This is a genomic window from Streptomyces sp. NPDC049837, assembly GCF_040674455.1.
In the GTDB taxonomy this organism is placed as follows: Bacteria; Actinomycetota; Actinomycetes; order Streptomycetales; family Streptomycetaceae; genus Streptomyces.
Window position 1 is genome coordinate 449,288 of record NZ_JBFAMP010000002.1, and the last position, 57,671, is coordinate 506,958.

At 73.9% G+C, this 57,671-nt stretch carries 46 protein-coding genes and 1 riboswitch (2 of these 47 running past the window's edge); of the genes, 28 read left to right on the plus strand and 18 right to left on the minus strand.

Going from position 1 to position 57,671, the window contains the following annotated elements; translation table 11 throughout:
* Window positions 1–1,800 carry the 5' portion of a phage tail sheath C-terminal domain-containing protein gene (locus AB0J57_RS06565; protein WP_366126872.1) on the minus strand. 51 nt of this gene lie to the left of the window's left edge, so the window shows 1,800 of its 1,851 coding nt (coding positions 1–1,800); its start codon is at window positions 1,798–1,800; the stop codon falls past the left edge of the window.
* 479 nt (window positions 1,801–2,279) lie between these two features.
* Window positions 2,280–3,065, minus strand: coding sequence for a LysM peptidoglycan-binding domain-containing protein (locus tag AB0J57_RS06570; protein WP_366126873.1), 786 nt, complete (start codon window positions 3,063–3,065; stop codon window positions 2,280–2,282).
* Window positions 3,066–3,069: 4 nt separating this feature from the next.
* A riboswitch (cyclic di-AMP (ydaO/yuaA leader) is annotated at window positions 3,070–3,267 on the minus strand.
* Between the two features lie 553 nt (window positions 3,268–3,820).
* Between AB0J57_RS06570 and AB0J57_RS06575 the strand changes: the two genes are divergently transcribed.
* Window positions 3,821–5,239, plus strand: coding sequence for a nucleobase:cation symporter-2 family protein (locus AB0J57_RS06575; protein ID WP_366126874.1), 1,419 nt, complete (start codon window positions 3,821–3,823; stop codon window positions 5,237–5,239).
* A gap of 242 nt (window positions 5,240–5,481) precedes the next feature.
* Here AB0J57_RS06575 and AB0J57_RS06580 read toward each other — a convergent pair whose 3' ends face one another.
* Together AB0J57_RS06580 and AB0J57_RS06585 are read right to left on the minus strand one after the other, a co-directional pair.
* Window positions 5,482–6,204, minus strand: a complete 723-nt coding sequence (locus tag AB0J57_RS06580) for a transcriptional regulator (RefSeq protein WP_366126875.1) — start codon at window positions 6,202–6,204, stop codon at window positions 5,482–5,484.
* A 210-nt stretch (window positions 6,205–6,414) separates the two neighbouring features.
* Complete coding sequence (locus AB0J57_RS06585) at window positions 6,415–7,500, minus strand: endonuclease/exonuclease/phosphatase family protein (protein ID WP_366126876.1); 1,086 nt, start codon at window positions 7,498–7,500, stop codon at window positions 6,415–6,417.
* Between the two features lie 108 nt (window positions 7,501–7,608).
* Between AB0J57_RS06585 and AB0J57_RS06590 the strand changes: the two genes are divergently transcribed.
* The gene (locus AB0J57_RS06590; RefSeq protein WP_366126877.1) at window positions 7,609–8,907 is read left to right on the plus strand and encodes a Tm-1-like ATP-binding domain-containing protein; all 1,299 of its coding nucleotides are present in this window, start codon (window positions 7,609–7,611) and stop codon (window positions 8,905–8,907) included.
* On the opposite strand, the gene AB0J57_RS06595 is transcribed toward AB0J57_RS06590, so the two are convergent.
* Together AB0J57_RS06595 and AB0J57_RS06600 are read right to left on the minus strand one after the other, a co-directional pair.
* Window positions 8,828–9,454, minus strand: a complete 627-nt coding sequence (locus AB0J57_RS06595; protein ID WP_366126878.1) for an XRE family transcriptional regulator — start codon at window positions 9,452–9,454, stop codon at window positions 8,828–8,830. The genes AB0J57_RS06590 and AB0J57_RS06595 overlap by 80 nt on opposite strands.
* Window positions 9,455–9,539: 85 nt before the next feature.
* On the minus strand, window positions 9,540–12,332 hold the full coding sequence (locus AB0J57_RS06600; RefSeq protein ID WP_366126879.1) for a SpoIIE family protein phosphatase: 2,793 nt from the start codon (window positions 12,330–12,332) through the stop codon (window positions 9,540–9,542).
* 219 nt (window positions 12,333–12,551) lie between these two features.
* Here AB0J57_RS06600 and AB0J57_RS06605 point away from each other — a divergent pair, with 219 nt between their 5' ends.
* The gene (locus tag AB0J57_RS06605) at window positions 12,552–13,667 is read left to right on the plus strand and encodes a S1 family peptidase (protein WP_366126880.1); all 1,116 of its coding nucleotides are present in this window, start codon (window positions 12,552–12,554) and stop codon (window positions 13,665–13,667) included.
* 36 nt (window positions 13,668–13,703) lie between these two features.
* Here the strand turns inward: AB0J57_RS06605 and AB0J57_RS06610 are convergent, their stop codons facing one another.
* Window positions 13,704–13,889 carry a hypothetical protein gene (locus AB0J57_RS06610; protein WP_366126881.1) on the minus strand — a complete coding sequence of 62 codons (186 nt, stop codon included), beginning with the start codon at window positions 13,887–13,889 and terminating at the stop codon, window positions 13,704–13,706.
* A gap of 189 nt (window positions 13,890–14,078) precedes the next feature.
* On the opposite strand from AB0J57_RS06610, the gene AB0J57_RS06615 reads away from it, so the two are divergent.
* Together AB0J57_RS06615 and AB0J57_RS06620 are read left to right on the plus strand one after the other, a co-directional pair.
* Window positions 14,079–15,332 (plus strand): BtaA family protein, encoded by a 1,254-nt coding sequence (locus AB0J57_RS06615; protein ID WP_366126882.1) that lies wholly within the window; start codon window positions 14,079–14,081, stop codon window positions 15,330–15,332.
* 10 nt (window positions 15,333–15,342) lie between these two features.
* The gene (locus AB0J57_RS06620; RefSeq protein WP_366126883.1) at window positions 15,343–16,068 is read left to right on the plus strand and encodes a class I SAM-dependent methyltransferase; all 726 of its coding nucleotides are present in this window, start codon (window positions 15,343–15,345) and stop codon (window positions 16,066–16,068) included.
* On the opposite strand, the gene AB0J57_RS06625 is transcribed toward AB0J57_RS06620, so the two are convergent.
* Window positions 16,041–18,278: an MMPL family transporter gene (locus AB0J57_RS06625; RefSeq protein WP_366126884.1), complete on the minus strand. Its 2,238-nt coding sequence runs from the start codon at window positions 18,276–18,278 to the stop codon at window positions 16,041–16,043. The two genes, AB0J57_RS06620 and AB0J57_RS06625, sit on opposite strands and share 28 nt — an antisense overlap.
* Window positions 18,279–18,393: 115 nt before the next feature.
* Window positions 18,394–19,905, minus strand: a complete 1,512-nt coding sequence (gene hpnR, locus AB0J57_RS06630) for a hopanoid C-3 methylase HpnR (protein ID WP_366126886.1) — start codon at window positions 19,903–19,905, stop codon at window positions 18,394–18,396.
* A 220-nt stretch (window positions 19,906–20,125) separates the two neighbouring features.
* Between hpnR and AB0J57_RS06635 the strand changes: the two genes are divergently transcribed.
* Window positions 20,126–20,902, plus strand: coding sequence for an alpha/beta hydrolase (locus AB0J57_RS06635; protein WP_366126887.1), 777 nt, complete (start codon window positions 20,126–20,128; stop codon window positions 20,900–20,902).
* Window positions 20,899–22,146, plus strand: coding sequence for a cytochrome P450 (locus AB0J57_RS06640; RefSeq protein WP_366126888.1), 1,248 nt, complete (start codon window positions 20,899–20,901; stop codon window positions 22,144–22,146). The genes AB0J57_RS06635 and AB0J57_RS06640 overlap by 4 nt, the downstream gene beginning before the upstream one ends.
* Here the strand turns inward: AB0J57_RS06640 and AB0J57_RS06645 are convergent.
* The 5 genes from AB0J57_RS06645 to AB0J57_RS06665 form a co-directional block, all read right to left on the minus strand.
* The gene (locus AB0J57_RS06645; protein ID WP_366126889.1) at window positions 22,129–22,899 is read right to left on the minus strand and encodes a class E sortase; all 771 of its coding nucleotides are present in this window, start codon (window positions 22,897–22,899) and stop codon (window positions 22,129–22,131) included. The genes AB0J57_RS06640 and AB0J57_RS06645 overlap by 18 nt on opposite strands.
* 107 nt (window positions 22,900–23,006) lie before the next feature.
* Window positions 23,007–23,276, minus strand: a complete 270-nt coding sequence (locus tag AB0J57_RS06650; RefSeq protein ID WP_366126890.1) for a WhiB family transcriptional regulator — start codon at window positions 23,274–23,276, stop codon at window positions 23,007–23,009.
* A gap of 82 nt (window positions 23,277–23,358) precedes the next feature.
* The gene (locus tag AB0J57_RS06655; protein WP_366126891.1) at window positions 23,359–24,531 is read right to left on the minus strand and encodes an anhydro-N-acetylmuramic acid kinase; all 1,173 of its coding nucleotides are present in this window, start codon (window positions 24,529–24,531) and stop codon (window positions 23,359–23,361) included.
* Between the two features lie 8 nt (window positions 24,532–24,539).
* Window positions 24,540–25,874: an MFS transporter gene (locus AB0J57_RS06660; RefSeq protein ID WP_366126892.1), complete on the minus strand. Its 1,335-nt coding sequence runs from the start codon at window positions 25,872–25,874 to the stop codon at window positions 24,540–24,542.
* Window positions 25,875–25,899: 25 nt separating this feature from the next.
* Window positions 25,900–26,658, minus strand: coding sequence for a helix-turn-helix domain-containing protein (locus AB0J57_RS06665; RefSeq protein ID WP_366126893.1), 759 nt, complete (start codon window positions 26,656–26,658; stop codon window positions 25,900–25,902).
* A gap of 91 nt (window positions 26,659–26,749) precedes the next feature.
* On the opposite strand from AB0J57_RS06665, the gene AB0J57_RS06670 reads away from it, so the two are divergent.
* Window positions 26,750–31,636, plus strand: coding sequence for an aminotransferase class I/II-fold pyridoxal phosphate-dependent enzyme (locus tag AB0J57_RS06670; protein WP_366126894.1), 4,887 nt, complete (start codon window positions 26,750–26,752; stop codon window positions 31,634–31,636).
* Window positions 31,633–32,415: a class I SAM-dependent methyltransferase gene (locus AB0J57_RS06675; protein ID WP_366126896.1), complete on the plus strand. Its 783-nt coding sequence runs from the start codon at window positions 31,633–31,635 to the stop codon at window positions 32,413–32,415. Before AB0J57_RS06670 ends, AB0J57_RS06675 begins: the two co-directional genes overlap by 4 nt.
* 10 nt (window positions 32,416–32,425) lie before the next feature.
* Here AB0J57_RS06675 and AB0J57_RS06680 read toward each other — a convergent pair whose 3' ends face one another.
* Entirely contained in the window at window positions 32,426–33,529 is a 1,104-nt protein-coding gene (locus AB0J57_RS06680) for a glycosyltransferase (RefSeq protein WP_366126897.1), read from the minus strand.
* Window positions 33,530–34,547: 1,018 nt separating this feature from the next.
* Between AB0J57_RS06680 and AB0J57_RS06685 the strand changes: the two genes are divergently transcribed.
* Window positions 34,548–36,458: a glycoside hydrolase family 15 protein gene (locus AB0J57_RS06685; RefSeq protein ID WP_366126898.1), complete on the plus strand. Its 1,911-nt coding sequence runs from the start codon at window positions 34,548–34,550 to the stop codon at window positions 36,456–36,458.
* A 13-nt stretch (window positions 36,459–36,471) separates the two neighbouring features.
* On the opposite strand, the gene AB0J57_RS06690 is transcribed toward AB0J57_RS06685, so the two are convergent.
* Window positions 36,472–38,049, minus strand: a complete 1,578-nt coding sequence (locus AB0J57_RS06690; protein ID WP_366126899.1) for a hypothetical protein — start codon at window positions 38,047–38,049, stop codon at window positions 36,472–36,474.
* A 262-nt stretch (window positions 38,050–38,311) separates the two neighbouring features.
* Between AB0J57_RS06690 and AB0J57_RS06695 the strand changes: the two genes are divergently transcribed.
* From AB0J57_RS06695 to AB0J57_RS06755, 13 genes are all read left to right on the plus strand, one after another.
* Window positions 38,312–38,500: a hypothetical protein gene (locus tag AB0J57_RS06695; protein WP_366126900.1), complete on the plus strand. Its 189-nt coding sequence runs from the start codon at window positions 38,312–38,314 to the stop codon at window positions 38,498–38,500.
* Between the two features lie 178 nt (window positions 38,501–38,678).
* Window positions 38,679–38,867, plus strand: a complete 189-nt coding sequence (locus AB0J57_RS06700; protein ID WP_366126901.1) for a hypothetical protein — start codon at window positions 38,679–38,681, stop codon at window positions 38,865–38,867.
* Between the two features lie 11 nt (window positions 38,868–38,878).
* The gene (locus AB0J57_RS06705; RefSeq protein ID WP_366126902.1) at window positions 38,879–39,589 is read left to right on the plus strand and encodes a hypothetical protein; all 711 of its coding nucleotides are present in this window, start codon (window positions 38,879–38,881) and stop codon (window positions 39,587–39,589) included.
* Window positions 39,586–40,602, plus strand: a complete 1,017-nt coding sequence (locus AB0J57_RS06710; RefSeq protein ID WP_366126904.1) for a hypothetical protein — start codon at window positions 39,586–39,588, stop codon at window positions 40,600–40,602. The genes AB0J57_RS06705 and AB0J57_RS06710 overlap by 4 nt, the downstream gene beginning before the upstream one ends.
* Entirely contained in the window at window positions 40,599–41,540 is a 942-nt protein-coding gene (locus tag AB0J57_RS06715) for a hypothetical protein (protein ID WP_366126905.1), read from the plus strand. Before AB0J57_RS06710 ends, AB0J57_RS06715 begins: the two co-directional genes overlap by 4 nt.
* Window positions 41,537–42,619 (plus strand): serine hydrolase domain-containing protein, encoded by a 1,083-nt coding sequence (locus tag AB0J57_RS06720; RefSeq protein ID WP_366126906.1) that lies wholly within the window; start codon window positions 41,537–41,539, stop codon window positions 42,617–42,619. Before AB0J57_RS06715 ends, AB0J57_RS06720 begins: the two co-directional genes overlap by 4 nt.
* On the plus strand, window positions 42,613–43,413 hold the full coding sequence (locus AB0J57_RS06725) for a VOC family protein (protein WP_366126908.1): 801 nt from the start codon (window positions 42,613–42,615) through the stop codon (window positions 43,411–43,413). The genes AB0J57_RS06720 and AB0J57_RS06725 overlap by 7 nt, the downstream gene beginning before the upstream one ends.
* Before the next feature lie 354 nt (window positions 43,414–43,767).
* On the plus strand, window positions 43,768–44,757 hold the full coding sequence (locus tag AB0J57_RS06730; protein WP_366126909.1) for a thiopeptide-type bacteriocin biosynthesis protein: 990 nt from the start codon (window positions 43,768–43,770) through the stop codon (window positions 44,755–44,757).
* A gap of 1 nt (window position 44,758) precedes the next feature.
* Complete coding sequence (locus AB0J57_RS06735) at window positions 44,759–47,416, plus strand: lantibiotic dehydratase (protein ID WP_366126910.1); 2,658 nt, start codon at window positions 44,759–44,761, stop codon at window positions 47,414–47,416.
* 19 nt (window positions 47,417–47,435) lie between these two features.
* Entirely contained in the window at window positions 47,436–47,591 is a 156-nt protein-coding gene (locus AB0J57_RS06740; RefSeq protein WP_366126911.1) for a hypothetical protein, read from the plus strand.
* Entirely contained in the window at window positions 47,549–47,845 is a 297-nt protein-coding gene (locus AB0J57_RS06745; RefSeq protein WP_366126912.1) for a hypothetical protein, read from the plus strand. Before AB0J57_RS06740 ends, AB0J57_RS06745 begins: the two co-directional genes overlap by 43 nt.
* 92 nt (window positions 47,846–47,937) lie before the next feature.
* Window positions 47,938–49,107 carry a lanthionine synthetase LanC family protein gene (locus AB0J57_RS06750; protein WP_366126913.1) on the plus strand — a complete coding sequence of 390 codons (1,170 nt, stop codon included), beginning with the start codon at window positions 47,938–47,940 and terminating at the stop codon, window positions 49,105–49,107.
* 24 nt (window positions 49,108–49,131) lie between these two features.
* Complete coding sequence (locus tag AB0J57_RS06755; protein ID WP_366126914.1) at window positions 49,132–49,968, plus strand: arylamine N-acetyltransferase; 837 nt, start codon at window positions 49,132–49,134, stop codon at window positions 49,966–49,968.
* Window positions 49,969–49,974: 6 nt separating this feature from the next.
* On the opposite strand, the gene AB0J57_RS06760 is transcribed toward AB0J57_RS06755, so the two are convergent.
* Window positions 49,975–51,057 carry a galactosyldiacylglycerol synthase gene (locus tag AB0J57_RS06760; RefSeq protein ID WP_366126915.1) on the minus strand — a complete coding sequence of 361 codons (1,083 nt, stop codon included), beginning with the start codon at window positions 51,055–51,057 and terminating at the stop codon, window positions 49,975–49,977.
* Window positions 51,058–51,240: 183 nt separating this feature from the next.
* Here AB0J57_RS06760 and AB0J57_RS06765 point away from each other — a divergent pair, with 183 nt between their 5' ends.
* The 4 genes from AB0J57_RS06765 to AB0J57_RS06780 are packed head-to-tail and all read left to right on the plus strand — an operon-like array spanning window position 51,241 to window position 54,283.
* Complete coding sequence (locus AB0J57_RS06765; RefSeq protein WP_366126917.1) at window positions 51,241–52,026, plus strand: SDR family NAD(P)-dependent oxidoreductase; 786 nt, start codon at window positions 51,241–51,243, stop codon at window positions 52,024–52,026.
* 5 nt (window positions 52,027–52,031) lie between these two features.
* Entirely contained in the window at window positions 52,032–52,910 is an 879-nt protein-coding gene (locus AB0J57_RS06770) for a DMT family transporter (RefSeq protein ID WP_366126918.1), read from the plus strand.
* Window positions 52,904–53,623, plus strand: coding sequence for a polysaccharide deacetylase family protein (locus AB0J57_RS06775; protein ID WP_366126919.1), 720 nt, complete (start codon window positions 52,904–52,906; stop codon window positions 53,621–53,623). Before AB0J57_RS06770 ends, AB0J57_RS06775 begins: the two co-directional genes overlap by 7 nt.
* A 33-nt stretch (window positions 53,624–53,656) precedes the next feature.
* Window positions 53,657–54,283 (plus strand): alpha-ketoglutarate-dependent dioxygenase AlkB, encoded by a 627-nt coding sequence (locus AB0J57_RS06780; protein WP_366126920.1) that lies wholly within the window; start codon window positions 53,657–53,659, stop codon window positions 54,281–54,283.
* 10 nt (window positions 54,284–54,293) lie between these two features.
* Here AB0J57_RS06780 and AB0J57_RS06785 read toward each other — a convergent pair whose 3' ends face one another.
* Window positions 54,294–55,043: a carbonic anhydrase gene (locus tag AB0J57_RS06785; RefSeq protein ID WP_366126921.1), complete on the minus strand. Its 750-nt coding sequence runs from the start codon at window positions 55,041–55,043 to the stop codon at window positions 54,294–54,296.
* Between the two features lie 250 nt (window positions 55,044–55,293).
* Between AB0J57_RS06785 and AB0J57_RS06790 the strand changes: the two genes are divergently transcribed.
* A protein-coding gene (locus AB0J57_RS06790) for a SpoIIE family protein phosphatase (RefSeq protein WP_366127166.1) crosses the window boundary here: on the plus strand, window positions 55,294–57,671 show its 5' portion. 322 nt of this gene lie beyond the right edge of the window; only the first 2,378 of its 2,700 coding nucleotides appear in the window; its start codon is at window positions 55,294–55,296; its stop codon lies off the right edge, out of view.

The following is a 57,671-nucleotide window of genomic DNA, read 5'->3' on the forward strand; positions in this document are numbered from 1 at the left end:
CTCCGCGGGCTTGACCGGCGCGATGCCGACCAGGACGTTGACCACGCCCCGCGCGATGTCGGCATCGGTGGTGGTGTCCTTGTCGCACTTGACGAAGTACGCCTCACGCGGCGTGCCGCCCTTGAAGGCGCCCTGACGGAAAAGGTCGTTGAGGTACGCCGACGCGTTCAGCCGGATCTGCTGCCAGAGCTGCTCGTTGTTGGGCTCGAAGACCACCCACTGGAGACCCCGGTACAGGCTCTCCTCGACATGCAGGGCCAGCCGGCGCACCGGGACGTACTTCCACTCGCTGCTCTGCGCGTCCGCGCCGTCCAGCGTCCGCGCGCCCCACACCAGCGGGCCCACCACCGGGAACGTCCGCAGGCAGTTGATCCCCAGCGGGTTCAGCAGCCCGTTCTCCCGGTCGGTGAGCTTCACCGTCAGCGAGCGCACCCCGGCCAGCTTGGCCTCGGTCCCCGCCGGCGCCTTCCACACGCCGCGCTCACCGTCCGTACGGGCGATGACGCCGGCGATCGCGCCCGAGGGCGGGAAGGCCCGCAGCCGGCCGGTCAGCGGGTCGGTGAGCTGCGTGTGCGGGAAGTACAGGGCCGCGTGGTCGCTGCGTACGGGGTCGAAGGCGCCCGTCCCGGCCCGGGCGGCGTCCACGCTGCCCCACGTCGACGGCGCGTCCACCAGCAGGAAGATCCGCCGCTCCCGGCAGAGCTGCTCGGCCGCCGACAGCACGGTGACCATGTCCTCGGTGGAGTCGTACGCCGCGAGCTCCGGCAGCGACAGCAGGTTGACGTCGTCGACGTCGCGCAGCGCCTGGAGGCCGGTCTTGCGGGCCTCGCTGCCGATGAGGTCGCGCGGCCCGGGTGCGTCGCCGTCCTTGCCGCCCGCCAGCGCGAAGACGGGCGGGTTGACCGAGGCCTCCAGCCCGAGGTCGTTGGCGCACTCGCCGATGAAGCGGACCACGTCGTCGGGGTCGAGGGACCCGGCGACCACCTGGAGCCGCCGCCCGAAGGCGGTGACCTCCGCCCCGGCGAAGGAGTGCTTGCCCGGGGCGTCCGGCAGGGCCCGCAGCTTGCGCTCCAGGAGCAGGGCGAGCTCGGTGACGTCGGCCGGCGGTTCGCCGTCGTGGTCGGGCTCGTAGAGCGTGAACTCGCGCTCCACGTCGCCGATCTTGACCTTCAGCTCCACTTCGAGGTTCGGCAGTTCGGCCGCGAAGGGCTTGGAGACCGTGCCGGAGGGGTCGGGCCGGTCCTCGTCCAGCGCCTTGACGCGGACGAGCGCGGAGCCGGCGTTGACGACCGTCTCGACGAACCGGCCGTGGCCGGGGCTCATCGACAGCCCGGTGAACGTCTCGCGGGCCGCGCCGCGCGCGTCGAGGACGTGGAGGTTGAACGTCCTGTCGGGGGTGGGGGTGTCGTGGTCGACGGCGACCCGCAGGCCGGAGCCCCAGACGCCGGGCTCCTTGGCGTGGACCTCCAGCACCGGGCACTCGCTGTGGCCCTCGGTGGAGTCGAGCGTGACGCGGGCCTCTTCACCCGTGCCGGCCTTGGCCACGCGGACGATCACCGCGACCGAGCCGCCGTTGCCGAAGAACTGGTGCACGGCGTAGCTGACGGCGCTGCGGGAGGTGAGTCCGCCGAAGCGGCGCTCGAAGTCCGCGAAACTGGTGATCCGCACCGGCTGGTTGAGCGGACCCCGGCGGGTGTGCCCCACGAACGCGGTCACCGAGGTGGTGACCGAGGCGATGGTACGGACGCTGCTGGGAAGTTCTTCGATGTATACGCCGGGATAGCCCATATGCGTCGGCATTCCCCCTCCATTCCCTTCGCGCACCAAGAGATGAGGAGGGGAGGAGAGCACCGCGCACGCGGGTCATGGATACGCGTGCGCGCTCTTCGGTCTTTCCCCCGTCACACACCCCGTGCGATATCGGTCTCGCAGGGCCATTGGCATGCGCGCCTGCTGATGGCTCCTGATGCCTGAGTGCCCGTGTGAGTCTGGTTCGCCGCCCGCACCATGGTCAAGGGACCCTTTCGGTCAACCGGCGATCACCGTGTGTGGAGTTACGTGGAGGCGGTTCGGCAAGGTCAGCGGGATATCGCCGGAGGGATATGAAGACCCAATTCACCAACGCTTCACAGGAAAATCCGCGCCGGGGTGGGAAACCGGCCGAATGGCAATCCGCCCGGCGCGCCGCCTTGTGTCCGGTTGACACGGAATCGTGCCGGAACGCCGCCGGGGCCGGCCGCGTGCGTCGCGGCCGGCCCCGGCGGGGAGAAGCGGGTCGGTCAGTACGGACCGTTGACGTTGTCGATGGAGCCGTACCGGTCCGCCGCGTAGTTGCAGGCGGCGACGATGTTGGCGACCGGGTCGTAGGCGTCGTTCGCCGTGCCCGGCACGTGGTAGGCCTCGAAGGTCGGCGCGATGACCTGGAGGAGGCCCTTGGAGGGCGTGCCGTTGATGGCGTTGATGTCCCAGTTGTTGATGGCGAGGGGGTTGCCCGAGGACTCGCGCATGATGTTGCGGTGGATCCCCTCGTACGTACCGGGGATACCGTGCTGCGCCATGATGTCCAGCGCCTCCCGGATCCAGCCGTCGAGGTTGTCCGGGTAGGAGGCGGCCTTGGCGGCGACCGGAGCGGCCTTGCGCTCGGCGGACCGGTCGGCCCGCTCGGGCGCCGAGGAGCGCTGGGCCGGGGCCTTGGCGCCGATGGTCAGCTTGAGGCCGGGGCGGATCAGGGACGGGTCGGCGCCGACGGCCTTCCGGTTGTCCTCGTAGAGCTTCTTCCAGCCACCGCTCACCCCGTGGTCCCTCGCGATCTTGGAGAGGGACTCGCCGGCGACGACGGTGTGCGTTCGGGGGGCGGCGGCCTTCTTGGCGGCGGCGGGCGCGGCGGCCGGAGCGGCGGCCGTGATGCCGGCGGTCACCGAGTGCGCGGCGCTGGTCGGCGCGGCCGCGGCGGTGGTGGCACCGATCATGGGGAGCGCGAGTGCGGCGCCACCCGTTCCCGCGGCGACGAATCGGCGGGTGAGCGGACTGTTCTTGGGACGGCGGTGCTTACCCTTTGCGGGCATGGGGCGTTCCTCTCCGTCGCCTGCGAGGTGAGCTGTCGGGTTCGGACTGGAGATGCCCGGCCGCGGTGTCAGCGCGGCTTCACCCCGAGCCGTTCCGGTGTTCCCCGGACCGGCGGCTTACCTGGGTCCCCCGCTCCTGCCGTACGTACGTGAGTGGTGGGTGCGGTTTCCGGACGGCGGCAGGATTCGGCGGTCCATCCGGATTGAGGGTGACCGTAAGCGAGAGGGGTCGCGGGGAACAAGGCTGGAATTGAATGCCCGGGCCCTTCTCCGCGCACCTGGCGGGCCGTCAACTTTGCTGCTGAAAAGCCGAAACAAGGCCCCGGGAACGCCGAGGCACCGGTGCGGGGCGGTGATTCTTGTCACGCGCGGCAATGTGGGGTGACAAGTCGCTTATGTTCTACGCAATATGGGCGGTGTCGGCTTTAGTCATGAAACGCCTATAAGGGAGAAAATGGGGCGGAAGGTGCCCGGGAGTGGGTGGCGCCGCCGGTTACTCGCGAGGAACACCAGGCGTGAACTAAGGTGAGCGCCCCGATCGGCTCCCCTGTGGATCCCAGGACAAAACGGTCCTGGCCAGGTCGATCGAAGGATGTCCTGTCAACCAGGACGCACATTGCAGTGCAGGGCGACGTGATGTCGGCAACTCCGCCAGACGTCGGCTCCGTACGGGCCGACGAGCCCTCGTCCTGTCACCCGGGACTCGAGGTGTTGGCCCTTCTCTCATTCACCTACCTCGCGAAGGCAAGGCAGAGATGGCACGAGTCTCCCGACAGCACTCCGGCAAGCAGACGCATCCCGTCGACGAGCTGCTTCCCCTCCCCAAACTCACCCTCTACGGCTTCCAGCACATCCTCGCGTTCTACGCGGCGGCGGTCATCGTCCCCGTACTCCTCGGCAACGCCCTGGGGCTGTCCCGGGAAGAGCTGGTCTACCTGATCAACGCGGACCTGCTGACCTGTGGTATCGCCTCGATCATCCAGGCGCTCGGCGTCTGGAAGGTCGGCGCCAGGCTGCCCCTGGTCCAGGGCGTCACCTTCACCGCCGTCTCACCCATGGTCGCCATCGGCATCGGCGCGGGTGGCGGTACGGCCGGTCTGCTGGTGGTCTACGGCGCGGTCATCACCGCCGGTATCGCGACATTCCTTTTCGCGCCCTTTTTCGGGAAGTTGGTGAAGTACTTCCCGCCGATCGTCATCGGCACGATCCTCACCATCATCGGCATGACCCTGATACCCGTGGGGCTCCAGGACGCGGCCGGCGGCGCGCACCTCATGGGGGAGCCCGAATACGGCTCCGGGAAGAACCTGGCGTACGCCCTCGGCACCCTGCTGCTCATCCTCGCCGTGGTCCGCGTCGGAAAGCCGTTCCTCAGCAGCCTCGCCGTCCTCATCGGGCTCGTCGCCGGCACCGCCGTCGCCTGGCTGCTCGGCGACGCGCACTTCGGCGCCGTGAAGGACGCCGACTGGTTCGGCGTCAGCACGCCCTTCCACTACGGCATGCCGAAGTTCGAACTGCTGCCCATCATCGCCATGGTCGTGGTCATGCTGATCACGATGGTCGAGACGACCGGTGATGTGTACGCGATCGGCGAGATCACCCGTAAGAAGGTCGACAGCGACACCGTCACGCGCGCGCTGCGCGCCGACGGTGTGGCGACCGTTCTCGGTGGCGTACTGAATTCGTTCCCGTATGTGGCCTTCGCCGAGAACATCGGACTTGTCCGGATGTCAAAGGTGATGAGTCGTTTCGTGGTGGTCGCGGCCGGTATCTTCATGATCGCGCTGGGGCTCCTGCCGAAGGCCGGAAGCCTGGTCGCCGCGGTGCCGCACCCCGTGCTCGGCGGCGCGGCCATCGCGATGTTCGGCATGGTCGCCACGGTCGGCATCCAGATCCTGGGCAAGGTCGACCTGCGCGAGGAGCGCAACGCCCTCATCCTCGCCGTCAGCCTGGGCGCCGCCCTGCTCCCCACGGCGGTCGCGCCGTTCTTCGACCGCATGCCGGACGACGTGCGTGCCGTCCTCGACAGCGGTATCACCCTGGGTGGCCTCACGGCGATCGTGCTGAACCTGTTCTTCAACGCGTTCTCGCGCCGCAGGGCGATGGAGATCGACTGGGAGGACTACGAGGACGACGGCACGCCGCCACCGCCGGTCGGCGCCGCCAGGCTCTGACCCCGGTGGGCCGTCCCGTGCCGCCCCGAGCCTCCGCCCGCCGGGCCGGCCGCCGACTCCGGCCCGGGCGGGCGTCCGCACCGGGCGGTCCGCATGGGGCGGGCACAGCGGGCGGTCCGCATGGGGCGGGCAGAGCGGGTGGACCGCACGGGGCGGGCAGAGCGGGTGGACCGCGCGGGCGGGCTCAGCGCAGCGGGCGGTCCGCATGGGGCGGGCACAGCGGGTGGACCGCACGGGCGGGCTCAGCGGCCCGTCGCGTCGAACGGGGGCTCCTCGCCCACGTCGCCGATCAGCTCCCAGAAGTGGTCGACCAGCCGGTGCAGGTAGGCCGAGCGCTCGGCGGCGACCTCCTTGAGGCGGGAGTCGTCGTTGCGAGCGACCAGATGGCCCATGTAGCGCTCGGAGAACTCCGCGAACTCCGCGTGCATCGTGCGCAGCGCGTCGCCCACCAGCGTCTCGTTGACCACCACGATCTCGGCCACGGGCGCCACGTGGACCTTCCAGCGGCCGTCGATGGCCGAGCGCAGGTGCCCGGCCAGTTCCTCGCCGCGGCCCATGATGCCGACCAGCTTGCGCAGCGACAGACCGAGGGCGTCCACCAGCGCCCTGGTCTGCCGCAGGTCGCCGTCCCACTGCTGCGCCGCCTCCGCCTTCCGGTACTCGGCCGGGTCCATCCCGATCCGGTAGGCCAGCCGCTCCGCGCTCAGTTGCCGGGCCAGTCGGTGCTCGGCCAGCGTGCGCGGCTCGACGCCCATCAGCGTGGTGGACGAGCACCACAGCACATCGGCGAGGGCGAAGAGCTGGGGCTCCGACGGGACGTGGGAGCCCTGCTCCCAGGCGGCGACCAGGTCGGGGTGGACCGGGACGCCGCACGCGGCCATGGAATGGGCGACCTGAACGGTGCTCAGGCCCATGCGGGCCCGCGCCGCTCTGGCCTCCGCGGGGGAGAACGGAGTGCTGTACACGAATGAAACACCTCGCTGCACCCGGCGAGCGTAGGGCGCTTGGGGGAGAGGGGACCGGTGGATGAACATCCAGGAGCGGGCAGATTAACAGATGGCCGACTCGTGCGAATGCCCAGATTTCCCTTCGATCGCAAGGTGTACTCCGCTTTATGGGGTGTAAAGGGCGGATGAACGGTCCAATCCTCTCCCTGATCGAAGGGTGGCTGTCCGTTAGCCGGAAGCTGCCGGCCGGTAGTCGGACACCCCCGCCCCGGCGTCTATGCGCAACGAGGTGACGACGGCGGCGTGGTCCGAGTAGAAGGGGCCAGGTCCGTGCTGCGGAAGGCGGGTGTCGACCGTGTGGGACCCGGCCACCGAGACGCCCGCTCCCCGCGCGAACACGAAGTCGATCCGGTCCGGCGTGATCATGTAGTCGTACTCGGGCAGCGGACTCCACGTCCGGCCGGCGGCCGCGCAGACGTCCGGGTTCGCGGCCCGGTAGGTGTCGGTGAACCCGGCGTCGGTCACCACCTTGGTGGCACGCAGCGCGTAACGCAGGCCGAAGTGGTCCGGGCACCCGGCGTACCGGGACGTCCAGTCGGCGGCCGGCAGGGTGTTGAGGTCTCCGGCGAGGATCACCGGATCGGTGTTGCCGGCCAGCATGGCGGGCAACTGCTCGCGGATGATGTCCGTCACCTGTGGCAGTTGCGCGCCCGACTCGGCGTCACGCACCTCGGCGGGCGAGTACGGGACCGGCCGGCCCGCCCGTACCGCCACCGCGTTCGCGTCGACCATGTCGCCGATCCAGGGGTTGGTGTACCCCAGCCACATGTCGAAGAGGCTGACCTGCCGGCCGCTGGGCAGCTCGACCCGCACGCCGCCGAAGTGGAAGTCGCCCACCACCCCCCCGGACGGCTTCGGGTAGACCTTCGTGACCGGATAGCGCGTGAAGATCCACAGGTTGTCGCTGCGGCCGGCGGTGATACGGGTCGCGCTGTACGCCCCCTTCCCGGCCCGCTGGGTCAGCCCCTCGCGGATGACGTCCGCCGACCCGTACGTCTCGACGGAGAAGAACACGTCCGGGGCGATGGCCACCACCTGGTCCACGACCCGGGGCAGGTTCTCGGCACCGCCGAGGCCGTCGTTCCTGCCGCCGTGGAAGATGTTCCACGCGAGCACGCGGACCTCGTCGGCGGTGGCGCGGCCCGAGGCCGACGCCGGAGCGGGTATCAGGAGGAGCCCGGCGGTGAGCGCGGCACTGAGCGCGAGGACGGCCGGGCGGCGCCATGCGCGGCGCACTGTTCCGAGAGTTCTCATGATGCCAACCAACCATGCCCACATGGCCGTTGGGAGACCGGCGGACGACGGAAAGCGGCCGGAAGTCACCCTCTTGTCGATCAGTCGATTCCGCCGGACAGTACATGCATGGCGATCGTTGTGCTGCTCGGAACCCTCGACACCAAAGGCCTGGAGTACGGCTGGCTGCGCGACCGGCTGCTGCGCCGGGGAGTCGGCGTCCTCGTCGTCGACGCGGGCGTCATCGGCGAACCACGGATACCCGCCGACGTCCCGCGCGCCGAGGTGGCCCGGGCGGCGGGCGCCGACCTGGAGCGGCTACGGGCCGAGGGGGACCGGGGCGCCGCCGTGACCGTGATGGCCCGGGGCGCCGCCGAGACCGTGCGGCGGCTGCACGAGGAGGGCCGCCTGCACGGGGTCCTGGCCATCGGCGGCAGCGGAGGCACGTCCATCGCGACCCGGGCCATGCGCGGACTGCCGCTCGGGGTGCCGAAGGTGATGGTGTCCTCGATGGCCGCCGGTGACGTCTCCGCGTACGTCGGCTCCGCCGACATCACCATGATGTACAGCGTCGTCGACATCGCCGGGATCAACCGCGTGTCCGCGCCCGTCCTGGCGAACGCCGCCGACGCCGTCGCCGGCATGGCCGAGGGCTTCGCCTCCCGGGAGCCCGCGGCCGGCCCCGGCCCCGGCGAGCGGCCGCTGATAGCGGCGAGCATGGCGGGCGTGACGACGCCGGGCGTCGACGCGGCCCGCGAGCGGATGACCGAACTCGGGTACGAGGTGCTGGTCTTCCACGCCAGCGGGGCCGGCGGCCGCACCCTGGAGTCCCTGGCCGGGCAGAAGCTGTTCGCCGGCGTCCTGGACCTGACCCTCTGCGAGCTCGCCGACGAGCACTGCGGCGGCATCCTCACCGCGGGCCCGGACCGGCTCGCCGCCGCCGGGCGCCACGGGATACCCCAGGTGGTCGGCCCGGGCGCGCTCGACATGGTCAAGTTCGGCCCGGCCGACACCGTGCCCGCGCGGGTGCGCGACCGCGACGTACGCGTGCACAACCCCTCCATCACGGTGGTCCGTACGACGCCACAGGAGTGCGCCGAACTCGGCCGCCTGGTCGCGGCCAAGCTGCGCGCCGCCACCGGCCCGACCGCCCTGTGCCTGCCCCTGCGCGGGCTGTCCACCCTGGGCGCGCCCGGCGGGCCCTACCACGACCCGGACACCGACGAGGCGCTGTTCGGCCCGCTCCGCGACGGCCTGCGGGGGAGCGCCGTGGAGGTGGTCGAGGCCGACACGCACCTCAACGACCCGGCCTTCGGCCGTGCCGCCGCCGACCTCCTGCACCGGATGATCACCGCGACCCGGACGGATCGGCCTGCCGTGGCCGCGCCCGTACATGCATCCGCTCGCCCTGACGCCCGAACAGGCTGAGCACCTCCACGGCGCCGTCCCCCGTGCTGCCGAACCAGTGCGGCAGCCGGGTGTCGAACTCGGCGGCCTCGCCCGCGCCCAGCACCAGGTCGTGGTCGGCCAGCACCAGGCGCAGCCGCCCGGACAGCACGTACAGCCACTCGTACCCCTCGTGGGTGCACGGCTGCGGGGTGCTCCGGTCGGGCGGCAGGATCATTTTGAACGCCTGCTGCGGGCCCGGCTGCCGGGTCAGCGGCAGCACGGTGGTGTTGCCGTGCACGGTCCGGGGCGTGAGGCGGACGCGCGGGTCGCCCACCTCGGGCGCGCCGACGAGTTCGTCCAGCGGGACCTGGTGGGCCTGGGCGATGGGCAGCAGGAGCTCCAGGCTGGGGCGGCGCCGGCCGGACTCCAGGCGGGACAGGGTGCTCTTGGAGATGCCGGTGGCCTCCGCGAGCGCGGTCAGGGTGACGCCGCGCCGTGTCCGGATGCCCCTGAGGCGCGGGCCCACCTCGGAGAGGGTGCGGGCGATGGCGGCCGAGTGTTCTTCCCGTTCTTCCACGCCGCCCATTAATCCCCACCGTCCCCCGAACGGCAAAGAAAGTTGCCGTTTCCGGGAACGGCCACCGGGACGGCACCGGGACTTCAGCAGGACGTCACCAGGACACGTCGTCCAGCATCAGTTCGACCGGCTGCCGGGGCCCGGCGGCCGGGGACTGCTCCGTCCACATCACCTTGCCGGTCGGCGTGTACCGGGTGCCCCACCGCTCGGCGAACTGGGACACCAGGAACAGTCCCCGCCCGCCCTCGTCGGTCGTGGCCGCCCGCCGGAGGTGCGGGGAGGTGCTGCTGCCGTCGGAGACCTCGCAGATCAGGCAGCGCTCGTACAGCATCCGCACATGGATCGGCTCCGAGCCGTAACGGATGGCGTTGGTGATCAGCTCACTGAGCATCAGCTCGGTGGTGAACCCGAGGTCCTCCAGCCCCCACTGCTCCAACTGGCGTCCGCACGCGGCCCGGACACGCGCGACGGCCGCCGGGTCCGGGGGCACGTCCCAGTCGGCGACACGCGTGCGGTCCAGCAGGTTGGTGCGCGCCACCAGCAGCGCGATGTCGTCCCGGCGGTGCGGCGGCAGCATGGCGCTGAACACGGCCTGGCACGTCTCCTCCGGCGTCCGGTCCGGGTGCCCGGACAGCGTGTCGCGCAGCACGCGGAGGCCGGTGTCCACGTCTCGGTCGCGGTACTCGATCAGTCCGTCCGTGTAGAGGACGAGCTGGGTGCCCTCGCGCAGGTCCAGCTCCGCCGTCTCGAACGGCAGGCCGCCCAGGCCCAGCGGCGGGAAGACGGGCACCTCGGGGCAGTCCACGGTGCCGTCCGGCAGGACGAGGGCGGGCGCGAAGTGCCCGGCGGTCGCCACGCTGCACCGGCCGGCCACCGGGTCGTAGATGGCGTACAGGCAGGTGGCGCCCGTGATGGCCTCGCCGTCACCGTCGGCGCCCTCCTCCTGGTCGATCCGGGACACCAGCTCGTCGAGGTGGCCCAGCAACTCGTCCGGCGGCAGGTCCAGCGCGGAGAAGTTGTGGACCGCCGTCCGCAGCCGGCCCATCGTGGCGGCGGCGTGCAGGCCGTGCCCCACCACGTCCCCCACGACCAGGGCGACCCGGGCCCCGGGCAGCGGGATGACGTCGAACCAGTCGCCGCCCACCCCGGCCTGCGCCGGCAGATAGCGGTACGCGATGTCCAGCGCGCCCTGCTCGGGCAGGACCCGGGGCAGCAGGCTCCGCTGGAGGGTGACGGCCATGGCGTGCTCGCGGGTGAAGCGGCGCGCGTTGTCGATGGCGACGGCGGCACGGGCGGCCAGCTCCTCCGCGAAGGCCAGGTCCTCCTCCTCGAACCGCTCCGCACGCTGCGAACGCCAGAAATTGGCCATCCCCAGCACCACCCCACGCGCCTGCAACGGCACCGTGATCAGCGAGTGGATCCCGTACGCGAGCGCCTGGTCCGCCCCGGAGGGGTCTTGCGCCCGCCAGCCGTGGGCGACGTTCAGATCGGCCTCCAGCACCGCGTGCCCGCTGGCCAGGGCGGCCGCCATCGGCGTGGTGGGGACGGCGAACCTGATGAGGTCGCCCACCGGCTGGAGCGGGTGGTCGGCACGGATGCCGCTCACCGCCGTGCGCCGCATCTCGGTGTGCGTGCCCGTCGGCTCCTCGCCGCGCAGCACGGGGTCCAGCAGCTCCACCGTGACGAAGTCCGCGAACCCGGGAACCGTCACCTCCGACAGCTCCTCCGCCGTCCGCACCACGTCCAGCGTCGTCCCGATCCGCACCCCCGCCTCGTACAGCAGCTTCAGCCGCTCCCGGGCCACCTCCGCCATCCCGGACACCGCCCGCAGCTCGGTGGTGTCCCGGAGCGTGGCCACCGTGCCGGACGCCCCGCCGTAGGGCGCCGTGGGCCGGGTGTTGACGGCCAGCAGACGGTCCCCCGCCAGGTGCACCTCGTCGGTCACGGTACGGCCCGAGGCCAGCAGCTCGGCCGTGCCGGCGTCCAGGCCGAGTCCCGTGACGGGGCGGCCCTCCGCGTCCGGCGGCAGCTCCAGCAGCCGGCGCGCCTCGTCGTTGGCCAGCGTGAGGCGCCCGTCGTCCCCGATGATCAGCACGCCTTCGCGCGCCGCGTGCAGCACCGCGTCGTGGTGTTCGTACATCCGGGTCATCTCGGTGGGGCCGAGGCCGTGCGTCTGGCGGCGCAGCCGCCGGCTCACCAGCGCCGAGCTGCCGACCGCCAGCGCCAGCGCGCCACCGGCGGAGCCGAGGAGCACCGGCAGGTGGCGGTTGACCGCGTCGCCGACGTTCTCGATCGAGACGCCCGCGCTCACCAGGCCGACGACCGAGCCGTCCGCGGCGGTGACGGGCACGACGGCGCGGGCCGCGTCGTTCGGGGCTCCCTCGAAGATCTCCGTGAACGCCGTCCCCGCCGCCGCCCGCTCGACGTCCTCGGCGCGGCTGCCGATCAGGGACGGGTCGTTGTCGGCGACGCGGGTCCCGTCGGGCGTCATCACCGCGATGAAGTCCAGTCCGGAGCCGTCCCGGGCCCTCGTCACCGACGTCTGGAGCGCGGCGGTCGGGTCGGGGGCCCTCAGCGCCGCCACGGTGCCCGGGGCGTCCGCGAAGGACTCGGCGGCGGCGAGGGACCGGTTCTGGGCGTCCTGCTCGCTGTCGTACCGCGCCTGGAACGCCAGCCCTATCACCGCCGCGGTGATCAGCAGCACCGCGACCAGGATCTGGAGGACCAGCACCTGACCGGCGACGGTACGCACGCCCAGCAGGGACCGCACACCTTCGTGCGGCGGGCGCCGTGCCTTCCCGGGGAGGAGCCGCTGCGGAGCGCCCGGCACGCGTTCCGGGGACGGGCGGCCCGACGCCCGCCTGGTCCGTCCGAGACGTCCGCTCATGCCCCATTTCTAGCACTGCATCCTCGCCCGGAGCGACCCACAGCGGCCCGTCGTGGCGGCGCGGGGCGTCACCCCGAGGCGCTCGTGGCCGCCGGCACCCGCCGGAGGTGTTCCCCGCCCCGGTGAACACATCGGGCGCGGCGCGCGTACCAACGGGCGGACGCGTCCCCCGGTCGCCGACGGCAGCCGGAGTCCGAACGACCAGCAGGAGCAGCGGAGTTGAGTCACAGGCGCATACCCAAGCGAAAAGCCGTCCTCGCGGGAGCGGGGGCGGTCGGCATTGCCGCGGCGGCGATCCTGCTGCCCAACGCCAATGCTTCCCAGTCCGGCCCCGAACCGGGCCAGGTCACCGCCAAGACCATGAGTGCCGCGTCCGCCGCACAGGTGGCCCGGCAACTGGGCCAGTCCCTCGGCGACTCCTACGGCGGGGCGTACTACGACGCCGCCAAGCGGCAGCTCGTCGTCAACGTGGCGGACGGCGACGACGCGGAGAACCGCCGGGTCGAGCAGGCCGGGGCGGTCGCCCGGCCCGTACAGAACAGCACCGGCGAGCTGACGGCGGCCACCCGGACGCTGTCACGCGAGGCGGGCATCCCCGGAACGGCGTGGGCGCTCGACCCCAGAACGAACCAGGTCCTCGTCACCGCCGACCGCACGGTCACCGGCGAACGCTGGGACACGCTGGAGTCGGCGGTCGCGTCCCTGGGGAAGGGCATGGCCCGGATCCAGAAGTCCAAGGGCGAGTTCAAGCCGTTCGTCGACGGCGGCGACGCCATCTTCGGCGGCGGCTCGCGCTGCTCGCTCGGGTTCAACGTCACCACCCAGGACGGGCAGAGCGGGTTCCTCACCGCCGGGCACTGCACCGCCGCGTCCCAGGAGTGGGCGGACGAGAACGGCACGCCGCTCGGTACGGTGCAGCAGAGCGTCTTCCCCGGCGAGGGCGACTTCGGCCTCGTCACGTACGACGACGCGGGCACCGAGGCCCCGAGCGCCGTGGACGTGGGCGGCGGCCGGAAGCTGGAGATCACACAGGCCGCCGAGGCGGCGGTCGGGCAGCAGGTCTTCCGGATGGGCAGCACCACCGGGCTGCGGGACGGACAGGTCACCGGCCTGAACGCCACCGTGAACTACCCGGAGGGCACCGTCACCGGACTGATCCAGACCGACGTGTGCGCCGAGCCCGGCGACAGCGGCGGCTCCCTGTTCACCCGGCAGGGAGAGGCGATCGGCCTCACGTCGGGCGGCAGCGGAAACTGCGACGTGGGCGGTGAGACCTTCTTCCAGCCCGTGACGACCGCCCTCGCCGCGGTCGGCGCCCGCATCGGCGACGGCTGACGCCCGGGCATGCCCCCGGCGCACGAGGGCCGGGGGCTACGCGGACGGGATGAGCAGCAGGGGCATCCACCGCTTCCGGGGGGCGTCCGGCCCGGAAGGGGCGGGGCGGGGGCCGCGGCGGCCGCGCACCATCAGGGTCAGCGCGGCCATCGTGACCGCGGTGCCGGCCAGGCCCATGGGCGTCACCGGCCGTCGCTGTCGCCCCATCGTGGGTCGTCCCATCGTGGTCCTCCCTCGCTCGGTCCACCGGACAGCGTCCCCCGCCGGGGCCCCCGCGGCAGCCGCACGGGCCCGGGCGGGGCCACAAGCCGCTCGCCCGGCCTAGTGCGTCACCGCCCGGGATTCGGCCGGCCGGGGGAATCCGGGTGTCTCCGCACCGGCCGGGGCGGCCGATCCAGCAAGGTGAGAGGCATGTCCTCGTACCCATCCGCCGACGTGACGCCGGTCGCCCCCCACTCCCCGGCGCTGCCGGGACCCCGCATGGGCACCCCGCTGGCCGGGCGGGTGTTCACCGCCCTGCACGACCGGAAGCTGGTCTACAACGCGTGCTGGGAGGACCCGGCCCTCGACCGCGCGGCCCTCGCCCTCGGGCCCGACGACCACGTCCTGGTCATCACCAGCGGCGGCTGCAACGCGCTGGACTACCTGCTCGCCGGAGCCGGCAAGGTCACCGCCGTCGACGTCAACCCGCGCCAGAACGCCCTGCTGGAACTGAAGGCGGCCGGCATCCGGCGCCTGTCGCACGCCGAGTTCTTCGAACTCTTCGGCGCCGGGCGCTCCCTACGGGCCCGCGAGATGTACCGGGACACACTGCGACCCGACTTGTCGCCCTTCGCGCGGCGGTACTGGGACGGCTACATCGACGCCTTCGCCGGCCGGGGCTGGCGCAACTCCTTCTACTACCGTGGCACCTCCGGCTTCCTGGCCAAGGGCCTGATGCTCTTCCTCCGCCGCTTCCAGGGCCTCGGCCCGCACCTGGAGGAACTGCTGGCCGCCCCCACCCTGGAGCGGCAGCGGCACATCTACGAGTCCCGGCTGCGCGACAAGCTCTGGGCGCCGGCGAAGCTGGCCGCACAGCCCCTCGCCCTCAACCTCGCCGGGGTCCCGCCCGAGCAGCGCCGGGAGATCGCCGAGGAGTACGCGGGCGGCACCGTCCAGCTCGTTCACGACGGGTTCGACGCGATCTTCGGCAGGCTGCCCATCGCCGACAACTACTTCTGGCGCGCCTACATCACCGGCTCCTACACCGCGACCTGCTGCCCCGAGTACCTGAAGGCCGCGAACTTCGCCCGCCTCCGGGACGCCCTGCCGCGCCTGGACGTGCGCACCGCGTCCGTCACCGGGTTCCTGTCGGAGGACCGGCCCCGGGCGGGGATCTCCAAGTTCGTGCTGCTGGACCACATGGACTGGATGGGCTGGCGCGACCAGCCGGCCCTGGCCCAGGAGTGGCAGGCCATCCTCGACGCGGCCCGCCCCGGCGCCCGGGTGATCTACCGCAGCGCCGGACTGCGCACCCGCTACCTCGACCCCGTACGCGTCACGCACGAGGGCCGTACCCGCAAGCTGACCGACCTGCTCCACCGCCACCCGGAGCTGGCCGCCCGGCTGCACGAGCGGGACCGGGTGCACACCTACGGCAGCTTCCACATCGCCGACCTGCCCTGAAGGGACCCGCATGGGACTCCGGTCCGACCTGCGCACCATCCGTCACATGGCCTTCCCCCGCGTCTCGGGCACGACGCCCGCCGAGCGCATGGAGTCGTACTACCGCTCCACGGCCCACGAGTACGACGCCTTCCGCGAGCGCATGCTGCACGGCCGCCGCGAGCTGATGGGCCTGCTCCCCACCGCTCCGGGAGCCCATCTGGTCGACATGGGGGCGGGTACCGGCAGCAACATCGGCCACCTCGACGAGCGGCGCCGCAAGGAGTGCCGGCGGATCACCCTCGTGGACGTCTCGGCCTCGATGCTGGACGTGGCGCGCCGGCGCGTCGAACGGTCCGGCTGGGACAACGTGGAGACCGTCCTCGCGAGCGCCACCGACTACCGGCCGGATGACGGCCCGGCCGACGTCGTGATGTTCTCCTACGCGCTGACGATGATGCCCGACTGGTTCGCGGCCGTGGACCACGCCCGTGCCATCCTCCGGCCCGGCGGGACCATCGCCGTCTGCGACTTCTACGTCTCGCGCAAGCACCCCGGCGGGGGAGCGCGGCACGCCGCGTGGCGGCGCCACCTGTGGCCCGCCTGGTTCAGCCACAACAACGTCTTCCTGTCCCCGGACCACCTCCCCTACCTCCGCGCCCGGTTCACCACCGGCCACGTACGCGAAGCTCTCGCCCCGGTCCCGTACCTCCCGGCCCGTGTGCCGTACTACCTCTTCACCGGCACCAAGGACTGAAGGGCGGGCCGGGCGGCGGGCAGCCACCAGTTGGCCCGGCCGAGCAGCGCCATCAGGGCCGGTGCCAGCAGCAGCCGGATCACCGTGGCGTCCACGAACACCGCCACGGCCAGACCCACGCCCACGACCTTCAGCAGCAGCAGCCCCGATGCCGCCAGCGCCGCCATGACGACGATGACGACCAGCGCGGACGCCGTGAACAGACCGGCCGTGTGCTGCACCGCCCGCGCCACCGCCTGCCGCGTCGAGGCGCCCGCCTCGTGCTCCTCCACCGTCCGCGACAGCAGCAGTACCTCGTAGTCCATCGACAGTCCGAACGCCACGCACAGCACCAGCACGGGGACGACCGTGTCGGTCACCCCCGTCGCCGTGAAACCGCCGAGCCAGCCACTCAGGTGCCCCTCCTGGAACACCCAGACCATCACGCCGAAGGTGGCGCTCAGGCTCAGGACATTGAGGACGAGCGCCTTCAGCGGCAGCACCACACTGCGCGTGCACCACCCCAGCAACAGCAGCGTCACCACGGCGATCAGCGACAGCGCCGGAACCACCCCGGCCCGGATGGTGTCGCCCAGGTCCGCCAGCCACGCCTGCGTACCGCCCACCAGCGCGGGCACCGGCGAGGAGACGGCCCGCACCGCCCGTACCACCTCCGCGCCCGCGGCCGTCTCCGGACCCACGTCGGTCACGACCGCCGCCCACGCCCCCGCCGCCGACGCGTAACCGTGCCCCGGCTCGGCCGGCCTCACCCGCCGGCCCTCCCGGTACGTCCCCGTCGCCGTCTCCACCCGCGCCACGTGCTCCAGCCGGGCCAGCCGCCTGGCGTAACCGTCCAGCGCGACGGCGCCCGCGCGGGCGTCCAGCCCGGGCAGCACCACCTGCACCGGGCTGAGCGCCTGGTGGTCGAAGTCCCGGCGCACCGTCTCCGTCGCCTGCCGGGTCGCCGAAGCGGCGGGCAGGGCCCGGTCGTCGAACGTGCCGAACCGGGCGCCCGCGAACGGCAGGACCAGCGCGGTCAGCAGCACGCCCAGCACCAGGACCACCGGCACCGGGCGGCGCATCACCCCGTACGCGAGGCGGTACCAGCGGCCGCCGTCCGGGGCCGCCCAGGACCGCCTGCCGCGCACCGACAGCGCGTCGATCCGCGGGCCCAGCAGGAACAGCGCGGCGGGCAGCGCGGTGATCGCGAGCAGGGCGCTCAGCGCCACCACGGTGATGCCGCCGTACGCCACCGAACGCAGCATGCCGAGCGGGAACAGCAGCAGCGCGCCCAGGCTGCCGATCACCGTCAGCGCGGAGCACACCACCGTACGACCGGTGGTGCACACGGTGGCCACCAGCGCCTGGTGCGCGGCCTCCGACCGGTCGCCCTCTTCCCGGTACCGCGCCCGCTCCTCCCGGTAGCGGGCCAGCATGAACAGGCTGAAGTCGACCGCCAGCGCGAACCCGAGCGCCGTGGTCAGGTTCAGCGCGATCACCGACACCGTCGTCAGACCGGACAGCCCGCTCAGGAACGCGGCCGCGCCCACCACCGCGCACAGTCCGACCAGCAGCGCCAGGCCCGCCGCGACGACGCCCCCGAAGACCACCACGAGCACGGCCGCCGTCAGCGGCGCCGCCAGCAGCTCGGTGCGCCGGAGATCCAGCCGGCTCTGCCGCTCGATCGCCAGCCCCACCGGGGTGGCCCCCGTCGCCGAGACCGCCAGCGGACCGTGACGGCCCGTCAGCTCCCGCAGTAGCGGCTCCACGTCCTTGTGCGCCGTCGCCTCACTGCTCGCCACCCGCAGCAGCACCAGCGCCGCGCGCCCGTCACGGCCGCGCAACGAGGCGGGACGGTGCGGCCAGTACGAGCGGACCTCCACCACCTTCGGCAGTCGCCGCGCCCGCTCCGCGAGCCGCGTCCCGGCGCGCACCGCCGCCGCGTCGTCCACCGACCCGCCTGTCGTGGCCACCAGCGTCACGCTCGGGCTCCCGCTGCGGAACGCCGTGGACAGCGTGTGCTCGGCCCGCGCCGACTCGGCGCCCGGCGCCGTCGTACCGCCGTGGTAGAGGTTCTCGCCCACACCCACGGCCGCCACGGCCGCGAGCAGCAGCGCGCAGCCGGTCAGCACCAGCGTACGGACGGGGAAGCGCAGTACCAGTTCGGCGAGGGAGCCCAGCGGGTCGGCGGGCAGGAGGCTCAGGCGCCGTTTCACCATCCCGGACCGCACATGTGTCTCCTCGCCTGGACTGGGAGCCTGGACTGGGACTCCTCAACCTCCCACACGGCCCACCGGGACGCTCGGCGCGACCCGGCGGGTGTACTCGGACGGGGGAAACGGGGCATCAGACCCCGTCGGGCTCCGGATCGGCCTGCGGACGCGCGTGCGACACGGCCCGGGTGTGGATGAACAGGTCCTGCCGGCCGGGCGGTGTGGCGCTGTGCTTGGGCAGCGGCAGCTCGTACCGCACCTGCCGCTCGTGGTCCGCCAGTTGGCGCCGTACGTTGTAGACGCTGCCGAACTTCCACAGCATCCGCGCGAAGTTCGTCTGGCCCCGGGCGAGGTTGCGGCCCAGCACACCCAGGGCGCCGATGGCGTTGCTCAGCCCCAGGTGCTTGCGGTTGAGCACGGCCTGCGTGCGCACGAGCTCCCGGTAGAACTCCTCCAGGGACAGGGTGGTGGGCACGACGGCGTGCTGGATGTCGAAGAGCCGGTAGTCACGGGTCGTCAACTGGCGGGACTCGGTGTGCCAGATCTCGGTGCCCGGGTACGGCGTCATCACCGTCAGGTGCACGATCTCGGGGACGGACAGCGCGAACTCCCGCACGAGACGGAAGCGTTCGGCGTCCCAGGCCGGGTCGACGATCAGGTTGATGGCCACCATGATGCCCAGTCGGCGGGCCGTCTCCAGGGCCTTGAAGTTGTCGTCCGGGCTCACCCGCTTGCGGTAGAGGTCCAGCCCCTCGGCGTCCAGCGCCTCCATGCCGAGGAACATGTACCGCAGGCCGAGCCGCGTCCAGCGGGCGAAGACCTCCTCGTTGCGCAGCAGGACGTCGCTGCGCGTCTCCAGGTAGTACTGCTTGCGGATGCGCCGCCGCTCCAGCTCGGCGGCGATGCCGTCGCCGTGCTCCGGCCGGATGAAGGCCACGTCGTCCACGATGAAGACGTTCGGCTCCCTGATCGACGCCATCTCGTCGGCCGCGCCCTCGGGGGACGCCTTGCGGTAGCTGCGTCCGTAGAACGTCCACGCCGAGCAGAAGGAGCAGTCCCAGGGGCAGCCCCGGGTGAACTCGATCGACGCGCACGGGTCCAGTTCCCCGATGAAGTAGCGGTTGCGCTTGCGCATCAGGTCGCGGGCGGGCCGGGGGGTGTCCAGGCTGTCGAGCAGCTTCGGGGCGGGGCCGCGCCCCTCCGCGCAGACGACGCCCGGGACGTCCTTCAGCCCGCCGTCGCGCGCCGCCGCCAGCAGCGGCTCGACGGCCGGCTCGCCCTCGCCGCGTACGATCGCGTCGACCGCGCCCTCGGCCTGCTCCAGCACGTGCTCGGCGATGAACGAGACGCTGTGGCCGCCCAGGAAGACGAAGCAGCCGGGGGAGGCGGCCTTGGCGTGGTGGGCGATCTCGATCGCCTCGGGGATGTTGGCCAGGTAGTTCAGCGAGATGCCCACCGCCTCGGGCGCGAACGACTCCAGCTCGCGGTCGAGCAGGGAGCGCGAGAGCACCTGGAGGTCCACCACCCGTACCTCGTGACCGGCGTCGCGTGCCGCCGCGGCCACCCGTTCCAGGCCCAGTGGCTCCAGCCGCAAGAAGATCTCCGAGTACATCAGGGCACTCGGGTGAACCAGCATCACGCGCATCTCAGTCTCCAGCCGACGGCGGCACAGGGCAGCTACGTGAACCATTTCTGCCCCTTTTGTCAGATTTCTTGCTGGAGGCACGCCGGGGGCCGGGGATACAGCACGCCCCGTCCCAGGCGCCCCGCGCGCCATCGGCCCCGGCCCGGTGGCGCTCTTGTGGCACGGCCGGGCAGCCGCCAGGGTGAACCCATCCGGCCGTCCCCTCCCGATCGGAGCGACCGTGGCCCCCTACCCCCTGCCCCACCAGCGGACCGGCGACGGACCCCACCCGGTCCTCGCCGTGCACGGCTGGTTCGCCGACCGCACCGCATACGCGCCCGTACTCGCCGACCTCGACCGCACCGCCTTCAGCTACGCCCTCGTCGACCTGCGCGGCTACGGCGAGGCCAAGGACGCCCCCGGCCCGTACTCCACCGCCGAGGCGGCGGCTGACCTGCTGGCCCTCGCCGACCGGCTCGGCTGGGACCGGTTCTCGGTCGTCGGGCACTCCATGGGCGGCAGCGTCGCCCAGCGCGTCCTGGCCGCCGCGCCCGGCCGGGTCCGCCGGCTCGTTGGCATCTCCCCGGTCCCGGCGGCCGGGCTGCTGATGCCGCCCGAGCAGTGGGAGCTGTTCACCGGGGCCGCCGAAAACCCGGGCAACCGCCGCGCCATCATCGACGCCACCACCGGCGGCAACCGCCCCGCCGCCTGGCTCGACCGCATGGTGCGCCGCTCCCTGGAACGCAGCGACCCCACGGCGTTCCGCGCCTGGCTCGACTCCTGGGCCCGCGAGGACTTCCACGCCGAGGTGGCGGGCAGCGACGTACCCGCCCTCGCCGTGGTGGGCGCGCTCGACCCGGCGCTCGGCGCCGAGCTGATGCGCCGCACCTGGCTGCGCTGCTACCCCAAGGGCCGTGTCACCGAACTGCCCCGCGCCGGCCACTACGCCATGGACGAGACACCGCTGGAACTCATCCGCGTCGTCGAGGACTTCCTGCGCGCGGACGGCCCCGCGTGAGCGTCCCCGTGCCGCCCGATGTCTTCGACCCCCGGCTGTACGGGCGCGGCATCCCGCACGACGCCTACCGGGAGCTGCGCGACCGCGCCCCGGTGGCCTGGCAGGACGAGTACGAGGTGCTGGGCTGGCCCGCCGGGCCCGGCTTCTGGGCGGTGACGCGCCACAGCGACGTCGTACGGGTCCTCAAGGACGCCCGCACCTTCTCCTCGCACCTGGGCGCCACGCAGCTCCGCGACCCGGACCCGGCCGACCTGCCGTTCATCCGCCGCATGATGCTCAATCAGGACCCGCCCGCCCACGGCCGGCTGCGGCGTCTGGTCAGCCGCGCCTTCACCCCCGGCCGGATCGACCGCTTCGAGGCCACCGCCCGGCGGCGGGCCCGCGACCTGCTCACCGCCGCGTACGCCACCGCCCGCGACGGGGACGGCACCGTGGACGTGGTCCACCCCGTCACCGACGAGTACGCCCTGCTCAACCTCACCGACCTGCTCGGCGTGCCGAGGAGCGACCGCGGGCTGCTGCTCACCTGGACCGAGCGCGTCATCGCCTACCAGGACCCGGACGAGCCGCCGGTACTCGGACCCGACGGCACCCCCGTCAACCCCCGCTCGCCCGCCATGCTGAAGGAGATGTTCGACTACGCCCAGGGCCTCGCGGCGTACAAGCGCGACCACCCCGGCGACGACGTCATGACGTCGCTCGCCCACGCGGACCTGTCCGACGGCGAGCTGGAGATGTTCTTCTTCCTGCTCACCGTCGCCGGGAACGACACCGTGCGCAGCGCCGCCCCCGGCGGGATGCTCGCGCTCGCCGCGCAGCCCGAGGCGCAACGAGGGCTGCGGGCAGGGCGGTTCGCCGTCGGGACCGCCGTCGAGGAGCTGCTGCGGGTGCACCCGCCCGTGCTGCACATCCGCCGCACGGCGGCCGAGGAGTGCGTCCTGCACGGCCGGCGGGTGCGCCGGGGCGACAAGGTGGTCGTCTTCCACGCCTCCGCCAACCACGACGAACGGGTGTTCCCCGACCCGCACCGCCTGGACCTCGCCCGCTCGCCCAATCCGCACGTGTCGTTCGGCGACGGCCCGCACGTCTGCCTGGGCGCCCACTTCGCCCGGCTCCAACTGCGGGTCCTGCACGAGGAGGCGCTGCGCGTGCTGCCGCCCTACGAACCGGCGGCCCCGCCCCGGCGCCTGGTCTCCAACTTCATCAACGGCCTGAAGTCGCTGCCCCTACGCCTTCTTGGATGAGACCAGCACGCCGACCTTGTCGATGCGGTGCTCGGGGTTGCCCTTGGCGTCCCGCCAGAAGTTGCCCGCCGCGTCGTCCTCGGGCGTCGCGCACGTCGACACGGTGATCATCGCCTTCACCGGCCGCTCGCCCGGCTTGCCCGGGACCGGGGCCCGCTGCTCGGCGAGGGACCGCTCGGAGCGGAAGGACGTCTTACGGGTCTCGGTGATCCGGTACTCGTGGACGGTGCCGCCCGCGGTGACGAAGACCGACTCGCCCACCTTCAGAGCCGGCAGGTCGCGCAGCGGGCCGCCGGCGGAGAGGCGGTGTGCCGTGACGAGGTAGTTGCCGACCTCGCCGGGCCCCACACCGCCACGCGGCCCGTACGGGCTGGCGGCCACGCCACGGTCCTGGATCCTGGTGCCCGGCCAGTCGTCGGTCGTCCCCTGGTACGGCACGACCCGCAGCTCCTCGACGCCGATGGCGGGGATGGCCAGCACGGCGGTCCGGGTGCGCGCCGTCTCATCCGGCGACGGCTCGGGGGAGGGCGCGACGGGGACGGCAGGGGCGGCGGGCGCCTTGGGCGCCTCGGGTGGCGCGGGCTTCGCGGGTTTCGCGGGTTTTGCGGGCGCCGGGTCCACGACGGCCGCCGCGGAGGCCGGGGCGGTGGGCGCGGTGCGCTCGGCGGCGCCGCTGCCGCCTGCGGCACAACCGACGAGCGCGACGATGATGGCGCTCGTGAGCGCGGCGGAAGCGGTGCGGACCTTCAGCATGGGGCTCCGGAGGGGGGCCGGGGACGGGACGGTCACACCAACGTAAACCGGACACCTGTTCCCTGGATAGCCCCATCGACGCTGCGCGATGGACCCCATGCGCACGGTCACCGGCGTGGTGGGGTGGCCGGGGCCGTGCGGCGGGTGGCGCGGCGGCGCTTGAGGGCGCGGCGCTCGTCCTCGGTCGTGGCGCCCCAGACGCCCGCCTCCTGGCCGGACTCCAGCGCCCACTCCAGGCAGGGTTCCCGCACGGGGCAGCGGCGGCACACGGACTTCGCGTCCTCCGCCTGGAGGAGCGCCGGGCCCGTGTTGCCGATCGGGAAGAAGAGGTCGGGGTCCTCGTCGCGGCACACGGCCCGCTGGCGCCAGTCAGTCATGGAACTCTCCCAGTCCGTCGAATGGTTCGTCTTTCCGGGTCGCCGCTGGGGGAGGGACTGAAACAGATCGACGCGGGATGAATCAGGCTTGTGTGACGCGCAGCCGTACGGGCGCGGTGGCCGCCGGCTCCGGCAGGCGCAGCCCGTGGCGGCCGGGCGTGAGCGAGCCGAGGACGCTCGGGTGCCGCGCGCCGGTGCACGCCGGGACCGTCCCGGCGAGCCCGTGGACGGTGAGGAACCCGAGCACCGCGAACGCGTACGCCTCCTTGGCGGCCGACGGCAGCCCCAGCTCGTCCGAGCGGCGCAGGGGGATGCCGTCAAGTTCCTTGCCCAGCACGGCCATCAGCACCGGGTTGCGGGTGCCGCCGCCCGAGGCGAGGACCTCGGTCGCCCCCACGGACCTGACGGCGCCGGCCACGGTCCGCGCGGTGAGCCGGGTGAGGGTGGCCACGACGTCCTCCACCGGGAGCGACTCGTACCCGGCAAGGGCGGCCCGCAGGTACGGCAGGTGGAACCGCTCCTTGCCCGTCGTCCTGGGCGGCGGCTGCGCGTAGTACGGATCGTCCAGCAGCTTCCGCAGCAGCGCCTCGTCGACCCGGCCGCGGGCGGCCAGGGCGCCGTCCTCGTCGTACCCGAGCCCGCCGCCGGTGAAGTGCCGCACGGCCGCGTCGATCAGGGCGTTCGCGGGCCCGGTGTCGAAGGCGACCGGGGGCCCTGTCCCGGCGGCCGCGGTGATGTTGGCGATGCCGCCCAGGTTGAGGGCGACGGGCACGCCGGGCCGCCCGCGCAGCCACAGCACGTCCACGATGCTGACGAGCGGTGCGCCCTGGCCGCCGGCGGCGACGTCCCGGGTGCGGAGGCCGGACACGACCGGGCGGCCGGTCGCCTCGGCGATCCAGGCCGGCTCGCCGAGCTGGAGCGTGCCGTGCACGGTGCCGTCCCCGGCCCAGTGGTAGACCGTCTGGCCATGGGAGACGACGAGGTCGGCCCGGCCGCCGCACAGCTCCTCGTCGGCGCGTACGGCGAGGGACGCGAAGGCCTGGCCGATCCGGGTGTCGAGCCGGCACACCTCCCGCATGGTGGTGGCCGCCGGGGGCAGGGCCGCCGCCAGGGCCGAACGCAGCTCGCCGGGGTAGGGGGCGCTCACCATGCCCAGGGGCGCCAGGACGAGGGCGTCGCCGTCCAGCGACAGATCGGCGGCCGCGGCGTCGACGGCGTCGTACGACGTACCCGACATCAGCCCGATGACCCGCATGACCCTCCTCAGTCGCGCAGCGCGCGGCGGTGGTCGTCGCCGCGCAGCGTCGCCAGGGCGAGGGCGCTGACGGCGCAGGTGGCGGCCACGTAGTACGCGGGGATGTCGGCACTGCCGGTGCGCTTGATCGTCTCGGTGATGATGAGGCCCGCGCAGCCGGAGAAGACCGCGTTGGACAGCGCGTACGCCAGCCCCAGGCCGGTGTACCGGACCCGGGTGGGGAACATCTCGGCGAGCATCGCCGGCCCCGGCCCCGCCATCAGGCCGACGACCGCACCGGCGGCGCACACGGCGAGGCCCTTGGCGGCCGTCGGGGCGGCCGGATCCTGCAACAGGTCCAGCAGCGGGAACGCGGCCAGTGCGGCCACCGCCGCACCCGTCACCATCACCGCGCGCCGCCCCACCCGGTCGCTCAGCGCGCCCGCCGGCAGGATCGCCGCCGCGAAGCCCGCGTTGGCGAGAACGGTGGCGAGCAGCGCCTGCCGGAACGTCGCGTCCAGGACGCTCTGGAGGTACGACGGCATGACGACCAGGAAGGTGTACCCGGCCGCCGACCAGCCCATCAGCCGGCCCGCGCCCAGCGCGATGGCCCGCACCGTCTCCCGTGCGGGGGCGGCGGCCGGTTCCGCCCGCCCCCGCCGCCGGAAGGACGGCGTTTCCTCCAGCCTCAGCCGCAGCCACAGGGCGGCCAGCCCCATCGGCAGCGTCAGCAGGAACGGCAGCCGCCAGCCCCACGACCCGAGCTGAGCCTCCGTCAGTACGGTGGCGAGCAGGGCCGCCGCCCCGGCGCCCCCGAGCAGGCCGAGCGCCACGGTGAAGGACTGCCACGCCCCGTACAGGCCACGCCTGCCCGGCGGGGCGAACTCCGTCATCAGGGACACCGCGCCACCGAACTCCCCTCCGGCGGACAGGCCCTGGACGATCCGCAGCAGCGTCAGCAGCCAGGGCGCGGCGGCGCCGATCGTGGCGTACGTGGGCAGCAGGCCGATCATCGTCGTGGCGGCCGTCATCAGCAGCACGACCAGGATCAGCGTGGGGCGCCGCCCGATGCGGTCGCCGACGCGGCCGAAGAGCGCCGCGCCCACCGGCCGGAAGAAGAAGGCCAGCGCGAACGACGCGTACGTCCGGATCAGCGCCTCGGCGTCGCCGCCGCCCTCGGGGGTGAAGAAGTTGGCGGCGATGACGGTGGCGAAGTAGCCGTAGACGCCGAACTCGTACCACTCGATGAAGTTGCCCACCGAGCCCGCCACCAGCGCCTTGCGCGAGCGCGGTGGCCCGGAAGGCCCGGTGGGCCGGTCCGATGAGTCCGACTCGTCGGCGGGGCCGTGCACGGAGGTCGTCATGCGGTGCCCCTTCCGGCGTCTGCGGCTACGTCATCGTTTCCCTGCCCTCCCCACCGAGGAAACGGTCCAGCAGCGCGTCCAGGCCGACCGCGAGGACCTCCTCACCCGCGCGCTCGGCGAGGGCGGGCACGGTGGCGCGCAGATGGGGCAGCTCGTGCACGGGCATCCGGTGCAGACCCAGCCGGATCGCCGGTTCCGGTTCGTCGGGGTCGTCCACCACGGCGGTCAGCTCCACGAAGACGTAACCGAGGGCCCACGCGATCACGGCCCGGTAGGCGAGCTGCGTACGGTGGTCGTCCAGCCCCGCGTGGAAGAGCGGCGCCAGGATCCGTTCCTGGACGCGCAGCACCGCCCGTGGGCGGCGGGCCAGCGGCACGGCGAGCATCCGGGTGGCGAGCAGTGGGACCACGTGCGGGTGGCGCAGCGCGACGCGGTGCATCTCGCGGACCGTGTGGTGGAGTTCGCCGCGCCAGTCGGTGTGCGAAGGTGCCGCGTCCGAGGGTGCCGTATCCGTATCCGAGGGTGCCGCGTCCGAAGGCGCCGCCAAGGTGTCCAGGAGCTCGGTGAACACCGCCTCGACCAGCCCGTCGAGCAGCGCGTCCTTCCCCGCCGCGTACCGGTACAGGGCCATCGCCTCCACGCCCAGCTCCGCCGCCAGCCGCCGCATGCTCAGGGCGGACAGGCCCTCCCGGTCGACCAGCGCGAGCGCCGTGGCCAGCACGAGCTCCCGGCTCAGCCGGCCGCGCCGGCTTTTTCGCCGCCCGGAAGCTTCCTGCTCGGGCATCCCTTGACCCTCGTCACGTAGCGGAGCAAGGTGTACATATACGCCGTAAATATACCCGTTCGGGCGAATCTAGACCCACCGGCAGGTCACCGTGGAGCCGATCACACGTCTGGGACAGTGGCTCCGGCCGAACGGCAGGCAGGCGCCCGACCGAGGGCCCGGCCCGGTCACCGGGCGGAAGCAGTCACCGGTCTCCGCGCCCCGCCTGATGGTGCTCTACGTCCTCTTCGTGATCCCGTTCACCGTCGTCTACCTGACGGTCCCGGAACGGCACACGAGCATGTGGGCCGTGATCGGGCTGGCCGGGGTCGCGGCGATCCTCATCGGCATCCGCGTCCACCGCCCCGCGAGACGCTGGCCGTGGCTGATGCTCGCCGCGGCGAACCTGACGTTCACCGCCGGGGACACCACGTACAACATCCTGGAATCGGTCTTCGGCCAGACCAACCCGTTCCCGTCGATCGCGGACGTCTTCTACCTCTCCACCTATCCGCTGTTCGCCGCCGGGTTCTTCGGGTTCATGCGCTACCGCACCGAGTCCCGCGACATCGCCAGCCTCCTCGACGCCCTGATCCTCACGTCCGGGCTCGCCCTGCTGTCCTGGGTGCACCTGATCAACCCGCTCACCATGGCCGGGGGCGAGACCTGGATCCAGCAGGCGGTCGCGCTCGCCTATCCGCTCGGCGACGTACTGATCCTGGCCATGATGGTCCGGCTGCTCACCCTCGGCGGCACACGGGAGCGGTCCGTCCAGCTCCTCGCCCTCGGTACGTGCGGCATCCTCACCTCGGACGTCCTGTACGGGCTGCTGCAACTCCAGGGCACCTGGCGGGTCGGCACGTACATGGACCTGGGCTGGGTGGTGTTCTTCACCGCCTGGGGCCTGGCCGCCCTGCATCCGTCCATGGTGCGGCTCACCGACCGGGTGCCCCAGCCCGGGCCCGGGCTTGCCAAGCGCCGGCTCGCCGTCCTCGCCGGGGCGTCGCTCATCGCGCCCGTCATGCTGCTGGTCGAGGCACTGCTCGGTACGGTGCGGGACGCCGCCATCATCGCCGTGTTCTCCGCCGTGATGTTCCTGCTGGTCATGGCCCGGCTGTGGGAGCTCGTCTCGCAGCACCGCCGGGCCGTCACCCGGGAGCGGAGCCTCCGCGTGGCCGCCGCGTCGCTCGTCGGCGCGGTCACGCCCCGGGACGTCGCACGCTGCGTCGAGACGGCCGCCGCCACCCTGTTCGGCGCCGACGTCCAGCACCAGGCCGTGCTGCTCGCCGTGGACGCCGACCGGCGGCTGCGGCCCGTGACCACCGCCGGACGGCCCTGGACCCGGAGCCTGGACATCCCCGCCGACGCCCTCGGCACCGTCGGCACCTCCGCCCCTGCCGCCACCGACACGTCCCTGGCCCCCGAGGCCCCGCCTGAGCCGGGACCGGCGGCCGGACCGGCGGCTGAGCCGGGGGCCGGGCCCGGCCCGGGGCCTGTCGCCGACCTGGGGCCCCCGCCGCGCACACCCCTGGGCGCGGGCCCGCCCTCGCCCAGGACACGGCCCGGCCCCGCCCGCGAACCCCGGCCCCTCGCCGGAGCGCCGTCCCCGGTCAGGTCGCCGGGCCGCGCCGGAGAGGTCCCCCGCGCGGGGCACGCAGCCGGCCCCCTGCCCCCCGCCGGGCCGGTGACGGCGCCCGCCGGGCAACCGGCCGCCGCCGGGCAACCCGCCGCCGCCGGGCACGAGGCGGCCGGCGCGCCGGGGCGGCTCGTCGACGGGACGCGGCTCGTGGAGGTGGCCGCGCTCGGGCCGGAGGCGGCCGCGGCGCTGGCGCCGGCCACGCGGGTGATGCTCAGCCCCCTGACGCTGGAGGCGCCCCAGGCGGTCAACCCCCTGATGGGCGCCCTCCTGGTGGCGGGCCCGCGCCGCCGGCTGGAGCAGCTCGGCGTGTCGGTCGAGTCCCTCGCCTCGCAGGCCGCCCTGGCCCTCGAACGCGTCGGGCTCAGCGAGGAGATCAACCGCCGCCGGAGCGAGGCGTACTTCCGCACCCTCGTGCACAACGCCTCCGACGTGATCCTGATCGTCGACGACGACGACACCGTCCGCTACGCCAGCCCCTCCGCCCAGGGAATGTTCGGCGGCGCCCTGCTCAGCGGCACCCCGCTGGCCCGGCTCGTCGACGGACAGGACCGCGAGCGGGCCGGCCGCACGCTGCGGCGGGTACGGTCCGGCGACGCCCGGGACCTCCACGACGACTGGCGCGTGCTGCGCCCCGACGGCCAGCGGCTGGACGTCGAGGTCCGGTGCAGCAACCTGCGCCACGAACAGACCGTCCACGGCATCGTGCTGACCCTCCGGGACGTCACCGAGCAGCGTGAGCTGGAGCGCGAGCTGACCCACCGCGCCTTCCACGACTCGCTGACCGGCCTGCCCAACCGGGTCCTGCTGCTGGAGCGCATCGAACGCGCCCTGCTGCGCGGCCGCCGTGACGGGACGCTCAGCTGCGTCCTCTTCGTCGACCTCGACGACTTCAAGATCGTCAACGACATGATGGGCCACTCCGTCGGCGACGAGCTCCTCGTCGCCGTCGCCCGGCGGCTGACCGCCGCACTGCGGCGCACCGACACCGCGGCCCGCCTGGGCGGCGACGAGTTCGCCATCCTGATGGAGGGCGCCAGGGGCCCCGAGGACGCCGAGAGGCTCGCCGCACAGGTCGTCGACGCCCTCGACGAGCCGTTCCGCCTCACCACCGGCTCGACCAGCGTCTCCGCGTGCGTGGGCGTGGCCACGGCCCGCGACAGCGACGAGGCGGAGGAGCTCCTCGGCCACGCCGACCTCGCCCTGTACGCCGCGAAGACCGCCGGGAAGGGCCAGTGGCAGCGCTACCGGCCCGACCTGCACGCCGGCATGGTCGAGCGGCACGAGCTCCAGGCCGGCCTGGACAGCGCCATCAACGAAGAGGCCTTCGCCGTCCGCTACCAGCCGATCGTCGAGATCAACGGCGGCGCGGTCGCCGGCTTCGAGGCGCTGATCCGCTGGCCCCGCCGGCGCGGCCTCGTGCCGCCCGACCAGTTCATCACCCTCGCCGAGGAGACCGGGCACATCATGCCGCTCGGCGCCTGGGTGCTCGAACGCGCCGCGGGCGACGTCGCCCGCTGGCAGCGCGACCACCCCCGCACCCCGCCCCTGTGCCTCAACGTCAACGTCTCCGCACGCCAGTTCATCGACCCGGGCTTCGTCGAGGACGTGCGACGGGTCGTCGACACATCCGGGCTCGCGCCCGGTTCCCTCGTCCTGGAGATCACCGAGTCCGTCCTGATGCGCCGCGACGAGCAGATCCGCATGGCCATGCGGACGCTCAAGCGCCTCGGCGTCTCCATCGCGATCGACGACTTCGGTACGGGGTTCTCCTCGCTCAGCTACCTGCGCGAGTTCCCCATCGACGTCCTGAAGGTCGACAAGTCGTTCATCGACGACATCGTCACCGACGGCCAGCAGGTCGCGCTCGTCGAGGGCATCGTCCGCATCGCCGACGTCCTCGGCCTCCAGGTGATCGCCGAAGGCATCGAGAACGCCGGCCAGCGCGACCTGCTCGGTGCCATGGGGTGCAGCTTCGGCCAGGGCTACCTCTTCGCCCGGCCGATGACCGCCGACGAGTCCCGGCGCTTCCTGTCCGTGTCCGGCGAGAGCCAGGCGTCCTCCCTCGTCGGCAGGCGCGGCGAGCGGCGGACCGTGACCCACCCGGTGGCCCGAGGCGAGCAGCGCGTCGGCGACCTGTCGCGCCTCCAGAAGTCCAGCCGCATGTGCGACGCGGTCATCGACGAGGTCCACGGCCGGCGCATCCGCTGCGGCGACCAGTGGCTGGCCGACTTCGCCTCCTGCAACTACCTCGGGTTCGACTTCGACCCCGAGATCATGGACGCCATCGCGCCCTACGTACGCCGCTGGGGCACCCACCCGAGCTGGTCCCGGCTCATCGGCAACCCGCGCCTCTACACCGACATCGAGGAACGGCTCGCTGGCCTGCTGCGCGCCCCGGACACCCTCCTGCTGCCGACCATCACCCTCATCCACTCCTCCGTGATCCCCGTCCTCGCGGCGGGCGGCCAGGTGTGCGTGGAGGCCCGCGCCCACCGCACCATGTACGACGGCTGCATGGTCGCCCGGGGACAGGGCGCGTCGGTACGGCGCTTCCACGGCGACCGCCCCGACGAGCTCGAGCAGTTGCTCGCCTCCGCCCCGCCCGGCGTGGCCCGCCTCGTCTGCATCGACGGCGTCAACAGCATGACCGGGAACCTCCCCGACCTGCCCGAACTGGCCCGCATCTGCCGGGCCCACGAGGCCCTGCTGTACGTCGACGACGCCCACGGCTTCGGCATCATCGGCGAACGCGGCCCAGGCGAGACCTCGCCGTACGGCTCCCAGGGCAACAGCATCGTGCGCCACATGGCCGAGTCGTACGACGGCATCATCCTGGTCGCCGGGTTCTCCAAGTCGTACTCCTCGCTCCTGGCGTTCGTCACCGCGCCCCCCGACCTCAAGGCGCACCTCAAGGTCGCGGCCGGGCCCTACCTGTACTCCGGCCCCTCACCGACGGCATCGCTCGCGACCGTCCTCGCCGGGCTCGACGTCAACGCCCGGCGCGGCGACGCCATCCGCGCCGACCTGCACCGCAAGACGCAGCGCATCCTGGACCACGTGCGGAGCCTCGGCGTCGCCACGCCGAACACCGACGGACTGCCCATCATCGAGATCCCGCTCGCCGATAGCTGGGACCTCGACGCGGTCGGCGACTTCCTGTGGGACCACGGCATCTACGTCACGCTCGCCGGCTACCCGCTCGTACCGCGCAAGCAGGTCGGCTTCCGCATCCAGGTCACCGCGCTCAACACCGACGAGCACATCGAGCAGCTCAACCACACGCTCACCGAACTGGCCGACCGCTTCCCGCTCCAGCAGCACCTGTCCGCGACCACACCGCCCGAGGGGTGGTCGCCGTGACCGACCCCCGCTACGACGACGGCCTGCCGCCCCGCCGCCACCGCTTCAACGCCGACGCGGACTGGGACCAGTGGCCCGTCACCGCCTACCTGGCCGAGAACTACCGGCGCATGCACGCCTCCGACGCGGCCGTCATCCGCCACCACTCGGCCTTCTACCGCCAGTTCCCCGCCGACGGCGTCGCCCGCTCCCTGGAGTTCGGCGCCGGCCCCAATCTGTACCCGCTGATGCCCGCCGCCGCGGTCGCCCGCCGGATCGACGCCCTGGAACCCAGCGCCGCCAACGTCGCCTACCTCGCCGGCCAGCTCGACCACCCCGACCCGAGCTGGGACCAGTTCTACGCGCTGTGCCGCGAACTCGACCCACGACTGCCCGCGAACCTCACCGACGCCCTCTCCCGGGTCCGGGTGCTGCACGCCGACGCGACCGCCGTCCCGGCCGGCGCCTACGACCTGGCGTCGATGAACTTCGTCGCCGAGAGCGTCACCGAGGACGCGGACGAATTCGCCGGACTGTGCGGCATCTTCATCCACGCCGTACGCCCCGGAGGGCACCTCGTCGCCGCGTTCATGGAGAACATGCCGAGCTACCACATCGGCGCCGGCCTGACCTGGCCCGCCTTCCCCGTGGACACGGCCGCGGTACGGCACGTCTTCGCCCCGCACACCGAGCGGCTCCAGGTCACCCGCGTCGACAAGGACCCCACGCTGCCGGACTACGGCGACACGGGGATGGTGCTGCTCCAGGCGGCGCGGATACCGGCCGACGACGACGAGTAGCGGCGTGACCTCAGCGGTCCAGCAACTCCCGGTAGAGGCCGGTGTACCGCGCCGCGAACCGCTCGGGCCCGAAGCGCTCCTCCACCGTGGCCCGGCCCTGCTCCGAGAGCACCTGCCACCAGTGCGGCCGGTCCAGCAACTGGCGCAGCAGATGGCCGGTGCGGCGCGCGTCGCCGACCGGCGCCCGCAGCACGGTGTCACCGAGCGCGGCGAACTGCGGGTGGTCGCCCACGATCACCGGACGGCCGGTGCTCAGCGCCTCCAGCACGGTCAGCGGGACGTCCGACTTGACGCCCAGCACGCGCGGCACGAACAACAGCACGTCCGCCGACGCGACCAGTTCCCGCATGTCCGGTACGTACCCGAGGACTTCCACGTCCCGCAGCCCCTCCCGCTCCGCCAGGGCCAGTACCGAGGCGCCGTACGCCCGGACGTGGTGACCGGGGCGGGGGCGCAGCGCCAGCGTCAGCCGGAACCGCGCCCCGGCCCTGGCGGCCACCCCGGCCGCCCGCACGGCCTCCTCGGCGCCACCGTGCGGGCCGTGGTGGCCGACGACCAGCACCCTGGGCGTGGGCCCCGACGGGCGCGGCATGTACGGCCACCGGTCCAGCCGGACCACCGGCGGCACCACCAGCACGTGGCCGAAGCCGGCTGCGCTCAGCTCCCTCGCGGTGGCCGAGGACAGCGCCACCGTCTGGCCGAGCGGACGCGACCGGCGCGGCAGCCGCGGGTCATGCACGCCGGGCACGGTGTGCAGCACCGGCGTGCCGCGCAGCAACGGCGGCCACAGCCGGGAGAACAGCGGAAAGGCGTCGTCGATGGCCAGCACCACATGGACGAGGTCGACCCGGCGGGCCAGCACCACTCCGGCGGCGGCCGTCTGGAGCCGCTTCAGGCCCTGCGGCAGGACGTCCGGGACGGGCAGGGGCACCGGCCGGCCGCGCGCGACGGGCCGTTGGCCGCGCCGCCGTGGCCACCGGGCGAACCAGGTGAAGTCCACGTCCGCCACCGCCTCCGCGACGGCCGTGGCGAGCTCGGTGTCGGCCCCGTTCCGGCGGTCGAGGGGGCCGCTGGTGAGCAGCAGCACGCGCGCGCGGCGCGCCCCGGCGGTCATGGCCGGGCCGGCCGTCGGAGCGTGAGGGGCCCGGGGGCGACGGCGTTCCCGGTCCGGTGGGACCAGCACCGGACCGGGAACAGCGGCGCCGCGATGCCGAAGGCCGTCGGCGAGCGGGCGTCGCGAGGCACCAGCGCGTACGCCCGCGGCCGGCCGGCGGCCGGTCTCGGCATCGCTTCCCCGGGGATGGCGGCCGCAGCGCGGAGCGTCCGCATCCGCCCGCGAACCTGCGGCCACCTGACATGGATCGTGGTCACGTGCCCGGGCCCGTACCCCACGCCGGTGGAGAGGGCGACGGCGAGCACGCGAAGGAGGGCGAACCTGCCCGTGAGCAGCGCCCGGTACCGAAGAGCCGCGACGTCACCGGCCGCGGTGGAATGCGCCCCTGGAGCCTGTGCCCCTTGTGCCGCGCGGAAACGTGCCGCGCCGGGACGTGCCGCGCGGAAACGTGCCGCGCCGGGACGTGCCGCGCCGGGACGTGCCGCGCCGGGACGTGCCGCGCCAGGACGTGCCGCGCCAGGACGTGCCGCGCCGGGACGGGCCCCGGGGGCTGTACCGCCGTCGCGGCCGCCTTCCGGATCGCCGTCGCAATCGTCGTCGCGACGCCGTGCCGTGGCGTGCGAGGCGACGGCGCGGCTGCGGCGGCGACGTGGCGCGGAACGCGGCCTGCGCACGGCCGCGCACCGTGCGGTGGCGGCGAGCGCCAGACGGTCGGAGACCCGGCGTGCGGGATGGGCGCCGGCCTGGTCGGAGACAGGGGCCGCGGCGACAGGCCAGTCCGTCACCCGTCGCAGCGGGTGCGGAGCATAAGGCGCCGGATTCCGGCGCGCCTGGACGGAGGACACGAGGGACCTCTTCCTGCGACGTGCCTGCCAGGAACTGGCCTGCTTTTTCCATCCGTAGCACACCCCCCAGGGCCCGTCAATTCAGGAGTGGAAAACCATGGAGAGGGCTGGCAAGTCATGCGGTTGCGGGATGCTTCCCGCCGCCCGGGGGGACCGGGACTAGAATTCCTGTCATGGCCGGGCGAATCGAGGACTACGCCCTCATCGGAGACCTTGAAACGGCGGCCCTCGTCGGCAAGGACGGGGCGATCGACTGGCTGTGCGTGCCACGTTTCGATTCCCCCGCCTGCTTCGCCGCGCTCCTCGGCACCGAGGACAACGGCCACTGGCGTATCGCCCCCGCCGGGCGGGAGACGTGCAGCCGGCGCTCGTACCTCCCCGACACGCTCGTCCTCGAAACCGTCTGGGAGACCGCCGGCGGGACCGTGAAGGTCACCGACTTCATGCCGCCCCGGGGCGGGCTTCCGCAGGTCGTGCGGCGAGTGGAGGGCGTGTCCGGACGGGTGGACATGCGCGGGGACATGAGCCTGCGCTTCGACAACGGACGCATCGTCCCCTGGACCCGCACGGTCGACGGCCGGACGGTGGCCGCGGTGGCGGGCCCCGACTCGACGCTGCTCAAGACCGACGCCCCGGTGGACATGTCCGTCACCAAATCCCGTACCTCGTGCGCGTTCTCGGTTTCGGCGGGGGAGCGGGTCACCTTCGTCCTCGGCTGGAGCCCTTCGCACCTTCCCGCACTCGTCCTCGCGGACCCCGAGGCGGCACTGGACGGCACCCTGGAATTCTGGCGCAATTGGGCCGCGAAATGCCTGTACCAGGGTCCGTGGCGCGACGAAGTCGTCCGTTCCCTCATCACCCTGAAAGCGCTCACCTACGAACCCACCGGCGGAATCGTCGCGGCCGTCACCTCCTCCCTCCCGGAATTCCTGGGCGGCGAACGAAATTGGGACTACCGCTTCTGCTGGCTGCGCGACTCCACCTTCACGCTCTCGTGCCTGCTGCGCTCCGGATACCGCGAGGAGGCCGTCGCCTGGAAGGACTGGCTGGTGCGCGCCATCGCGGGCGAACCGTCCGACCTCCAGCCGCTGTACGGACTCGCCGGACAGCGGCGGCTCGTCGAGGCCACCGCTCCCTGGCTGTCCGGTTACGAGGACTCGCGCCCCGTACGGTTCGGGAACGCCGCGGTCGACCAGCTCCAGCTCGACGTCTACGGCGAGGTGCTCAACACCATCTACTCCGCGCTCCGCGCCGGGGTCACCATCGACATCCAGGTGTGGCGCCTGATCGCTTCGTTCATGGAGTACCTGGAGAAGCACTGGCGGGAGCCGGACGCGGGGCTGTGGGAAGTGCGGGGCCCGCGACGCCACTTCGTCCACTCCAAGGTCATGTCGTGGGTCGCCGCCGACCGCGCGCTGCGTATGGCGAGGGTCGCCGGCCTGCGCGGATCGGCCGAGCGCTGGCGCGCGATGCGGCAGGACATCCGCAAGGACGTCCTGCGCCACGGCTGGGACGACGAACAGGGCTGCTTCGTGCAGTACTACGGCTCGCGGCGGGTCGACGCCGCGGCGCTGCTGATGCCCCGGCTCGGCTTCCTCCCGCCCGACGACCGCAAGCTGCGCGGCACGCTGGAGGCGGCCCGGCGGCTGGACCACCACGGCTTCCTGCGCCGGTACGCCGAAACGGGCGATGAGGGCCGGGTGAACGAGGTGGACGGACTGCACGGCGGTGAGGGCACGTTCCTGGCCTGCTCGCTCTGGTTCGCGGACTCGCTGGCCATGACCGGCCGCCGGGACGAGGGCCGCGAGCTGTTCGAACGCGTCCTGGACGTACGCAACGACGTCGGGCTGCTGTCGGAGGAGTGGGACCCCGTCTCCCGCCGCCAGCTCGGCAACCTGCCGCAGGCGTTCAGCCATGTCGCTCTGGTCAACACGGCGTTCGCCCTGCACGGCACCCGCGCGACGAGCCGCGACGGCCACGGCAGCCACGGCGGCCGGAACGGCGACGGCGGCGGCGGGAACGGGAACGGGAACGGCGACGGGAGCCGCGCGGGGAGCGGCTCCCGTGTGAGGGCGGCCCGCTGAAGGGCGTCGCCCGTCATGTTCCGTTGGTCGCGTCGGGCTGTCTCTGCCGGCGCAGCAGGGCCGAACCGGCCATGGCCGCGGTGAGCGCGGCGCACATCACGGCGACGGCGCTCGCCCAGCCGAACGAGCGGCCCACACTGCTCTCCAGCAGCTCGAAGGCGCTGCCGCCCGACACCGCGTGCAGGGCGACGACCCCGACGGCCGTCGCGCCCGCGGCCGCCCAGACCCGCACGGTGTCCCGCGCACCCAGCCACAGGCCGAGCACCAGGCACAGCAGGGTCACGGCGAGGGCCACCGTGTCCGTGTTCCCGCCGGACCGCAGCCCCGCGAAGTCCGTCGGCAGGTGGATGACACCGCAGGCGAGCAGGGCGGCCGCCGCCGGCCAGCGAAGGCCGGAGCGCAGGGCCGGTGAGGTCTCACCGGCCAGGTCCGCCACGGTGACCGGCTTCTCCAGCGACGGCGCCGGCTGGCCGGACGCGGTCACCGAAGCGGACCGGGGCGGCCGGACGTTGGGGTTCTCGGGCACGGTGATGCTGCCGTCGCCCGCCTTCTGTCCCACGGCGGGCCCGGGCGCCGGCCTCGGCCGGGCGTCGGCGTCACCGGTGCCGAGGATGCTCACCAGCTCGGCGACGTCCTCGATCGGCCTGCCGACGGCCGCCGCACGCAGCGCCGTATCGGCCTCGTCGAGCGGGTGCCCGGCCTCGTTGAGCATCGCGACCAACTGCCGCACCTCGTCCAGGGGCCGCACCACAGCGGCCGCGCGCAGCGCCTCGTCCGCGGGGCTGGATACCGCTCCGGTGCTCTTGAGCAGGGCCACCAGCGCGGCGACCTCCTCCAGCGGCCGGTAGGTGGCCGCCGTCCAGAGCAGCGTCCTTATGGGCTCGTCGCTGTCGTCGCCGTTCTCGGCCGCGCTCTTCGCACCGGCCAGAACGGCGTCCACCAGCGCGGCGTCCACCGGCCCCGCACCGGCGCGCACGGCCTCGGCTGGGGTGCCTTCGGCAGGGGCGCCGGGGGCGTCGTCGGCGCGTGCGGCGGCCTCCGTGGCGGGGGCCGGCGGGGGCGCGTCCGAGGGGGGCGTGTCCGACGGGGGCGCGTCCGGCGGGGGCGCGTCCAGGACCGGCGCCGCCGCCCGGGGGGCCGGATCGGGCTCGGCGGGAGGCGCCGTCTGGGGGCGTGGCGGCTCGAACGGCACGGTCTCGAACGGCGCGGTCTCGGGGCGCGGCGGCACCGCGGCGGACGACGCGGGCGACGCGGGCGACGTGGGTGTCGCGCCCGTCAGGGGCGCCGTCCCGGGGCGTACGGCATCCGGGTACGTGCCGTTGGTGTGCGTGCCGTACGTGCCGTTCGTGTGCGTCGTCCCGGCCTGGGCGGCCCCGGCGTGGGGGGCGGCCGGGGCCGCCGTCCCGGCCGGCGCTTCGCCGGCGGATGACGCGGCGCCGAGGCGTACGGCGTCCGCGTAGGCGGCGTCCACGGGCCCGGTCGCGGCCTCTCGCGGGTCGCGCGCGTCACGCGACGGGTGGGGCGGGTCGGGTGGCTTCGCCCGGTCAGGGGCCCCCGCCGAGGCGGGAGTTGTGGTGTCGTCGGTTGTCATGGCGTGGCTCCGTTCGCCGGACTCCGGTGAGGCACACACCGTGTCGGTCGTCGTGCGCCGCTCGGGCGCAGCGGGTTTGCTCCATCTAATGGGCAAGCCGGTCAATTGCGCCATCCGGGAAGGGCGGACGGAGTACCCGCCCGGGTTCCGGAGGTTGAAGCGTGTACGGAATGGTTGCGCTTTCGCAGTTTGCACGTCGTGCCGGACTGCGTTCCACTGGAAGTGGAAGAAAGCATTCCTTTCCGCATAAGGGGATGGTGGCATGACGTCACGCGAGCACGTGGTCCAGGACCGGACGAAGGTGCTGGCCACCGACATCGAAGCGGCCCTCAACCCGGGCGAGGCCGAAGGCTTCTACCGCGACACCCGCGAATGCGGGCTCCTCGCCCTCCAGGGCGGGAAGGCGCAGTTGCTCCTGGCGCCTCCGACGCCGCGGCCGAAGAAGGGTTGAACGGGCAGTGGCCTCCGCTCGCGCGAGCTTTCGCTCGGCGGTCGGGGGCCCGCCCGCTTGTCGCACCCGCGCCAGGCGGGTCCCCCGAAGGAGGCCGCGGATCTTTTGCGTCCCCCGCGGCACCGGGTTCCACTAGAAGTGGAATCAAATTTTCCTCTCCATATCCAGGGATGGTGGCATGACGTCGACCGACCAAGAGCTCCGGGACCGGACCAGGGTCCTGGACAACGACATCGAAGAGGCCCTCAACCCGGGCGAGGCCGAAGGCTTCTACCGCGACACCCGTGAATGCGCGGCTCTGGCCCTCCAGGGCGGAAAGGTCCAGCTCCTGCTGGCCCCTCCGGCGCCACGCCCCAAGAAGGGCTGAGGAGCAACTGCATGGAGGAGAACGGCACTTCGACCCCACTGGCGGGCGCTGTGCGGGACCTCTCCGCCCAACTGGTCTCCGCTCTGGCGAGCGGGGGCCATTCTCCGGTCTCCGCCGGCACGGCGGTCACCATCGGGGACGACGACCTCGGCCTCGCGGCCGTACGCGTCGTGGGCGCGGACGTCCTGCTGCCGAGCGTCCTGCACCGCGTCCCTCCCGCCGCCGTCGACCTCGCGGTGTGCGAGAAGGCGGTCCTCGCCTACCCTCCCGGGCCCGACGCCTCGGCCGGATCCCGCTGGAGCCACTGGGCCATGACCCGCACCCTCGCCGACCTGGGCGCCCCGGCCGCCGGCGGGTGGCCCGACGGCGCGGAGCCGGACACCACCTGGCTGGAGGACCTGCCCTGGCAGGCGCTGACTCACCACCTGGCCCTCCTGGCCGCCCTCGCCGTCCCCTCCGCCGACACCGCCGTCGCACGCGTCGCCGAGCGCCGCACCGTGGACGTCGCCCGTGGCTTCGTCCGGGCCGTACGGCGCCGGGGCTGGCTCCAGGCGGCGGGCGCCGGTCGCTGGCTGGCCGTGCTCGACGGCGTACCCGACACACTGGGGCTGGACGCCGGGCTGGACTTCGTCGCCCAGATGGTCGCCGACAACCCCCGCGTGGCGCTCCAGCTGCACGCTGCGCGCCTGCTGCGCGCCGCCGCCGGGACGGGGCCGCTGTGACGGCACCGGCGGCACCGGCCGGGCTCACGGACGTACGGCGGCTGGCCGAGGCCGCCCTGGGCTGGCTGTCCGACAACCGCGCCGGCTTCCGGCTGGGGGACGACGCCCTGGGCGCGGGGGGCGACGTCAACCGGTCCTGGAAGCCCTTGGGCGAACTCGCGCAGATGTGCGTCTGCGTCCGCAGCCACACCCGCCCCGGGACCTTCCTGCACGACACCGCCACCGACCTGCTCCACCACGCCTGGCGCGAGACCGGCGACGGGGCGCTCTTCCTAGACCTGCAACGGCTCGAACCCTGTGCCCCGTACCCGCTCGAGGTGTACGCCGCGTTCGCCTCCGGCGGTCTGCGACACCCGGCGTACGAGGAGTTCGCCGCCGGTGTCGTGCGCACTCGCAGCTGGCGGACGGCGGAACTGCTGCCCAACCGGCTGCTCAGCATCCTCAACTCCGAGCGCCGCACGGGACTCACCCCCCACCGGCCGCTCTCCACCGTCCTGCGCACCACCTGGCTGGGCGGCCTGCCCGAGCCGTGGATGTTCGAGCAGGCCGCCGGGTACACGCTCACCCACGTGGTCTTCCACCTCACGGACTGGGGCCACGACGTGCACGGCGTACCGGCGGACATCGCGGCGTACCTGGAGACGTGGCTCCCCGCCTGGCTCGACAGTTGCGTGGAGGCCCAGCACTGGGACCTGTGCTGCGAGTTGCTCGCCGTCGCGGCCGCCCTGCCCGAGCCTCCGTCACCGGAGCTCACCGAGGACGCCTGGCGGGCGGTGGCCGGGGCCCAGGACGCCACGGGCGCGCTCACGGAGGTGGGACACGGACCGCAGGGCGAGGAGGTCCCCAGAATCTTCCGCAACTGCTACCACTCCACTCTGGTCGCCGCGTTCGCCGCCACCCTGACCGCCGCCCGGCGCCCCGAGGACCGGGGCCGTGACGACCCGAGCCGTGACGACCGTAGCCGTGGCGACCGGAACACCGACGTGACACCCCGCCCAGGAGCGCCGGAATGACCGCCGAAACGACCGCCGCCGACACCCGACTCGTCCACACGGTCGGTGTGGGCGCCATCGAGTGGCTCTACGAGCACCGCGACGGATTCCGGCTGGAACCGGACGCCGACCCGGAGACCGGCTTCCTGGAGCGGTTCAAACCGGTCGGAGAGCTCGCCGTGATCTGCACGGTGCTCTTCCGCGAAGGAGTGGCCGGCTCCCGCCAGGCCGACCTCGCCCGCAAGCTGCTCGACCACGCCTGGCGCGAGGTCCTGGACGGCGGCCGGATGCTGGTACGCGGCCAGCGCGTGGAACCGATCTCCCCGATCCCCTTCGAGGTGTACGTCCCCTTCCGCGAACTCGGCTACAGCCAGCCGGAGCTGGAGCGGGCGGTCCGCCTCAACCACCGGCTCGCCTCCTGGGCGGGCCTGGAGGTGCTGCCCGTCCGGAGGCTCTGCCTCAGCACGTTCGAGCGCCGTTTCGGACTGCCGCCGAGCCTCCCGGAGGACGAGGCCTTCAGCAGGACCTGGCTCGCCCGCACACCCGAACCGTGGACGGTCGACACCCGTATCGGGTACGACATCACCCACACCGTCTTCCACCTCACCGACTGGGGCGAGAACCCCGGCGGTCTGCCGCTCCCCATCGCGGACCACCTGGCCCTGTGGCTGCCCGTCTGGCTGGACGACTGGCTGGACCTGGAACGCTGGGACCTGCTCGGCGAGCTGCTCGTCGTCGACGCCTGCCTGCCCCGCCCCACGCTGGACGCGGCCGCCTGGGAGGGCCTCGCCGCCGCCCAGCAGCCCGACGGTGCCGTGCCCGCCCTGGGAGCCATGCCCGACGGCGACCCCGAGGACGTCTTCGACATCGTGTACCACTCCACGCTGGTCGCCGCCTTCGCCTCCGTACTGGCGATGTCGCGCGCCCTGGGGCAGCTCACCGCCGAGGCGCCCGCATGACCGACGCCGGGAGCCTCGACGAAGCCGTACGCGCGGTCGACGCACCCGACGTCGTCTTCGCCCTCTCCCGGCACGGCCGCCGCACCGTCCGCTGCGGCGGCACCGCACCGCCCCCGCCCGTCCCGCGTGACCGGCTGCGGTACGAGATCGGGTCGGCGTCCAAGACGTTCACCGGCCTGCTGCTGGCCGACCTGATCCAGGGCGGCGTGCTGTCCGGCAACGACCCGGCCGCCTCCCTCCTGGACCCGGGCAGGCCGCCCGGCCGGCACCCCGCCACCGTGAGGCACCTGATGACCCACACCTCCGGACTGCCCCCGCTGCCCGCCGACTTCTACCCCCAGGCCCTGCCCCGCTGGTTCACCAACCCCTACGCCCACTACCCGCCCGAACGGGTCGTCCGCGCCTTCTTCCGAGCCCGCCTCCGCCACCGGCCCGGCACCCGGTGGCGCTACTCCAACTTCGCGGTCGCCGTCCTCGGGCACGCCCTCGCAGCCGCCACCGCCACCCCCTGGGAACGGCTCCTGACCGACCGGGTCCTCGGCCCCCTCGGGCTCCACGACACCGCACTGCGTCCCGCCGCCCCCGGCCCCGCCGCCCCCGGCCCCGCCGTCCCCGGCACCGACGCCACCGGCCACCGCACCGACGGCACCACCCCCGTCCCGCCCCTGCGCATCGGCGGCTTCCAGGCGGCCGGCGCCCTCCGCGCCACCCCGCACGACCTGCTCACCTTCCTCGAGGCGCACCTGGAGGCGCCCCGGCGCCCGGACGGCTCCCCGCTCACGGCCGCCCTGCGCGAGGTGCGCCGCCCGCTGCTGCGCCGCGGCATCGGACACGCGCACACGCACACGCTGGCCTGGTTCCAGCACCCGGCCGACGGCGGCGCGACCATGTACTTCCACATCGGGGCGACCAGCGGGCAGGTGGCCTTCCTCGGGTTTCGCCCCGACACGGGCACGGCGCTCGTCGCCCTCTCCACCCGCCGCTACCGTCGCGAGGACGCCCTCGTCCCGACCGCCTACGCGCTGCTCAGCTCATCGCCCGGCCCATCGCCCGGCACATCGGAGGACCACCCATGCTGACGACCGACTTCGCGCCCGGCACCCCCAACTGGATCGACCTCGGCGCCCCCGACACCGATGCCGCCGTCGCGTTCTACTCCGCCGTGTTCGGCTGGACGTTCCAGTCCGCCGGCCCCGACGCCGGCGGCTACGGGTTCTTCCAGCGCGACGGCGGCACGGTCGCCGCTCTCGGGCCGCTCACCGAGGAGGGCGCGAGCCCCGCGTGGACGCCGTACTTCCACACCCGCGACGCCGACGCCACCGCCAAGGCCGTCGGGCAGGCGGGCGGTACCGTACGCGTCCCGCCGATGGACGTCTTCACCGCCGGGCGGATGGCCGCCTTCACCGACCCCACCGGCGCCGGCTTCGCCGTGTGGCAGCCGGGCGACACCAAGGGACTGGAGACGGTCATGGAGCCCGGCACACTGTGCTGGACCGAACTCCAGAGCACCGACGTGCCGGCCGCGAAGGACTTCTACCGCTCGGTCTTCTCCTGGGAGTACCAGGACATGGACATGGGCGGCGGCATGGTCTACTCCGTCGTCTCCTCGCCCGGCGGCGGCAAGGCCGGCGACCCCGGGCAGGGCGGCATCATGCGGCGGCCCGAGGAAGGCCCCGCGGCCGCCCCCGGCTCCGCGTGGTACCCGTACTTCGGCACGGCCGACTGCGACGCCACCTTCGACACCGCCACCGGCCACGGCGCCACGGCCCTGGTCCCGCCGACCGACCTGCCGGGCGTCGGACGCCTCGCCATGCTCAAGGACCCCGCGGGCGCCACCTTCGCCCTCATCAAGGGCGACCCGTCCACGGCCTGACACCCGGCCGCTGCGCCCGCACCAGCGCCTCGCCGGCGCGTCCGAGCGGCAGTACAGCACCGACCGCCCGGCGAACTGGCCGGTCACGCCCTGGGGTTGCACGCCTCCGGCATGCTCACCATGCAGGGCGTGGGCGTGCCACCCGGCGATCGGGGGCATCCCGTGGGCTCCGCGCCCGCCGGGCGTCGCGGTGCCCGCTGGCGTGTGCGCCGGTAGGTGCGGGTCGCTCAACACCGCGCCCGCGCACCTCAGTTGATAGTATGACTAGCTTTTGTCGTGCTTTCGGACGACGGCGGCCCGGACATCCACTGGGAGGAAGCGACACAGGACGCGACACACTCCCGGAGGAGCCGCATGGTGGACGTCGAGCGACTGCTGGCCGACTGCCTCCAGGACGCGCGTAGCGCACCCCTCGGTACCCTGCCGCTCGCCGCCGAGGGCGCCGCGTACGCCGCGGCCCGACGCACCTTCCTGACCGCCGGGCTGCGGGCCCTGCGCGACGACGTGCCGGAGACCGGCTGGGTCCAGCTCGGCCTCGCCCCGTGGCCGGACGCCTGGCCCGCCCTGTACCGGCGGCTCGCCGAGGCCGGCCACGAACTCACCGGCTGCGGCTGGGCGAACGACTTCTTCTTCATGCACAAGCCGCCCGGCCTGCGCATCCGCTTCCACGCCCCCCGCCCGGCCGGCGTGGCCGCCCTGCGCGCCGAACTCCTCCGCCGCTTCGACCGCCAGGACGGCGCGTGGACCAGCCCCGCGGAGGGCGTGTACGAGCCCGAGACCTACCTGTTCGGCGGCCCGCGCGCCATGCCCCTGGTGCACGCCCTGTTCACCGCCGACTCGCTGGCGTGGCTCGACCACCACGCCGCACCGGACAAGGAGGCCCCCGCCGACTGGCGGGTCTCCCTCACCCTGCTGCGCGCCGTCCTCGACGGCCTGGGCGTCGTGGGCTGGGAGCACCGGGGGGTCTGGCAGGTCGTACGGGAGGAGACCGGGCGCCGCCTCGTCGGCGGCCTGCACGACGCGTCCCGCCGGCGGGCGGCCGCCGGCATCCGCGCGTACTGGAACCTGACCTGCGAGGAACAGCTCGACGCACTCCCCAAGACCTGGCGGGGCGGCCTGCGCGACCACCAGGACGCCCTGCGGCGGGCCGCGTCGCGCTGGCGGACCGGCTACTTCGAGGCCGGTGACGCGGTCGTCGGCCCCCGCCGGGCCGCCGCCCACTACGTCATCTTCCACTGGAACCGGGGCCGGTTCTCGACCGCCCGCCAGAGCCTGCTGACCGAGGCGCTCGCCTCCGACGGCCACGACGACCCCGCTGCCGCCTGCGACGAAGGGGCCTGCTGACGTGGGCGAGGACCGGATCACGGGCGCCACGGCACTGCTGCGGATCGCGGGCATGCCGTGCGAGGCATGGACCTCGGCGGCCGACCCCGCCCTGTTCGACCGGGTCGCGCGCCACGCCCGCGCCGGTGAACAGCGCTCCGCCCGCGCGCGGGAACTCGCCGAACGGCTCGGCACGAGCGTCGTGCCGCACCCGGACCTGGCCGGCACCGACCGCGGGGCCGTACTGGCGCTGCGGAGGCGCCTGCACGCGGGAAGCGCCCCGCGCCCGGCGGACCTGGCCCTCCTGGACCGGCTGCCCGGGCACGTGGCGGCGGCCGGCCTGGCCCGCAACGCCCGGGCACTGGCCGACCAGGCCGGGCGGGACGACACCGAACGGGCGGAGCTGGAACGGCTGGTGACCGAGGGTCAGGAACAGGTGGCCGAGCGGGTCTGGGACCTCGCGCGTAGCCACCCCGTGATGCGGGACCTCGTGGACAGCGCGGCCCCCGGGCTCCTCGCGGACGTCGAACAGCGCCTGGCGGGCGGCGAGTCCTGGAGCGGCAAACGCCTGCGCAAGCGCGCGGCCTACCTCTGGCGCGTCCTGGGCCGGGCGGCGGTCAAGACCACCCCCAGGGGCTGGGCCGGCCAGCTCGCCACCGCCCCCCTCCGGGCGGAAGCACCCGGCGCCCTCCTCATCGCCCCCGGCACCACGCTCGGCGCCCTCGCCGCCACCGGCACGGAGAACGTCCACCTCGTCCGCTCCCGGCCCCCCGGCCCGCCCGACCTGCGCACCGCCGACCCGGGCACCCTGCTGGCGCCCGCGCCCCTGCACTTCACCGAACCGCCCGCCTCCGTACGGGCGTACGTCGTCGACCCGCGCCAACCCGGCACGCTGCGCCACGTCACCCTGCGCCGCACCCGCGCCCTGGACACCGTGCTGGGTGTGTTCGCCGACGGGCCGTGCCCGCTGGGCGAGGTCGAGAAGACGCTGCTCGGCATGGCGACGGCCCCGGACGCCACCAAGGTCCCGGACGGCCCGACGGCCCCGGACGGCCCGACGGCCCCGGACCCCGCCGTGTTGCGCGGCTTCCTCCAGCACCTCCACACCATGGGCCTCCTCCAGGTGTGCACGGCCCCCCGGCTGCGCCACACCGCCTGGACGCCGCCCGAGCAGGTCACGGCACCCGGCACCCTGCCCCGGCCGCTCACCCCCACCGACGGTGAACCCGGCGGCTGGTTCCTGGACTCGTACCGCACCCCGGCCGCCCCGGTGCCCGCCGCGGCCGCCGAACGCGTCCGGCGCGGGCTGCGCGTCGCCGCCCGGATCGCCGCCCTGCGCGACGCCGACGCCCGGGCCACCGCGCGGGAGGCGCCCGAGCTCGCCGCGATCACCCAACAGCCGCGCCCCGTCAGCGAGATCCTCGCCACCCTGCTCCCCACCACCCCCGGCGACCACCGCCCCGCGACAGCGGTCCGGCACCGGTACGAGGGGTGGCCCGCGCCCACCGACCCCGGCTCCGGCTACGCACGGCTGCTCGCCCGCCTCGCCGCCCACACCGGGCCCGGCCCGTCCCACGTGGACGACGCGCTGCTGGACGCGCTCGGCGCCCCGCCCGCCGAGGACGCCCTGCCGCCCTGGCCACTGGACTGCCTGCTGCGGCCGCTCGCCGGGCCGGCGCCGGGCCCCGTCGCCGTGCTGGAGACCGCGTCCGCCGCCGGCGTGCTGGACGCCCGGTTCGCCGACGGCCTGCGCGCCCTGTACGGCGGCCACGGCAACGCCGACGCCCACCGCGCCTTCCTCGCGGCCGTCGAACGGCACAGCGGCGTACGGTTCGTCGAACTGCTCGTCCCGCCGCTCGCCGAGCGCGCCGCCAACGCCGTACGCCGCCCCGTCGCCACCGGCTGGTGGACCGGCGACCCCGACCCCACGCCGTACTACGGGCCTTCCGGTGGCGGCGCGCGCTACCTTCCGCTGGACCGGATCACCCTGCGCCGCAGAGGCGGGCGGATCGTCGCCGAGGCGGACGGCCACCGCGTGATCCCCGTCCACCACGCCACCCGCACCCCCGTCCCGCCCTACGACCTGCTCCTGCGGGTCCTGCTCGCCGCCGGTCACCCCGCCGCGTCCACCCTCCTGCGCCTGGACGGCCTGGACGGCGCCCTGCCCGGACACCGCAGGCTGCCCCGGGTGACCGCCGCCGGCGAGCTGGTCCTCTCCCCGGCGACCTGGCGGCTGGACCGCGCACGGTTGTGGCGGCCCGGCGACGACGCCCTGGGCAAGGTCCGCACGCTGGCGCTCCTGCGGCGCGAACACGGCCTGCCCCGGCACGCCTTCGTCCGCACGGCGGCGGGCGCCAAGCCCGTCCCCGTGGACCTCGACGCGCTGACGGCACTTCAGGTCATCGACCGGCTGTGCGCCCAGCGGCCCGGCGCGGAACTGCTCGTCGAGGAAATGCTCCCCGCCCCCGCGGACCTGGTGGTGCGCGACCCGCTCCACGGCGGCGCGGCCGTCGCCGCCCAGGTACTGCTGAGACTGCCGTACGACTCCGGCGGCGACGCCCTCGAACAGCTCGCCGCCCGCGCCGCCGACGCCCTGTCGCACGGCGCCGGCCCCCAAGACGTCCCCGACGGTCCGCCCGCAGCCGGCGGACGGACGGCCGGGGCGGCCATCGCTCACTAGCGCGAGAAGGGAAACCACCATGCCCGGAATCGAACTCACCGACCTCGACGCCCTCATCGACGACCTCGACGAGCGCATCACCGACACCGAACTGACCCAGGGCCACCCGACGACGGCAGGCTGCAGCGGCCTGTGCACCATCGTCGTCTGCGCGACCGTGGTCATCTGCGCCTGAGCCGGCGCGCCCGGCTCGCCCAGGAGCCGCACGGTACGACCGGGCGGCTCCGCGCCCGCGGGGCGGACATCGCTCACCAGCGCGAGAAGGGACCCATCATGCCCGGAACCGTCGAGCTCACCGACCTCGACGCCCTCATCGACGACCTCGACGAGCGCATCACCGACAGCGAACTGCCCACGGTGGAGGCGTACACCGAGGGATGCAGCGGTCTGTGCACCATCGTCATCTGCGGGACCGTCGTCATCTGCTGACCGCGAGCGCGCCCGCGGGGCGCCTTCGCGGCCCACAGGAGCCGCCCGGTGCATCCGGGCGGCTCCGCCCACCCCACGAAAACAGGAGCCCGATGGACACCCTCCACGACCCGGTCGCCGGCCTCGCCCTGACGTACCTGGAGAAGTGGACCGCCGCCCCCGACACCCAATTGACCTCCGACCCCGGCATCCCCGTCCTCGCCCACCTCGTGGCGGCGACCGGGGACCCCGGGGCCACGGCCACGGCGGCCCGCGCGGTCGCCGTCTGGGCCAGGACGGCGGGGCGCGGGCCCGGTCACCCCGCCCTGTACGACGGCGGACTGGCCGGCACGCTCGTCGGGCTGCGGCTGGGCGCCCGGCTCCACCCGGCACTGCACCGGGCGGCCGACCGGCTGCGGGACCACCTGACCGGTGACACCATCGCCGCGGCCTGGCGCACGGCGGACGTCGCCTTCCCCGACTACGACCTGATCAGCGGACCCGCCGGCATCCTGCTGGCCCTGTGCGCCGGCGCCGAACCGACGGAACCCCAACTGCGACGCTCCGTACACCACTTGGTGTCCCTCTGCGACCGCGACGACCTGCCCCGGCTCCGCACCGGCCAGTACGAACGGCACCCGTACCTCTCCTGGACGAACCGTCGCGTCAACACCGGTATGGGCCACGGCGTGGCCGGTGTCGTCACCGCCCTCACCGCCGCCCTCCGCCGCACCGGCGACCCCAAAACGGCCCAAGCGCTGCGCCGCGCCACCGGCTGGCTGGCCGCCCGGTCCTACGTCGACGAGCGCGGCATCCGCACCTGGCCGGGCGCCGGGCTCGACGGGGCGGCGCCCCCGGCGGACGCGCACCCGCGCCAGGCGTGGTGCTACGGGACACCGGGCGTCGCCTGGGCGCTGTGGGACGCGGCCGACGCGCTGGACGACAGGGAGGCGGCCGGCTGGGCGCTGACGGCGTTCCGTACGCTCGCCGAGCGGTACGACGAGGACTTCCACCTGTTCGGCGACGGACCGGCCGACGTCCTCGGGCTGTGCCACGGCGCGGCGGGCGTGCTGGCCGTGGCCGACGCCTTCGGCCGTCACGCCCAACTGCCCGCCGCCGTCCTGGGCGCCCGCCTCGCCGCCCACCTGGAGGGCCGGCTGCCCGACGCGCTGGACACCCCGTGGCAGGCCGGGCTGCTGACCGGCGCCCCGGGAGCCCTGAGTGCCCTGCTCACCGCCCGTGGCGGGGGCCGCGACTGGCTGCCCTGCCTCGGCCTGCGCTGAGGGCGCTCGTTAGGGTGAACGGCCATGAACGTCAAGGCTTTTGATGGTTACCTGGCCCGCCTGGGCGTCACCGACCCCGGTGAGCCCTCCGCGGAGGCGCTGAGCGCGCTGCAACGGGCCCATCTGGAACGTGTCCCGTACGAGAACATCGACATCCAGCTCGGCAGACCGCCCGGCATCGAACCGGAGCTGTCGGCGCGCCGGTTCGCCGCCGGACACGGTGGTTACTGCTTCCACCTGAACGGCGGCTTCGCCGCGCTGCTGGAGGCCCTCGGCTACGACGTCACCCGCCATGTCGGCGGCGTCCACCACGAGCCCGAGGGGCGCGGCGCCAACGGCAACCACCTGGCGCTGACCGTCCGCGTCGACGGCGAGGCCTGGTTCGTCGACGCCGGGCTCGGCGACGGCCCCCATGAACCGCTCCCGCTGCGCCCGGGCACGTACCAGCAGGGCCCCTTCACGTACCGGATGGAACCGTCGGTCACCGAACCGGGCGGCTGGACGTTCCACAACCCGGCCGGCCCCTTCCCCGTCATGGAGTTCGCCGCCCGGCCCGCCACCATGGCGGACTTCGCCGACGAGCACCTGCGGCTGTCCACCGCGCCGGACTCGCCGTTCCGGACGACGTTCGTCGCCCTGCGCCGTGACGCGAAGGGGCTCGACCTCCTGCGGGGCCGCCTCCTCACGCGCATCGACGCGGCCGGGCGCACCGAGCGGACGCTGGACACGGCGGGGGAGCTGTTCGCCTCTCTCGCGGACGTGTTCGGCCGCGACCTGGACGGTCTCGACGCGGACGACCGGGCCACGCTCTGGGAGCGGGTCACGCGCGCCCACGAGGAGTGGCTGGCCGCCCGGGGATAGCGGCACTCACCGCGCCAGGCCGGCGACCAGGCGCGCGGCGTCCGCCCGGAACACCGCCGAGCCGGCCGCCGTCCGCCGGTCCCTCGCGGGGCCCGGGCGGGCCAGCTCGTCGACCGCCGCCAGCAGGTGACGGAGGTCGGCGGCGTACGTGGTCAGGCCCTCCGCCGCCATCTCCCGCACCCCCACGGCGCCGTGCCCGGGGATGGGCCGGTGGCCGATCACCGGCAGCCCGGCGGCGAGGGCCTGCACCGCGGTCTGGCCCGCCGCGTTGTCCACCAGGACCCGCGCCGACGCCATGAGCCCCGGCATGTCGTCCGTCCAGCCGAGCGCCCGCACCCCCGGCAGTCGGGCCGCGCGCCGCCGCAGCCGCTCGTCCCGCCCGCACAGCAGCACCGGCCGCGCACCGTGCCGGGCGAGCGCCCCGGCGGTACGCAGCAGCCCCGGCCCCACGCCCCACGCCCCGGCGGACAGCAGCACCACCGGCCGCCCGGCCACGTCCGGTGCGGGGGCCGCGGTCTTGTGGAACTCCGGCGGCACGACCGGCCCGGTGGCGACCGCCGTCCGCCCCGTGCCCTCCCGGGCCGCGCGGGCGGCGGTCTCGGTGACGCACAGGTACAGGTCGTTGCCCGGGTCCAGCCAGGCGCGGTGCACGGCGAAGTCGGTGACGAACACCGCGCACGGCACGCGCAGCGCGCCCCGGCCGCGCATCCGGCCGGTGATCTGGCCCGCGAGGTGGAAGGTGGAGACGATCACGTCGGGCCGCCACCCGGCCACGAGCGCGCCCAGCCGCCGCTCGGCGAGCGCGGCCATCGGCGCCACGTCCGGCACCCGGCGGGGCCGCCCTTCGCGCGAAGGGGGCCGGGGCGCCAGGAACAGCGCGTAGATCGCCTCGTACACCGGAGGCAGGCGGCGCACCACGAACCGGTAGAAGCCGCGCACCGCCGGACCCACGCCCGGGGGCAGCAGCGTCAGCACGTCCCGCACGAGGACGTCGTGGCCGTCCGCGCGCAGCCGGCGTGCCAGTTCGCCGGCGACCGCGTCGTGGCCCGCGCCCATGCTCGCGCTGAGCACCAAGCATCGCCGCCCCATGGGAGCCCTCCGTTCCGTGCCGTTCCATCGTGTGCCGTCCGGCTCTCCGGCGCGGCCCGGCGGGGGTCCGAATCGGACTGTTCGGGTGGATCGGAGGGCGCGCTGGCGGGTTGCCGGGAGGCGAACCGGCGGGAAACCGGGAGGCTGGGAGGGCACGGTCCACGACAGTCCGGAGGATCCGCCATGCCCCCCACGCCCCGTCGCGAGGCCGAACCAGGAAGGGCACGGCCCGTCGTGCTCGTCACGGGCGCGTCCTCGGGAATCGGCGCGGCGGTCGCCGACCGGTTCGCCGCCGACGGCCGCTGGCGGCTGCTGCTCGGCGGCCGGGACGAGGAGCGGCTCGCGGCGGTGGCGCGGCGGACGGGCGGCGGCGCGGTGCGGGCGGACCTGGGGGAGCGGGCCGGGGTGGAGCGGCTGGCCGCCGACGCCCTGGCGCGGGAGGGCCGGGTGGACGCGCTGGTGGCGGCCGCGGGCATCGGCTGGGCGGGGCCGTTCACGAGCATGCCCGCCGACGCCGTCGACCGGCTGATCGGCCTCAACCTCACGTCGGTCGTGCACCTTGTCCGCCTGCTGTTGCCCGGGATGGCCGAGCGGGGCGTGGGACACCTGGTGATGATCGGCTCCATGGCCGGGCGTGTGGGGGTGGCCAACGAGGCGGTGTACGCCGCCACCAAGGGCGGGCTGCTGGCCTTCGCCGACAGCCTGCGCTACGAGCTCGCCGGCACCCGCGTCGGGGTGACGGTGGTCCTGCCGGGCGCGGTGGACACCCCGTTCTTCACCACGCGGGGCGTCCCGTACCACCGTGACCACCCGCGCCCGGTGCCGCCCGAACGGGTGGCCGAGGTGGTGTGGCGTGCGGTCGTACGCGGCCGGGACGACGTGTTCGTACCGGGCTGGCTGGCGATGCCCGCCCGGGTGCACGGTGCCGTGCCCGGCTTCTTCCGGGCCCTGGCCAAGCGGTTCGGCTGAGTCCGGTGCTGGCACTGTCGATCTGCCTGGCGTTGCTGGCCGCTCTCGGCAACGCCGGGGCCTCCGTGCTCCAGCGGCAGGGCGCGGCCGCCACCGGCCCCGAACCGGCCTCGGCGCGGCGGGGCTCGTGGATGGCGGGACTGGTGCACCGGCGGGTGTGGGTGTGGGGCGCGGCGCTGCTCGCGGTGTCGGGCATCCTCCAGGCGCTCGCGCTGGCCACCGGCCCGTTGTCCGTGGTCCAGCCGGTGATGAGCACGGAGCTGATGTTCACGCTGGTGGTCGGAGGCTTCGTGTTCCGGCGCAGCCCGGACACCCGCACCCGGTGGGCGTTCGCCGCCATGGCGCTGGGCCTGGCCGTGTTCCTGGCACTGGCCGACCCGTCCGGCGGCCGGGCCACGGTGCCCCTGGCCGACTGGGTGTGGACGGCCCTGGGCGCGGGCGCGTTCGTGGCCGTCCTCGGGGTGGTCGCGCTGCGGCTGCCGTCGTCGTCGCGGGCGGCGGTGCTGGGCACGGCGACCGCGACCGGGTTCGCGTGCACGGCGGCGCTGCTCAAGGACGCGCTGGGCCGGCTCCCGGACGGGGTCGACGAGGTGCTCACGACGTGGCAGCCGTACGCCGCCGTGGGCGTGGGCCTGGCGAGCTTCGTGCTGCTCCAGGTGACGCTTCGGGCGGGTTCCCTGGTGGCCTCGCAGCCCGCGCTGACCCTGGGGGACGCCCTGCTGAGCGTGGTGCTGGGGGTGACGCTGTTCGCGGAACGGGTCCACCTGGGCTGGCGGGTGGGGTTCGAGGCGCTGGCGCTCGCGGTGCTGGTGGCCGGGTGCGTCCAGCTCGCCAGGTCCCCGCTCGTCACGGACGACACCGAGGGCCAGGAGCGGCGGTGGTGAACGCACGGCTGCCCCTGGGGGTGGCGGGCGCCGTCGCGGCCTGGCACATCGGGCCCGCCGCGACCTGGCTGCCCGGCGCCCGTGCCGCGCTGTGGCCGGGGCTCGACGGGCGCGGCGACCCGTCGCACGTGGCGCTCACGTTCGACGACGGCCCCGATCCGGAGAGCACGCCCCAGTTCCTGCGCGCACTGGACGCCCTGTCCGTACGGGCCACGTTCTTCGTGCTGGGCGGGCGGCTGGCCCGCCGCCCCGCGCTCGGGCGGCTGATCGCGGCGGAGGGCCATGAACTGGCCGTCCACGGCTGGCGCCACGACCGGCCCTGGTGGCCCCACCCGCTGCGGGACGCCCGCGACCTGGCGCGGACGGCGGACCTGGTCGCCGAGGCGGCCGGGCGGCGGCCCCTGTGGTACCGGCCCGCGTACGGCGTCCTCACCGGTGGCCGGTGGGCCGCCGCCCGGGCCGCCGGGCTGCGCACGGTGCTGTGGTCGGCGTGGGGGCGCGACTGGACGGCCGGGGCGACGGCGCGGAGCGTGCACGCGGAGGTGGCGAGGACGCTGCGGGGCGGCGCGACGGTGCTGCTGCACGACTCCGACGTGGTCAGCGCGCCGGGGGCGTGGCGGTCCGCGCTGGGCGCGCTGCCGGGGCTCGTCGAGGACTGCCGGCGGCGGGGCCTCCAGGTGGGGCCCCTCGTGGACCACGGCCTGATCGAATAGCTCATACATTCGATTTACTCGTACGCTGAGAGCATGACCGCGCACGTGCAGGGCTCCCTCTTCGACCAGACCGACGACATCCGCCTGGGACCGCTGTCCGGCCTCCGGCGGACCGTGCTGGGCGACGGGGCGTGGATCGACCTGCTGCCGGGCTGGCTGCACGGCGCCGGCGCCCTGTTCGAGACGCTCGCCGAGAGCGTCCCGTGGCGCGCGGAGCGGCGCACGATGTACGACCACGAGGTCGCCGTACCCCGGCTGCTGGCCTACTACGGCGAAGGGGCCCCGCTGCCGCACCCGGTGCTCGACGAGGCCCGCGCCGCCCTGTCCGCGCACTACGCCGCCGAACTGGGCGAGCCGTTCACCACGGCCGGGCTCTGCTACTACCGGGACGGCCGGGACAGCGTCGCCTGGCACGGCGACCGGATCGGGCGCGGATCGCGCGAGGACACGATGGTCGCCATCCTGTCGGTCGGCGAGCCCCGCGACCTGGCGCTCCGCCCCCGCCGGGGCGGGCCGTCCCGGCGGGTGCCGCTCGGCCACGGCGACCTGATCGTGATGGGCGGCTCGTGCCAGCGGACCTGGGAACACGCCGTCCCCAAGACCGCAAAGGGGGTCGGCCCCCGGATCAGCGTCCAGTTCCGGCCCCGGAACGTCGGCTGAGGGGCGAGGCCTAGCGCACCAGGTGCACGAGCTGGGTGCCCAGCTCGTAGCGCGCTCCGACGACGGCCAGTCGGCCCGCCTCCACCCGGGTGGCGATGTCCGGTTCGGCGCGCAGCAGCCCGCGTACGAGGCGTACGTTCGCGGTGATCGTCGCGTCGATCCGCGCGTCCCCCGTCTGGCCGCGGTCGATGGCGGGCCGGATCCGCTCGGCGACGTAGTCGATGTGGGCGGGCGGCCGCTCGCCGGTCTCGTCCGCGCGCACCGCCGCCGCCACGGCCCCGCACGACTGGTGGCCCAGCACCATGACGAGCGGGATGCCCAGTTCGATGACGCCGTACGCGATGCTGCCGAGCACCGCCTCGTCCAGCACCTCGCCCGCCGAACGGACCGTCATCAGGTCGCCGAGGCCCTGGTCGAATATCAGCTCGGGCGGGACGCGGGAGTCTATGCAGCCCAGCACCAGGGCGAAGGGACGCTGTCCCGAGACGGCCGCCACCCGGTCCGCCTCGCCCTCGTGCGGATGGACCTGGTGCCGCGCGTGCCAGCGCCGGTTGCCGTGGACCAGCGCGCGCAGCGCCTCCTGAGGGGTGCGGGGGCGCGGCCCGCCGGTACGAGGCGCCGCCACGGCGGGGGCGGAGCCGGTGGCGACCCCCGCACCGAGGGCCGCGGTGGAGGCGAGCGCCGCCCGCAGCAGCGCGCGGCGGCCACGGGGAGCGGGAAGGGACAGGGTCACGGGTCTGTCGTCCGGATGCGTTGTCACGTCATGGAACGTACGTCCGCCTGTTCGCCGATTGTTCGAGTTTGATCACCTGTTGAGCCGCCTATGGCCGACGTATGGCCGTACTTTGGGCGAACGATGGATTCCCCCCGACCACGCGGCTCCGGCCCGCACGCCACGCGTGGTCGGACGGCGACCGGCGGTCACTCATGGTCGCCATGGGCCAAGCGGTGTTAGAAAGGGGAGCGTGGTCCACTTTTTCGACCGATTCCGTGGTGCCTCGGTTCGGTCACTGGCCGAGAGGCGCCCACGGAGCGTCGCGGGACAGGTCTTCGTCCTCCAGGTGGCGCTCGTCGTGCTGCTGGTGCTCGGCGCGGTCCTGGCACTGCTCCTCCAGTCGCGCAGCGACAGCGACCGGGAAGCCCGCAACCGCTCCATCGCGGTCGCCGAATCCTTCGCGCACTCCCCGGGCCTCGAAAACGTCCTGAAGACCCACCCCGACCCGTCGAGCGTCCTCCAGCCGCTCACCGAAACCGCCCGCGAGAGGGCCGGGGTCGACTTCATCGTCGTGATGAACACCGACGGAATCCGCTACACCCACCCCCAGCCCGAGCGGATCGGCGGACGGTTCGTCGGCACCATAGAGCCCTCCCTCGCGGGCCGCGTCCACACCGAGAGCGTCGACGGACCCCTCGGCGAGGAGGTCCAGGCCATCGTGCCCGTCAGGGGCTCGAACGGGGACGTCATCGCCCTCGTCTCGGCCGGCCTGGAGGTCCGCAACGTCACCGGCGTCGTCAACCGGCAGTTGCCCGTCATCCTCGCCACCAGCGCCGCCGGCCTCGCCGTCGCCACCGCCGGCACCGCCCTGGTGGCCCGGCGGCTGCGCCGCCAGACCCACGGGCTCGGTCCCACCGAGATGACCCGGGTGTACGAACACCACGACGCCGTGCTGCACTCCGTGCGCGAGGGCGTCGTCATCGTCGGCGGCGACGGCCGGCTCCTGCTCGCCAACGACGAGGCCGAACGGCTGCTCGGGCTGCCCCCCGACGCCGAGGGCCGCAGCGTCAAGGACCTGCCCGGCCTCGACCCCGGCATGGCCGAACTGCTCTGCTCCGGCCGCGTCGCCACCGACGAGGTCGTCCCCGCCGCCGACCGGCTGCTCGCCGTCAACCAGCGCCACACCGACCGGCACGGCGGCCCCGCCGGGACCGTCGCCACCATCCGCGACACCACCGAGCTGCGCGCCCTCACCGGCCGCGCCGAGGGCGCCCGCAGACGGCTCAACCTGCTGTACGACGCCGGAGTCGGCATCGGCACCACCCTCGACGTCGTCCGCACCGCCGAGGAACTCGCCCAGGTCACCGTCCAGCGCTTCGCCGACTTCGTCACCGTCGACCTGGCCGACCCCGTGCTGCGCGGCGAGGAGCCCAGCGGCACCGCCGCCGACATGCGCCGCACCGCCGTCGCCGGCATCCGCGACGACCACCCCCTCTACCCGCGCGGCAAGATGATCGGCTTCGTCCCCTCCACGCCCCAGGCACGCGGCTACGGCACCGGCCGGGCGGAACTGGTGCCCGACCTGTCCAAGGCGCCCGGCTGGCAGGCCCAGGATCCCGAGCGGGCCGCCCGGATCGTCGAGTACGGCATCCACTCGCTCATCGCCGTCCCCCTCAAGGCCCGCGGCGTCGTCCTCGGCGTCGCCAACTTCTGGCGCTCCGAGAAGCCCGAACCCTTCGAGGACGAGGACCTCGCGCTCGCCGAGGAGCTCGTCGCCCGCGCCGCCGTCTGCATCGACAACGCCCGCCGCTACACCCGCGAACACGCCATGGCCGTCACCCTCCAGCGCAGCCTGCTGCCCCGCGCCCTGCCCGAGCAGAGCGCCCTGGAGGTCGCCCACCGCTACCTGCCAGCCCAGTCCGGCGTCGGCGGCGACTGGTTCGACGTCATCCCCCTCCCTGGCAGCCGGGTCGCCCTCGTCGTCGGCGACGTCGTCGGACACGGCCTGCACGCCGCCGCCACCATGGGCCGGCTGCGCACCGCCGTGCACAACTTCTCCACCCTCGACCTGCCCCCCGACGAACTCCTCGGCCGCCTCGACGACCTCGTCGGCCGCATCGACCAGGACGAGGACGAGGACGACACCGGCGCCGCCGGAATGACCGGCGCGACCTGCCTGTACGCCGTGTACGACCCCGTCACCCGGCGCTGCTCCATGGCCCGCGCGGGACACCCGCTGCCCGCCCTGATCCACCCCGGCGGCGACGTCGAGTTCCCCGACCTCCCGGCCGGTCCGCCGCTCGGCCTGGGCGGCATACCCTTCGAGACCGCCGAACTGGACCTCGCCGAGGACAGCCAGATCGTCTTCTACACCGACGGGCTGATCGAGGACCGCACCCGCGACATCGACGTCGGCATCGAACTGCTCCGCAAGGCCCTCGGCCGGCCCGCCGCCACCCCCGAGGAACGCTGCCGGCTCGTGCTCGACGAACTGCTGCCCGCCCACCCCAAGGACGACGTGGCCCTGCTCGTCGCCCGCACCCGCGCGCTCGGCGGCGACCGCGTCGCCGACTGGGACGTGCCGTTCCACCCCGGTGCCGTCGGCGGCATCCGCTCCGCCGCCGTGCGCAAGGTCACCGAGTGGGGCCTGGACGACCTGTCCTTCGCCGCCGA

Excerpts from the sequence above, each read along its gene's own strand:
- AB0J57_RS06570 (WP_366126873.1), bottom strand. The coding sequence starts at position 3,065 with ATGCCCGCAAAGGGTAAGCACCGCCGTCCCAAGAACAGTCCGCTCACC.
- AB0J57_RS06575 (WP_366126874.1), top strand. The coding sequence starts at position 3,821 with ATGGCACGAGTCTCCCGACAGCACTCCGGCAAGCAGACGCATCCCGTC.
- AB0J57_RS06585 (WP_366126876.1), bottom strand. The coding sequence starts at position 7,500 with ATGAGAACTCTCGGAACAGTGCGCCGCGCATGGCGCCGCCCGGCCGTC.
- AB0J57_RS06590 (WP_366126877.1), top strand. The coding sequence starts at position 7,609 with ATGGCGATCGTTGTGCTGCTCGGAACCCTCGACACCAAAGGCCTGGAG.
- AB0J57_RS06595 (WP_366126878.1), bottom strand. The coding sequence starts at position 9,454 with ATGGGCGGCGTGGAAGAACGGGAAGAACACTCGGCCGCCATCGCCCGC.
- AB0J57_RS06600 (WP_366126879.1), bottom strand. The coding sequence starts at position 12,332 with ATGAGCGGACGTCTCGGACGGACCAGGCGGGCGTCGGGCCGCCCGTCC.
- AB0J57_RS06610 (WP_366126881.1), bottom strand. The coding sequence starts at position 13,889 with ATGGGACGACCCACGATGGGGCGACAGCGACGGCCGGTGACGCCCATG.
- AB0J57_RS06615 (WP_366126882.1), top strand. The coding sequence starts at position 14,079 with ATGTCCTCGTACCCATCCGCCGACGTGACGCCGGTCGCCCCCCACTCC.
- AB0J57_RS06620 (WP_366126883.1), top strand. The coding sequence starts at position 15,343 with ATGGGACTCCGGTCCGACCTGCGCACCATCCGTCACATGGCCTTCCCC.
- hpnR (WP_366126886.1), bottom strand. The coding sequence starts at position 19,905 with ATGCGCGTGATGCTGGTTCACCCGAGTGCCCTGATGTACTCGGAGATC.
- AB0J57_RS06645 (WP_366126889.1), bottom strand. The coding sequence starts at position 22,899 with ATGCTGAAGGTCCGCACCGCTTCCGCCGCGCTCACGAGCGCCATCATC.
- AB0J57_RS06650 (WP_366126890.1), bottom strand. The coding sequence starts at position 23,276 with ATGACTGACTGGCGCCAGCGGGCCGTGTGCCGCGACGAGGACCCCGAC.
- AB0J57_RS06655 (WP_366126891.1), bottom strand. The coding sequence starts at position 24,531 with ATGCGGGTCATCGGGCTGATGTCGGGTACGTCGTACGACGCCGTCGAC.
- AB0J57_RS06660 (WP_366126892.1), bottom strand. The coding sequence starts at position 25,874 with ATGACGACCTCCGTGCACGGCCCCGCCGACGAGTCGGACTCATCGGAC.
- AB0J57_RS06665 (WP_366126893.1), bottom strand. The coding sequence starts at position 26,658 with ATGCCCGAGCAGGAAGCTTCCGGGCGGCGAAAAAGCCGGCGCGGCCGG.
- AB0J57_RS06680 (WP_366126897.1), bottom strand. The coding sequence starts at position 33,529 with ATGACCGCCGGGGCGCGCCGCGCGCGCGTGCTGCTGCTCACCAGCGGC.
- AB0J57_RS06685 (WP_366126898.1), top strand. The coding sequence starts at position 34,548 with ATGGCCGGGCGAATCGAGGACTACGCCCTCATCGGAGACCTTGAAACG.
- AB0J57_RS06690 (WP_366126899.1), bottom strand. The coding sequence starts at position 38,049 with ATGACAACCGACGACACCACAACTCCCGCCTCGGCGGGGGCCCCTGAC.
- AB0J57_RS06695 (WP_366126900.1), top strand. The coding sequence starts at position 38,312 with ATGACGTCACGCGAGCACGTGGTCCAGGACCGGACGAAGGTGCTGGCC.
- AB0J57_RS06700 (WP_366126901.1), top strand. The coding sequence starts at position 38,679 with ATGACGTCGACCGACCAAGAGCTCCGGGACCGGACCAGGGTCCTGGAC.
- AB0J57_RS06705 (WP_366126902.1), top strand. The coding sequence starts at position 38,879 with ATGGAGGAGAACGGCACTTCGACCCCACTGGCGGGCGCTGTGCGGGAC.
- AB0J57_RS06715 (WP_366126905.1), top strand. The coding sequence starts at position 40,599 with ATGACCGCCGAAACGACCGCCGCCGACACCCGACTCGTCCACACGGTC.
- AB0J57_RS06720 (WP_366126906.1), top strand. The coding sequence starts at position 41,537 with ATGACCGACGCCGGGAGCCTCGACGAAGCCGTACGCGCGGTCGACGCA.
- AB0J57_RS06725 (WP_366126908.1), top strand. The coding sequence starts at position 42,613 with ATGCTGACGACCGACTTCGCGCCCGGCACCCCCAACTGGATCGACCTC.
- AB0J57_RS06730 (WP_366126909.1), top strand. The coding sequence starts at position 43,768 with ATGGTGGACGTCGAGCGACTGCTGGCCGACTGCCTCCAGGACGCGCGT.
- AB0J57_RS06740 (WP_366126911.1), top strand. The coding sequence starts at position 47,436 with ATGCCCGGAATCGAACTCACCGACCTCGACGCCCTCATCGACGACCTC.
- AB0J57_RS06750 (WP_366126913.1), top strand. The coding sequence starts at position 47,938 with ATGGACACCCTCCACGACCCGGTCGCCGGCCTCGCCCTGACGTACCTG.
- AB0J57_RS06755 (WP_366126914.1), top strand. The coding sequence starts at position 49,132 with ATGAACGTCAAGGCTTTTGATGGTTACCTGGCCCGCCTGGGCGTCACC.
- AB0J57_RS06760 (WP_366126915.1), bottom strand. The coding sequence starts at position 51,057 with ATGGGGCGGCGATGCTTGGTGCTCAGCGCGAGCATGGGCGCGGGCCAC.
- AB0J57_RS06765 (WP_366126917.1), top strand. The coding sequence starts at position 51,241 with ATGCCCCCCACGCCCCGTCGCGAGGCCGAACCAGGAAGGGCACGGCCC.
- AB0J57_RS06780 (WP_366126920.1), top strand. The coding sequence starts at position 53,657 with ATGACCGCGCACGTGCAGGGCTCCCTCTTCGACCAGACCGACGACATC.